General features: G+C 69.3%; 46 protein-coding genes (2 of these 46 cut by a window edge). 30 read left to right on the top strand and 16 right to left on the bottom strand.

Annotated elements, in window-relative coordinates; genetic code table 11:
* The 4 genes from SOM10_RS05785 to SOM10_RS05770 form a co-directional block, all read right to left on the bottom strand.
* Positions 1 to 831, bottom strand: the 5' portion of a protein-coding gene (locus tag SOM10_RS05785) for a carbohydrate ABC transporter permease (protein WP_053097912.1). Its footprint begins 75 nt before the window's first position; only the first 831 of its 906 coding nucleotides appear in the window; the start codon lies at positions 829 to 831; its stop codon lies beyond the left edge, outside the window.
* Positions 831 to 1,781: a carbohydrate ABC transporter permease gene (locus tag SOM10_RS05780; RefSeq protein ID WP_053097910.1), complete on the bottom strand. Its 951-nt coding sequence runs from the start codon at positions 1,779 to 1,781 to the stop codon at positions 831 to 833. The genes SOM10_RS05785 and SOM10_RS05780 overlap by 1 nt, the downstream gene beginning before the upstream one ends.
* Positions 1,778 to 3,115, bottom strand: a complete 1,338-nt coding sequence (locus tag SOM10_RS05775) for an extracellular solute-binding protein (RefSeq protein WP_053099262.1) — start codon at positions 3,113 to 3,115, stop codon at positions 1,778 to 1,780. Before SOM10_RS05775 ends, SOM10_RS05780 begins: the two co-directional genes overlap by 4 nt.
* Before the next feature lie 93 nt (positions 3,116 to 3,208).
* Complete coding sequence (locus SOM10_RS05770) at positions 3,209 to 4,255, bottom strand: LacI family DNA-binding transcriptional regulator (protein WP_320488888.1); 1,047 nt, start codon at positions 4,253 to 4,255, stop codon at positions 3,209 to 3,211.
* 79 nt (positions 4,256 to 4,334) lie between these two features.
* Here SOM10_RS05770 and SOM10_RS05765 point away from each other — a divergent pair, with 79 nt between their 5' ends.
* The 11 genes from SOM10_RS05765 to SOM10_RS05715 all read left to right on the top strand — a co-directional run bounded on the left by SOM10_RS05765 (position 4,335) and on the right by SOM10_RS05715 (position 15,769).
* Positions 4,335 to 5,594, top strand: coding sequence for a D-arabinono-1,4-lactone oxidase (locus SOM10_RS05765; RefSeq protein WP_187250674.1), 1,260 nt, complete (start codon positions 4,335 to 4,337; stop codon positions 5,592 to 5,594).
* An 83-nt stretch (positions 5,595 to 5,677) separates the two neighbouring features.
* Positions 5,678 to 6,697 carry a LacI family DNA-binding transcriptional regulator gene (locus tag SOM10_RS05760; RefSeq protein WP_320488886.1) on the top strand — a complete coding sequence of 340 codons (1,020 nt, stop codon included), beginning with the start codon at positions 5,678 to 5,680 and terminating at the stop codon, positions 6,695 to 6,697.
* On the top strand, positions 6,694 to 8,241 hold the full coding sequence (locus SOM10_RS05755; RefSeq protein ID WP_320488884.1) for a sugar ABC transporter ATP-binding protein: 1,548 nt from the start codon (positions 6,694 to 6,696) through the stop codon (positions 8,239 to 8,241). Before SOM10_RS05760 ends, SOM10_RS05755 begins: the two co-directional genes overlap by 4 nt.
* Positions 8,242 to 8,421: 180 nt before the next feature.
* Positions 8,422 to 9,426, top strand: a complete 1,005-nt coding sequence (locus tag SOM10_RS05750; RefSeq protein ID WP_295102126.1) for a substrate-binding domain-containing protein — start codon at positions 8,422 to 8,424, stop codon at positions 9,424 to 9,426.
* A gap of 86 nt (positions 9,427 to 9,512) precedes the next feature.
* Positions 9,513 to 11,120, top strand: coding sequence for a sugar ABC transporter ATP-binding protein (locus tag SOM10_RS05745; RefSeq protein WP_320488881.1), 1,608 nt, complete (start codon positions 9,513 to 9,515; stop codon positions 11,118 to 11,120).
* Complete coding sequence (locus tag SOM10_RS05740; protein WP_053097897.1) at positions 11,117 to 12,184, top strand: ABC transporter permease; 1,068 nt, start codon at positions 11,117 to 11,119, stop codon at positions 12,182 to 12,184. The genes SOM10_RS05745 and SOM10_RS05740 overlap by 4 nt, the downstream gene beginning before the upstream one ends.
* Positions 12,181 to 13,218, top strand: a complete 1,038-nt coding sequence (locus SOM10_RS05735; protein WP_072591968.1) for an ABC transporter permease — start codon at positions 12,181 to 12,183, stop codon at positions 13,216 to 13,218. The genes SOM10_RS05740 and SOM10_RS05735 overlap by 4 nt, the downstream gene beginning before the upstream one ends.
* 166 nt (positions 13,219 to 13,384) lie before the next feature.
* Positions 13,385 to 13,675, top strand: coding sequence for a type VII secretion target (locus SOM10_RS05730; protein ID WP_053097891.1), 291 nt, complete (start codon positions 13,385 to 13,387; stop codon positions 13,673 to 13,675).
* Entirely contained in the window at positions 13,675 to 14,988 is a 1,314-nt protein-coding gene (locus SOM10_RS05725; protein WP_320488878.1) for a putative T7SS-secreted protein, read from the top strand. Before SOM10_RS05730 ends, SOM10_RS05725 begins: the two co-directional genes overlap by 1 nt.
* Entirely contained in the window at positions 14,985 to 15,485 is a 501-nt protein-coding gene (locus SOM10_RS05720; protein ID WP_320488876.1) for a hypothetical protein, read from the top strand. The genes SOM10_RS05725 and SOM10_RS05720 overlap by 4 nt, the downstream gene beginning before the upstream one ends.
* Positions 15,485 to 15,769 (top strand): WXG100 family type VII secretion target, encoded by a 285-nt coding sequence (locus SOM10_RS05715; protein ID WP_320488875.1) that lies wholly within the window; start codon positions 15,485 to 15,487, stop codon positions 15,767 to 15,769. The genes SOM10_RS05720 and SOM10_RS05715 overlap by 1 nt, the downstream gene beginning before the upstream one ends.
* 1 nt (position 15,770) lies before the next feature.
* Here SOM10_RS05715 and SOM10_RS05710 read toward each other — a convergent pair whose 3' ends face one another.
* The 4 genes from SOM10_RS05710 to SOM10_RS05695 all read right to left on the bottom strand — a co-directional run bounded on the left by SOM10_RS05710 (position 15,771) and on the right by SOM10_RS05695 (position 20,806).
* Positions 15,771 to 17,639, bottom strand: a complete 1,869-nt coding sequence (locus tag SOM10_RS05710; RefSeq protein WP_414683568.1) for a glycoside hydrolase family 127 protein — start codon at positions 17,637 to 17,639, stop codon at positions 15,771 to 15,773.
* On the bottom strand, positions 17,636 to 18,526 hold the full coding sequence (locus SOM10_RS05705) for a carbohydrate ABC transporter permease (protein WP_320488873.1): 891 nt from the start codon (positions 18,524 to 18,526) through the stop codon (positions 17,636 to 17,638). Before SOM10_RS05705 ends, SOM10_RS05710 begins: the two co-directional genes overlap by 4 nt.
* Before the next feature lie 5 nt (positions 18,527 to 18,531).
* A complete protein-coding gene (locus SOM10_RS05700) occupies positions 18,532 to 19,437 on the bottom strand; it encodes a carbohydrate ABC transporter permease (protein ID WP_053097880.1) in 906 nt (301 codons plus the stop codon).
* A gap of 70 nt (positions 19,438 to 19,507) precedes the next feature.
* Entirely contained in the window at positions 19,508 to 20,806 is a 1,299-nt protein-coding gene (locus SOM10_RS05695) for an ABC transporter substrate-binding protein (RefSeq protein ID WP_072591962.1), read from the bottom strand.
* Positions 20,807 to 20,998: 192 nt separating this feature from the next.
* Between SOM10_RS05695 and SOM10_RS05690 the strand changes: the two genes are divergently transcribed.
* Complete coding sequence (locus SOM10_RS05690) at positions 20,999 to 22,021, top strand: LacI family DNA-binding transcriptional regulator (protein WP_053097877.1); 1,023 nt, start codon at positions 20,999 to 21,001, stop codon at positions 22,019 to 22,021.
* 27 nt (positions 22,022 to 22,048) lie between these two features.
* Here SOM10_RS05690 and SOM10_RS05685 read toward each other — a convergent pair whose 3' ends face one another.
* A complete protein-coding gene (locus SOM10_RS05685; protein ID WP_320488870.1) occupies positions 22,049 to 22,894 on the bottom strand; it encodes an NAD(P)-dependent oxidoreductase in 846 nt (281 codons plus the stop codon).
* A gap of 57 nt (positions 22,895 to 22,951) precedes the next feature.
* Here SOM10_RS05685 and SOM10_RS05680 point away from each other — a divergent pair, with 57 nt between their 5' ends.
* From SOM10_RS05680 to SOM10_RS05660, 5 genes are all read left to right on the top strand, one after another.
* Complete coding sequence (locus tag SOM10_RS05680; protein ID WP_320488869.1) at positions 22,952 to 23,965, top strand: LacI family DNA-binding transcriptional regulator; 1,014 nt, start codon at positions 22,952 to 22,954, stop codon at positions 23,963 to 23,965.
* A gap of 246 nt (positions 23,966 to 24,211) precedes the next feature.
* Positions 24,212 to 24,931 (top strand): L-ribulose-5-phosphate 4-epimerase, encoded by a 720-nt coding sequence (locus tag SOM10_RS05675; protein ID WP_187250687.1) that lies wholly within the window; start codon positions 24,212 to 24,214, stop codon positions 24,929 to 24,931.
* Positions 24,928 to 26,529 (top strand): xylulokinase, encoded by a 1,602-nt coding sequence (locus SOM10_RS05670; protein WP_320488867.1) that lies wholly within the window; start codon positions 24,928 to 24,930, stop codon positions 26,527 to 26,529. The genes SOM10_RS05675 and SOM10_RS05670 overlap by 4 nt, the downstream gene beginning before the upstream one ends.
* A 48-nt stretch (positions 26,530 to 26,577) precedes the next feature.
* A complete protein-coding gene (gene araA / locus SOM10_RS05665; RefSeq protein ID WP_072591956.1) occupies positions 26,578 to 28,101 on the top strand; it encodes an L-arabinose isomerase in 1,524 nt (507 codons plus the stop codon).
* Positions 28,101 to 29,030, top strand: coding sequence for an aldose 1-epimerase family protein (locus tag SOM10_RS05660; protein ID WP_320488865.1), 930 nt, complete (start codon positions 28,101 to 28,103; stop codon positions 29,028 to 29,030). Before araA ends, SOM10_RS05660 begins: the two co-directional genes overlap by 1 nt.
* A 301-nt stretch (positions 29,031 to 29,331) precedes the next feature.
* On the opposite strand, the gene SOM10_RS05655 is transcribed toward SOM10_RS05660, so the two are convergent.
* The gene (locus SOM10_RS05655) at positions 29,332 to 29,997 is read right to left on the bottom strand and encodes a type 1 glutamine amidotransferase domain-containing protein (RefSeq protein ID WP_320488863.1); all 666 of its coding nucleotides are present in this window, start codon (positions 29,995 to 29,997) and stop codon (positions 29,332 to 29,334) included.
* A 93-nt stretch (positions 29,998 to 30,090) separates the two neighbouring features.
* Between SOM10_RS05655 and SOM10_RS05650 the strand changes: the two genes are divergently transcribed.
* The gene (locus SOM10_RS05650) at positions 30,091 to 30,990 is read left to right on the top strand and encodes a LysR family transcriptional regulator (RefSeq protein WP_320488861.1); all 900 of its coding nucleotides are present in this window, start codon (positions 30,091 to 30,093) and stop codon (positions 30,988 to 30,990) included.
* A gap of 349 nt (positions 30,991 to 31,339) precedes the next feature.
* Here the strand turns inward: SOM10_RS05650 and SOM10_RS05645 are convergent, their stop codons facing one another.
* Positions 31,340 to 31,927: an antibiotic biosynthesis monooxygenase gene (locus SOM10_RS05645; protein WP_053097861.1), complete on the bottom strand. Its 588-nt coding sequence runs from the start codon at positions 31,925 to 31,927 to the stop codon at positions 31,340 to 31,342.
* A gap of 331 nt (positions 31,928 to 32,258) precedes the next feature.
* Between SOM10_RS05645 and SOM10_RS05640 the strand changes: the two genes are divergently transcribed.
* A complete protein-coding gene (locus tag SOM10_RS05640) occupies positions 32,259 to 33,443 on the top strand; it encodes a thiolase family protein (RefSeq protein WP_320488859.1) in 1,185 nt (394 codons plus the stop codon).
* Positions 33,444 to 33,843: 400 nt separating this feature from the next.
* Positions 33,844 to 39,876: a pullulanase-type alpha-1,6-glucosidase gene (pulA, locus tag SOM10_RS05635; protein WP_320488858.1), complete on the top strand. Its 6,033-nt coding sequence runs from the start codon at positions 33,844 to 33,846 to the stop codon at positions 39,874 to 39,876.
* Positions 39,877 to 39,945: 69 nt separating this feature from the next.
* Here the strand turns inward: pulA and SOM10_RS05630 are convergent, their stop codons facing one another.
* Positions 39,946 to 41,985 (bottom strand): beta-galactosidase, encoded by a 2,040-nt coding sequence (locus SOM10_RS05630; protein ID WP_320488857.1) that lies wholly within the window; start codon positions 41,983 to 41,985, stop codon positions 39,946 to 39,948.
* A gap of 169 nt (positions 41,986 to 42,154) precedes the next feature.
* Here SOM10_RS05630 and SOM10_RS05625 point away from each other — a divergent pair, with 169 nt between their 5' ends.
* From SOM10_RS05625 to SOM10_RS05610, 4 genes are read left to right on the top strand one after another with little or no spacing between them, the layout of a single operon-like run.
* Positions 42,155 to 43,657 (top strand): CoA-acylating methylmalonate-semialdehyde dehydrogenase, encoded by a 1,503-nt coding sequence (locus SOM10_RS05625; protein ID WP_320488855.1) that lies wholly within the window; start codon positions 42,155 to 42,157, stop codon positions 43,655 to 43,657.
* A 26-nt stretch (positions 43,658 to 43,683) separates the two neighbouring features.
* Entirely contained in the window at positions 43,684 to 44,865 is a 1,182-nt protein-coding gene (locus SOM10_RS05620) for an acyl-CoA dehydrogenase family protein (RefSeq protein ID WP_072591951.1), read from the top strand.
* The gene (gene mmsB, locus SOM10_RS05615) at positions 44,862 to 45,764 is read left to right on the top strand and encodes a 3-hydroxyisobutyrate dehydrogenase (protein ID WP_187250696.1); all 903 of its coding nucleotides are present in this window, start codon (positions 44,862 to 44,864) and stop codon (positions 45,762 to 45,764) included. The genes SOM10_RS05620 and mmsB overlap by 4 nt, the downstream gene beginning before the upstream one ends.
* Positions 45,765 to 45,808: 44 nt before the next feature.
* Entirely contained in the window at positions 45,809 to 46,585 is a 777-nt protein-coding gene (locus tag SOM10_RS05610; protein WP_320488852.1) for an enoyl-CoA hydratase-related protein, read from the top strand.
* Positions 46,586 to 46,706: 121 nt separating this feature from the next.
* Here the strand turns inward: SOM10_RS05610 and SOM10_RS05605 are convergent, their stop codons facing one another.
* The 3 genes from SOM10_RS05605 to SOM10_RS05595 are packed head-to-tail and all read right to left on the bottom strand — an operon-like array spanning position 46,707 to position 48,155.
* Positions 46,707 to 47,150 (bottom strand): YdeI/OmpD-associated family protein, encoded by a 444-nt coding sequence (locus SOM10_RS05605; RefSeq protein ID WP_285363439.1) that lies wholly within the window; start codon positions 47,148 to 47,150, stop codon positions 46,707 to 46,709.
* Positions 47,147 to 47,617 carry an SRPBCC family protein gene (locus tag SOM10_RS05600; RefSeq protein WP_320488850.1) on the bottom strand — a complete coding sequence of 157 codons (471 nt, stop codon included), beginning with the start codon at positions 47,615 to 47,617 and terminating at the stop codon, positions 47,147 to 47,149. Before SOM10_RS05600 ends, SOM10_RS05605 begins: the two co-directional genes overlap by 4 nt.
* A 1-nt stretch (position 47,618) precedes the next feature.
* On the bottom strand, positions 47,619 to 48,155 hold the full coding sequence (locus tag SOM10_RS05595) for a MarR family winged helix-turn-helix transcriptional regulator (protein ID WP_320488848.1): 537 nt from the start codon (positions 48,153 to 48,155) through the stop codon (positions 47,619 to 47,621).
* Between the two features lie 133 nt (positions 48,156 to 48,288).
* On the opposite strand from SOM10_RS05595, the gene SOM10_RS05590 reads away from it, so the two are divergent.
* Genes SOM10_RS05590 through SOM10_RS05580 form a run of 3 tightly spaced genes read left to right on the top strand, consistent with a single transcriptional unit; the run spans position 48,289 to position 51,729 of the window.
* Positions 48,289 to 49,065: an electron transfer flavoprotein subunit beta/FixA family protein gene (locus SOM10_RS05590; RefSeq protein WP_053097843.1), complete on the top strand. Its 777-nt coding sequence runs from the start codon at positions 48,289 to 48,291 to the stop codon at positions 49,063 to 49,065.
* Between the two features lies 1 nt (position 49,066).
* Positions 49,067 to 50,038, top strand: a complete 972-nt coding sequence (locus SOM10_RS05585; protein WP_320488846.1) for an electron transfer flavoprotein subunit alpha/FixB family protein — start codon at positions 49,067 to 49,069, stop codon at positions 50,036 to 50,038.
* A 2-nt stretch (positions 50,039 to 50,040) separates the two neighbouring features.
* On the top strand, positions 50,041 to 51,729 hold the full coding sequence (locus SOM10_RS05580) for a cytochrome b/b6 domain-containing protein (protein ID WP_320488845.1): 1,689 nt from the start codon (positions 50,041 to 50,043) through the stop codon (positions 51,727 to 51,729).
* A 109-nt stretch (positions 51,730 to 51,838) separates the two neighbouring features.
* On the opposite strand, the gene SOM10_RS05575 is transcribed toward SOM10_RS05580, so the two are convergent.
* Positions 51,839 to 52,345 (bottom strand): GNAT family N-acetyltransferase, encoded by a 507-nt coding sequence (locus SOM10_RS05575; RefSeq protein WP_053097837.1) that lies wholly within the window; start codon positions 52,343 to 52,345, stop codon positions 51,839 to 51,841.
* 130 nt (positions 52,346 to 52,475) lie between these two features.
* On the opposite strand from SOM10_RS05575, the gene SOM10_RS05570 reads away from it, so the two are divergent.
* The 3 genes from SOM10_RS05570 to SOM10_RS05560 form a co-directional block, all read left to right on the top strand.
* Positions 52,476 to 53,036, top strand: a complete 561-nt coding sequence (locus tag SOM10_RS05570; protein ID WP_320488840.1) for an acyl-CoA thioesterase — start codon at positions 52,476 to 52,478, stop codon at positions 53,034 to 53,036.
* A gap of 4 nt (positions 53,037 to 53,040) precedes the next feature.
* Positions 53,041 to 53,865: a hypothetical protein gene (locus SOM10_RS05565; RefSeq protein ID WP_230101220.1), complete on the top strand. Its 825-nt coding sequence runs from the start codon at positions 53,041 to 53,043 to the stop codon at positions 53,863 to 53,865.
* 130 nt (positions 53,866 to 53,995) lie between these two features.
* Positions 53,996 to 57,671, top strand: partial view of a bifunctional proline dehydrogenase/L-glutamate gamma-semialdehyde dehydrogenase gene (locus tag SOM10_RS05560; RefSeq protein ID WP_320488838.1) — the 5' portion only. The gene runs 26 nt beyond the window's last position; 3,676 of the gene's 3,702 nt are visible here — the first part of the coding sequence; its start codon is at positions 53,996 to 53,998; its stop codon lies beyond the right edge, outside the window.

Raw genomic sequence — 57,671 nt, 5'->3', positions numbered from 1 at the left:
CGGCAGCGCCGCCAGCACGGCCTGAGCCATCACCTGGGCGTACTGCACGCCGTAGGCGCTGATCACCGTCTGGAGGCCGACCGGCAGCGTCATCAGCGTGGTGTCGTTGATGACGAGGAACGGCCAGAGGAAGTTGTTCCAGGCGCCGATGAACACGAAGATCGCGACGGATGCCAGGATCGGGCGCGACAGCGGCAGCACGATCGACCAGAAGATGCGCAGTCGGCTGGCGCCGTCGACCCGGGCGGCGTCTTCGAGCTCGATCGGGATCGCGTCGAAGAAGCGCTTCAGGATGAACACCATGGCCGGCGCCACGACCTGCGGCAGGATCAGACCCCAGTAGGTGTCGATCATGTTGAACGCGAGCATCTCGTAGAACAGCGGGATGATGAGCACCTGCGGCGGCACGACGATCGAGGCGATGATGGCGACGAACAGCCACTTGCGACCGGTGAAGTCGAGCCGCGAGAAGGCGTAGGCGGCCAATGCCGAGATCGTGAGCGTGATCAGGGTCACGGCGATCGACGTCCACAGGCTGTTGAACGCCCAGGTGTAGACGTTGCCCTGCGACAGGATCGCGGTGAACGCCTCGATCGTCGGGCCCGAGGCGCCGATCCAGGACGGGTCGCCGCTGGCGGCATCCGTCTCGGTCTTGAACGCCGTCGCGATCGCCCAGAGGAAGGGCAGCAGCCAGCCGACCGCCAGGACGATGAGGACGACGAGTGCGCTGATGCGCAGCACGCCGAACGGCTTCTCGCCCGGCAGGTGCGGGCGACGGGCCCGGGCGGGCTTGGTCGTGGTGATGGTCTCGGTGAGAGTGGCGGTGGACATCACAGCTGCGACTCCTTCCGGCGGCGCGTGATCAGAGCCTGCGCGACGCCGATGATGACGATGAGGGCGAAGAACACATAGGAGATCGCGGCCGAGTAGCCGAATCGGTAACTGACGAAGCCGGCTTCGTAGATGTACTGGACGATCGAGCGGGTCGTGTCACTCGCGACACCGCCGAGCATCTGGTACGCCTGATCGAAGAGCTTGAGCGACGCCAGGATCTGCAGGATCAGGATCAGGACGGTCGCCGGTCCCAGCTGCGGAAGAGTGATCGACCAGAACTGGCGCCACGGCCCCGCGCCATCGAGCGATGCCGCCTCGTACTGCTGCGGCGGGATGTTCTGCATCGCCGCGAGGTACAGCAGGAAGTTGAATCCGACCGTCCACCAGACGGTGGCGATCACGATCGACAGCATGTTGGTGTCGGGATTCTGGAGCCAGGCGAGCGGCTCGAGACCGAAGAACTCGAGGATGTTGTTCGCGGCACCGATCTGCGGGTTGAAGATCCACACCCAGATCTGCGAGATCACGGTCGAGGCGAGCAGATACGGCATGAAGAACGACAGTCGCCACAGCCACTGACCCGGGATGCCGCGGTCGACGAGCGCCGCCATCAGCAGGGCGATAACGACGAGCGGCACAGTGGACAGCAGGGTGAACCACACCGTGTTGCCCATCGACTGCCACATCTTCGGATCCGTCAGCGCCTCGGCGTAGTTCGCGAAGCCGATGAAGGAGCCGCCGGCGCCCGTGAGCGATTGGTCGGTGAAGCTGAGGATGATGCCGTGCACGATCGGCCAGGCGAGGAACAGCACGAACGCGAGCAGGAACGGAGCGAGGAACGCCCAGCTGATGAGCTGCTCGCGGTTGCGGGAGCCGGCGCGACGGATCGGGATGGCGGCCTTGGAGCCGGTGACGATGGTGCGCGTGGAGTCGGTTGCCGTGGTCATGATGCGAACGTCCCCTCGGGGTCTGCCGGGTTGGGCTGACGGAGCAGGGTGTTCACCCGTGCCTCGAACCGGTCGATCGCCGCCGCGGGGTCATCGCCCGACAGCAGGACGCCCTGCACCGCGGCGCCGAACTCGCCCTGGAAGTTGGAGCCCGATCCGGTGAACCACGCGGTGGGGTCGTACACGACGTGCTGCGCGGCCTCGGCGTAGTGGGCCTGGGGGACGAGATCGGCGTACTCGGGGGACTCGGTGACCGGCAGGAAGGCGGGGATGTGCCCGGCCTCGGCCCAGCCGAACGAGCCCTTGAGCATGTCGGCGACGAACTGGTACGTCAGGTCGCGCTTCTTCTCGTCGGCGTTGGTCTGATGCGGCAGCACGAACGAGTGCGAGTCGGCGTAGACCGCCGGGGTGCCGTAGAGCGTGGGGATCATGGTCGCGTCGAACGGGATCTCCGCGTTCTGCATGGTGCGGAGCTCCCAGACGCCGGTGAACAGCATGCCGCTCTTGCCGGTCGCGAACTCGGCGACGGCGCTGCCGTAGTCGGCCTGGGCGAGGGCGATCTCGCCGTCGAGCAGAGTGCGCATGAGCGAGAGGGACTCGACCGCGGCATCCTTGTCGATCACGGCCTTGCCGCCGGCGGGCAGCTCCATCGCACCGCCGTGCTGCGAGTAGAAGGTGTAGAAGAGGCGCCACATCTGCGCGCCGTCGCCGAGATATCCGTACGACAGCGCGTGGCCGTCGGCTTTGCCGCCGATCGTGCGCAGCTGCTCGACGAACTCCTCGGGAGACGACGTCTCTGCGAGGCGACCGTCGCTGTCGAGCACTCCGGCGGCATCGCAGATGTCGGTGTTGAACATCGCGACGAACGGATGCGCGTCGAGCGCGACGCTGTACATGTTCTCGCCGACGAAGCCCTTCTCCCAGATGGGCTTCGGGAACGTCGATGCGTCGACGCCGAGGTCTGCCAGTCGGTCGAGATCCCACGGGTCGAGCAGACCGCCGGGGGCCCAGCCGACCGTTCGGGTGGCGTGCATGATCGCGACGTCGGGGGCGCGGCCACCGGCGCCCGCCATCGCGAGCTTCGTGTAGTACGGGGTGCCCCAGGCGAGCACGGTGGGGCGGATGCGGTACGCGTTCTGCGCCGCGTTCGCGGTGTCGAGCAGCTGCGACATGGTGACGCCGTCGCCACCCGAGAGCAGATGCCAGAACTGGAGGGTCGTGGTGTTCGAGCCCGGGACTGTGCCGGGGGCGCAGCCGGCGAGCAGTGCCGCGGCGGCCGTGACGGAGGCGGCAGTCAGGAACTGCCGTCTGGACATATCGAGCGGGGGCGTCATCGTCACTCCTTCGTGACAGCGGGCGGGGTCGGGGTACATCATTACATCGATGTAATCGGCGGCGCAAGAGTGAGCCGATGCTTCCGTGCCGCGTCAGGGGCGGTAGCCGCGCGGGGTGCCCCGCGTGCTGTCGCGCTCGAGCAGATGATGCGAGAGGGTGAGCGCGCGCGGGGGAGCGGAGCGGTCGTCCATGCGCGACTCGAGCAGCGTGAGGGCCGCGTCGGCGAACGCGCGACGATCGAAGGCGATCGTCGTGAGCGAGGGCGACGTGTACCGCGAGAACTCGACATCGTCGAAGCCCGTCACGATCACATCGTCCGGCACGCTCACGCCGTGATCGTGCAGCGCGTGCAGCGCTCCGAGCGCGAGCGAGTCGGTGAAGGCGATGATCGCGTCGAATGCCACACCCCGCCGGAACAGTGTGGCGACGCCATCCGCCCCACCCGTCATCGACCACGGCATCGGGTTGATCTCGAGAGCGGTGTCGCGCGGGATGTCGACCTCTCGCAGCGCGTCGTGCACGCCCTCGAGTCGCAGGCGACCTGTGGCGGTCGCGACCGCCGCGTCGTCATCGGCGCCGATCACCGCGATGCGGGTCGCCCCGCGAGACAGCACATGCCGGGTCACGTCAGCGGCGGCGCGGCGACTGTCGATCCGCACGTGGTCGGCCCTGTTCTGCTCGACCTCCCCGAGCACGACGAGCGGGGGCAGCCGGTCGGCGTACTTCAGCACGCTGTCCTCGAGGCGGATCGGGTTCAGGATCAGCCCGTCGACCAGGTGCGCGCGAGCGCGCGAGACGAGCTCCCGCTCGCGTTCGGGATCAGTCGCGGTCTCCTCGATCTGCACCGCCAGGCCCCGATCGTGCGCAGCGTCGACGATGCGATGCATCAGCTCGGCCGAGAACGCGGTGGCGAGGTCGGGCAGGGCCACGGCGATGATGCCCGAGCGGCCCTTGCGGAGCCCGCGGGCGTTGAGGTTGGGCACGAAGTCGAGCTCCACCATCGCCGACTCGACCCTGAGCCTCGTCTCCTCGCGAACGGCGACCGTGCCGGTGACGACGTTCGAGACCGTCTTGGGTGAGACGCCGGCAAGTGCGGCGACGTCCTTCATCGTCGCGCGCGGCGGCGGCATCGCAGTCATCCGGTCAGCCTATCCATGCGCATACCGAGCGCGGTGCCTCTCCGATGGCGGGCGAGGCTGCCGTGGCTACTATGGCCCGATGACCATCGAACGCAACTGGGCCGGCAACCTCACCTATCGTGCATCCGCGATCGAGCACCCGAGCTCGATCGATGAGCTGCAGGGACTGCTCGCCCGGGGCGGGGCCGTGCGCATCCTCGGGTCGCGGCACTGCTTCAACGACATCGCCGACACCGACGGGGTGCTCATCGCGCTCGACCGGCTGCCCGTCGTGTTCGAGGTCGCCGACGCCCGTGACGCCGTGCGCGTGTCGGGCGGGCTGCGCTACGGGGACCTCGCCCCGCTGCTCGATGCCGAGGGGCTCGCGCTCGCGAACCTCGCCTCGCTGCCGCACATCTCGATCGCGGGAGCCGTCGCGACCGGAACGCACGGCTCGGGAGACGCGACGGGATCGCTGGCCTCCGCCGTGCGCGCGCTGACGATCATCACACCGGCGGGGGAGATCCGCTCGCTCGCTCGCGGAGACGACGACTTCGACGGCGCGGTCGTCAGCCTCGGCGCACTCGGAGCGGTCGTCGACGTGACGCTCGATGTCGAGCCCGCCTACGAGGTCGCCCAGCACGTGTTCGAGCATCCGTCGTGGGATGCGATCCTCGCCGACTTCGACGAGGTGACGAGCATCGGAACGAGCGTCAGCATCTTCTCGCGGTGGGAGCACACCGACGTCGCCGACCAGATCTGGGTCAAGCAGCGACAGCCCGAGGCGCGCGAGAACACCCGCGCCGATCTCTTCGACCGACTCGGAGCGGAGCCTGCGACAGCGAAGCGGCATCCGATCATCGGCGTCGACCCGGTGGCCTGCACCGAGCAGCTCGGAGTGCCGGGGCCGTGGTTCGAGCGTCTCGCGCACTTCAAGCTCGAGTTCACGCCGTCGGCGGGCGCCGAGATCCAGAGCGAGTACCTGGTGCCCCGCGCCGATGCGGTCGCCGCGATCCAGGCGGTCCGCACGCTCGCCGGCCAGATCGCGCCGCTGCTGCTCGTGAACGAGATCCGCACGGTCGCCCCCGACTACCTCTGGCTGAGCTCATCGCAGGGTACGGATGCCGTCGGCATCCACTTCACCTGGAAGCCCGACGAGGCGGCCGTTCGCGAGTTCCTGCCGACGCTCGAAGCGGCACTGCCCGAGACCGCCCGCCCGCACTGGGGAAAGGTGTTCACGCTCGATGCCGCCGAGGTGCGCTCTCGCTACTCGCGCTGGGATGACTTCGCCGACCTCGCAGCGCGGTTCGACCCCGAGCGCCGACTGGTGAACCCGTACCTGGAGCGCCTGGGCCTCTAGCGCCTGCCGCTGCCGCGGGATCCATTGCACCACCGGGGTTGTTCTCGGTAACATTCTCCGAGGCTCGGCCGACGGAGGTGTGCATGGCGAACGTCGGTTCAGACAAGCCCAACATCCGTCAGGTGGCGACCATCGCGGGCGTCTCGCACATGACGGTCTCGCGTGTTCTCAACGATCACCCGAACATCAAGCCCGACACGAAACGCCGCGTGCTCGAGGCGATCGAGGAGCTCGACTACCGCCCGAACCTCGTCGCGCGGGCTCTCGCCACGCAGCGCACCCGCCGGATCGGCGTGATCGTCGAGAGCGCGGTGGCGCACGGTCCGACCAGCGTCCTGCGCGCCGTGGAGCTCTCCGCACGTGCCACCGGATACTCCGTCACGCCGATCGCTCTGCACGAGGGCGACCCGCTGTCTCCGCAGGAGGCGGTCGACAATCTCGTGACCCAGGGAGTCGATGCGCTCTGCGTCATCGCGCCCCGCTCGTCGTCCGTGGCGGCGCTGCGCCGCATCGCCATCACCGTGCCGATGCTGGTCGTCAAGGCAGACGCCGACCCGACGTTCCTCACCGTGTCGATCGACCAGCATGCGGGCACGACATCCGTGGTCGACCACCTCGTCGCACTCGGCCACCGCGACATCCTGCACCTCTCGGGTCCGCTCGACTGGCTCGACGCGAGGGCTCGGGAGCGGGCCTTCCATTCGCGGGCCAAGTCGTGGGGCATCCGCGAACGGCCCATCGTCGTCGGCGACTGGTCGGCCGACTTCGCCTACGACTTCGCGAAGGGGCTCACGCGGCTGCCCGACTATACGGCGATCTTCGCCGCGAACGACGACATGGCGATGGGGCTGATCCACGGTCTGCACGACCGGGGCTTCGAGGTGCCGCGGGATCTGAGCGTGGTCGGCTTCGACGACATCCCGCTGGCGCGGCACTTCATCCCGCCGCTCACAACGGTGCGCCAGGACTTCGGGGCGCTGGGCGTCGCGGTGGTCGAGATGCTGCGCGCGGCGATCGAAGGGCGGGACATCCCCACGCTCACCCGGATCCCGACCGAGCTCGTCGCCCGCGGCTCGTCGGCCGCACCTCGGGAGGTGCGATGACCTCCGACCGTGGTCCCGCGCCGGTCGTGCGGCTTGCGGGCATCACGGTCGAGTTCCCCGGCGTGCGCGCGCTCGACGACGTCGACTTCCGGCTGTTCCCCGGCGAGGTGCATGCCGTCATGGGCGAGAACGCCGCTGGCAAGTCCACCCTGGTCGCGGTGATCACCGGCACCCTCGCGCCGGAGGAAGGCACGGTTCTCGTCGACGGCGAGCCCCGTCGGTTCTCGGGGGTCGCCGACAGTCGAGCGGCGGGGATCGCGACCGTGTTCCAGGAGACCCAGCTGAGCCCGAATCTCAGTGTCGCGGAGAACGTGATGCTCGGGCGGGAGCGCCGAGGACGGTTCGGCATCGACTGGCGGAGGACGAGAGCGGATGCCGCGGAGGCGCTCGCCAGACTCGGGCTCGACGGCCTCGATCCGAAGACGCCGCTCTCTCTGCTCACGCCTGCGCAGAAGCAGCTCGTCGCACTCGCGCGCGCGGTCGTCGACGAGCCGAGGGTGCTCGTCCTCGATGAGCCCACCTCCAGCCTCGACGTCGCCGAGGTCGCGACCCTGATGCGCGTCATCCGCGGTCTGCGGCAGCGGGGGGTCGCGATCCTGTTCGTCTCGCACTTCCTCGAGCAGGCGTTCGCGATCAGCGACCGCATGACCGTGCTGCGCAACGGGCGGCGCGTGGGGGAGTATGCGACGCGAGACCTCGACCGGGCCGACCTGATCTCGAAGATGCTCGGCAAGGACATCGACAGCCTCCGAGCGCTCGGCTCTGAGCGCAAGGCCCACCACTACGCGTACGACGGAGAGCCCGCGATGCAGGCGTCCGGTGTGGGGCGACGCGGTGAGCTCGAGCAGATGGATGTCGAGATCCAACGCGGAGAGATCGTGGGCCTCGCGGGGCTGCGGGGTTCCGGGCGCACCGAGCTCGCGTCGCTGCTCAGCGGTTCGACGCGGGCCGACAGTGGCGAGCTCTGGGTCGACGGCGAACGGGTGCAGCTGCGGAGTCCGTCGGCGGCGCTGCGACACCGGATCGCGCTGTCGGCCGAGAACCGGGGGACGCAGGGCATCATCGGAGAGCTCACGGCGCGCGAGAACATCATCCTGTCGCTGCAGGCGTTGCGCGGGTGGACTCGTCCGCTCTCGCACGCGGAGTCGCGGGGGCTTGTCGAGACCTACGTCGAGGCCCTGCATCTGGATCCCGCCGACCTCGACCGCCCGGTCGGCCTGCTCTCGGGGGGAACCCAGCAGAAGGTGCTGCTGGCCCGTGCGCTGGCGGTGCGTCCGCACGTGCTGATCCTCGACGAGCCCACTCGGGGGATCGACATCGCGGCGAAGATCGATGTCCAGAGACGCATCAGCCAGCTCGCCGGTGATGGAGTGGCCGTGGTCTTCATCTCGTCCGAACTCGAAGAGGTGGTGCGGCTGAGCGATCGCATCATCGTGCTGAAGGACCGCGAGAAGATCGGCGAGCTCAGCAACGGTCCCGGTGTCACGGTCGACACCGTGGTCGAGATGATCGCCGCTGAGCTCAGCCACAGCGTCGAGCTGTGATCGGTAACAAGATCTTTCGCTTCCTAGACCGTTGATTTTCGTTTGACCTCTTGTGTTCCAGAAATTGTTCCCGGTAACATCACCGCAGGACATGCGATGCAGGTGTCCTGCAATCACGATCGGACCATGACTGGTCCACCACCGCCGGAGTGACCACCGGCATCTCAACGAGGAGAAGAAATGTCCGCGAAGAAGCGCATTCGCATCGCGTTCGGCCTGGCAGCAGTCGGCGCACTCACCATCGGCCTTGCGGCCTGCTCGACCGGCGACTCGGGCGACTCGGGCGACGGGGGTGGCGACGGCGACGACGTCACCACGGTCGGCTTCGTGGCCGTCGGTCCCGAGGGCGCATGGCGCGAGGCCAACGAGCAGAACATCCAGGACACCTTCACGGAGGAAGCCGGATACGACCTCAAGTACGCACCCGCCACCAACCTCGACCAGAAGTCGCAGATCGACGCGTTCACGTCGTTCGTCGACGAGGGTGTCGATGTGATCCTGCTCTCGGCCACCGAGGCCTCGGGCTGGGAGGACTCGCTCAAGCGCGCACAGGAGGCGGAGATCCCCGTCATCCTGCTCGACCGCGGCATCGAGCCCGACGACGACAGCCTGTACGTCACCCGCATCGCTCCCGACAACGTCGAGGTCGCGAAGGAGGTCGGCACCTGGGCTGCGGCGACGTTCCCCGACGGAGGCAACTACGTCGTGCTCGAGGGCCCGGCCGGCGTCGGCGTCGTGAACGAGCGCAACACCGGCTTCGACGAGGGCCTCGGCGACTCGTCGCTCACCAAGCTCGACGCGCAGACGGCGAACTGGTCGGCGGAAGAGGGCAAGAGCGTCTTCGAGACGATGCTCAAGTCCTCGAACAACGACATCCAGCTCGTGTTCGCACAGAACGACGAGATGGGTCTCGGCGCTGCGCAGGCCGCTGAGGAAGCCGGCCTGGTGGTGGGCGAGGACGTCAAGATCGCCACGATCGACGGCACGAAGAACGCCATGCAGGCGCTCGCCGACGGCCAGCTCAGCTACGTGCACGAGTACAACCCGCTCTTCGGCGAGACGGCCCTCGAGGTCGTCGAGAAGGCTCTCGCGGGTGAAGACGTCGACTCGTACATCGTCGTCCCCAGCGAGGCGTTCGATTCCGCAGAGGCGGCACAGGCCGTGCTCGCCGACCGCAAGTACTGACCCCGCCGCCGGAGCGATCAGCCAGTGAGCCCGGGCGGTGCCGCCACAGCCGCACCGCCCGGGCTCTTCCGGAGGAGGAGACACCGATGAACGAAGCACTGCCCATCGTCGAGATGCGTGGGATCTCGATCGAGTTCCCTGGCGTGAAAGCCCTCGACAAGGTCGATTTCCGGCTGTTCCAGGGCGAGGTCCACGCGCTCATGGGCGAGAACGGCGCGGGCAAGTCGACCCTGATCAAAGCCCTGACCGGCGTCTACCGGATCGACTCCGGGTCGATCGTCGTCGCCGGGCAGGAGCGCAGCTTCGGCGGCGCCGGCGACGCGCAGGATGCCGGGATCTCGACGGTGTACCAGGAGGTCAACCTCGCCCCCAACCTCTCGATCGGCGAGAACGTGATGCTCGGTCATGAGACGCGAGGTGTGTTCGGCATCAACTGGACGGCCACCCACCGTGCTGCGACCGACGCCCTCTCCCGACTCGGCCTGGGGCACCTCGACACCCGCCGGCCGCTCTCGACCCTCTCGATCGCGCTGCAGCAGCTCGTCGCCATCAGCCGCGCGATGGCGATCAAGGCCAAGGTGCTCATCCTCGACGAGCCGACCTCCAGCCTCGACGCCGCCGAGGTCGAGGGCCTCTTCACCGTGATCCGGGCACTGCGAGACCAGGGGGTCGCGATCCTCTTCGTCTCGCACTTCCTCGATCAGGTCTACGCGATCAGCGACCGCCTGACGGTGCTGCGCAACGGACTGTATGAGGGGGAGTACCTCACCCGGGACCTCGACCGCCACGCTCTCATCTCGAAGATGATCGGCAAGGACCTCGATGCGCTCAAGTCGCTCGGAGGCAACCGCCGCCGCGCGCCGCGCGAGGCCGATGAGAAGCCGCTGCTCGCGGCATCCGGAATCGCACGCCGCGGAGCGGTCGAGGCGACCGACCTCGACATCCGCCCCGGCGAGGTCATCGGCTTCGCCGGGCTGCTCGGCTCCGGGCGCACCGAGCTCGCCCGACTGCTCTACGGCGCCGACCGCACCGACGAAGGCGCGATCGAGCTGCATGGACGCCGGGTCGACCTCAAGTCGCCCGCCGATGCGCTGCCTCGTCGGATCGCCTTCTCGACCGAGAACCGCCGCGACGAGGGGATCATCGGAGACCTGACCGTTCGCGAGAACATCATCCTCGCCGTGCAGGCGGAGCGCGGATGGGCGCGTCCCATGAGCCGCAAGGAGCAGGATGCGATCGTCGACCGCTACATCGCGCAGTTCAACGTCCGTCCGGCCGACCCCGACCGGATGATCAAGAACCTCTCCGGCGGCAACCAGCAGAAGGTGCTGCTCGGCCGCTGGCTCGCCACGCAGCCCGAGCTGCTGATCCTCGATGAGCCGACCCGCGGCATCGACGTGGGTGCGAAGGCCGAGATCCAGGAGGCGGTGGCCGAGCTCGCCGAAGACGGCGTCGCCGTGGTGTTCATCTCTTCCGAGCTCGAAGAGGTCGTGCGCCTCTCCGAGCGGATCGTCGTGCTGAAGGACCACCGGAAGATCGGCGAGATCCAGAACGGACCGGACGTCACCGCGCAGGTGATCGTCGATGTGATCGCCGCTCACGGAGTCGAGGCCGCTGCCGAGACGCTCGACGACACCGACGGCGCCGTGCCCGATAGCATCGCCCCCACGACCGACAAGGAGGCAGCGCGATGACCGCGTCAGCCGGCACCACCATCTGGCGGGACCTGATCCACAAGCCGTTCTTCTGGGGCATCGTCGCGATCTTCGCGCTGCTCGCCCTGAACGTGATCAAGGACCCGACGTACCTCGCGCTCTCGATCAACCCCAACAACGGCAACCTCGTCGGCAACCTCATCGACATCCTGCGCCAGGCGGCGCCGATCATGATGATCGCGATCGGGATGTCGCTCGTGATCGCCACCGGTGGCATCGACCTCTCGGTCGGATCTCTGATGGCCGTCGCCGGAGCCGTCTCGATGGAGTTCCTCAGCGCCGCAGGCGACTCCTTCGGCGCAGCGCTCGCCGCGGTAGGACTCGCGCTGGTCATCACCGGCATCCTGGGGGCGGTCAACGGCGTCCTCGTCGCCTATGTCGGCCTGCAGCCCTTCATCGCCACGCTCGTGCTCATGCTCGCCGGCCGAGGCATCGCCAAGGTGATCACCGGCGGGCAGAACACGACGGCATCCAACGATGCGTTCCGGTGGATCGCGAACGGCTTCGTGATCGGCATCCCCGTGGTGTTCATCCTCGCGGTGCTGATCGTGATCGCCGTCGGCTGGGTCGTCAGGCGCAGTGCGCTGGGCCTCATGATCGAGGCGATCGGCATCAACCCCCGGGCCAGCCGCATGGCGGGTATCAAGCCGAAGGGACTGCTGCTCACGGCCTACATCATGAGCGGCATCCTCGCCGGGATCGCGGGCATCATGTCGGTCGGCAGCGTCATGACCGTCGACATCTCCCGCACCGGCTACCAGCTCGAGCTCGACGCGATCCTCGCGGTCGTCATCGGCGGCGCATCGCTGGCTGGCGGCAAGTTCTCACTCAGCGGCGCCTTCGTCGGCGCGCTGCTCATCGCGACGCTCGACAAGACCGTGCTGTATCTCGGCGTGTCGTCGTCGGCGACCCCGGCGTTCAAGGCCATCGTGATCGTCGTCCTGTGCCTGCTGCAGTCGCAGCGCGTGCGCAGCTGGTTCCGGACGCGACGCAGAGCCCGCCCGGTCGAACAGATCATCGCGAAAGAAGAGGTGTCCGCATGAGCGTCATGACCGCCCCTCCGGCTCCTCAGGCGACGGAGAGCGTCGCCGACCGTCTGCGACGCATGATCACGGCGAACCCCTCGGTGCTGCCGACGATCGCCTCGGTGGTCATCTTCGTCGGCATGGTGATCTTCGGCGAGGTGGCCTACGGCCGCATCCTGCAGTTCAACACGCTGTCGAACCTGCTCATCAACAATGCGCACCTCATCGTGCTCGCGGTCGCGCTGACCTTCGTGATCCTCACGGGCGGCATCGACCTCTCGGTGGGATCGATCATCGCGGTCTCGTCGGTCGCCGGTGTGATGCTCTCGAACGCCGGCTGGAACGCCTTCGCCGTGATCGTCGCGATGATCGGCATCGGAGTGCTCTTCGGCATCGTCTCGGGAGTGCTGATCCGGTACTTCGACGTGCAGCCCTTCATCGCGACACTGGCGATGATGTTCCTCGGTCGGGGCCTCGCCTCGCTGCTCAGCACCAAGCCCGAGCGGCTGGGTGAGGAGTCGCCGATCCGCTGGATCGGCACCCAGCTGAAGATCATCGACGGCCCGAAGGTCAACGATCTCGTGATCACCCCCGCAGTGCTCATCGCGGTGATCGTCGTGGCCGCCGCGTTCTTCGTTCTGCACCGCACGCGCACCGGCCGCACCGTGTACGCGATCGGAGGATCGGAGAGCTCGGCGCTGCTCATGGGTCTGCCCGTGCAGCGCACCAAGGTGCTCGTCTACGTGATCAGCGGCGGTCTCGCCGGTCTCGCGGCGGTGCTCTACACCGCACGACTCGGCACCGCTCAGAACATCACCGGCATCGGGTGGGAGCTCGACGCGATCGCCGCGGCAGTGATCGGCGGCACCGTGTTGACAGGGGCTTACGGATACGTGCTCGGCTCGGTCGTCGGTGCGCTGGTGCTCGGTCTGATGAACGTGCTCATCACGCGTGACGGAGGCATCCCGCCCGAGATGACGACGATCATCACGGGCGGCATCCTGCTCGTGTTCGTGCTGCTGCAGCGGGCGGTCACCCGAAAACGGGAGTAGCTTCCGCTCCATCGCCTGAATGGCCCCATCTCGCACCGAGGTGGGGCCATTCGCATGTCTGAGCACCCTAAAGGTCCCATCTCGGAACACCGGTATTCGAGCTGCGGATGTCGGTGACGTCCTCACATGAAGACGTAACGTTGTCGTTCGTGACCGAGGGCGTGCGATGACGGATGTCGAGACCGACGAGCTGCGCGCCTTCGCGACGAAGGCCGCCAGTCTGCGGGGCGACTTCGGCTCGGCGGTGGTCGCGCAGTCGTCCGGACTGGGCGCACGCTCGATCACCGCAGCGGTGGCGCGATTCGGCGACGCATGGACGACGGCACTGGGGCGCCGTCTCGCGGACGTCGACATGGTGGCGGAGAACCTGCGGCAGACGGCCGAGGTGTTCGACCGGGGCGATGAAGCGTCGAGCAGCGAACTCGACCAGATGATCTGGGCCGAGAGCGACTACTGATGTCCGAGCTGGGGATGACGAACGACCCGGTCGCGCTGATACCGGGCTCGTATGCCGCAGCGCATACGGTCGCGTCCGCGTGGCGGTCTCGGTCCGAGGCCGCCACTGCCCTTCGGGACGGGTTGCGGGGCCTCGAGGTCGATTCCGCGTGGACGGGGTACCCGTATGAGAAGTACCTCGAGCGGGCGGAATACGTGCGGTCGTCGTGGCAGAGGTGCGGCGAGTACTTGATGAGTGGCGCCGCCGCTCTGTCGGCCTATGGCGATGCTCTGCGATGGGCGCAGGACGAAGCCGCACGCGCCATCGACCTGTGGGAGCAGGCCGAAGCAGCGACGATCGCTTCACGCCAGGAGCACCAGGTGAAGGTGCGTGAGCTGGAACGCGACCTTCACCTGCGACACGTCGAACTCGACGTCCCGTTCGTCGACGGCGGCGCGGACCTGCGCGCACAGGCGGTCGACGTCTTGACGAACGCACGGGGTGTGCTGGATCGCTACGCCGTCGACGCTGCCAACGCCATCCACGCAGCGGCGGATGCCGCGCCCCTGCAGACGCCGAAGCAGGCCGAAGGCGCGACGAAATGGGCAGTCGTCGGGGCGATCGGCACGGTCATGTTCGAGACGGCGGTGCTCAACCCGACGATCGAGCAACTGAACTTCATCGCCTCGATGGGCAACGCGCTCATCGACCACCCCGACATCCTCCTCGAACTCCTCGGCGGAGTCGCGCTCGTGGTCGGTGGCGGCACGATGATCGGCGGCGGAGGTGCCCTCGCGCTCGCCGGGGTCGGCGCAGCCCCGGGTGGCGGCCTGGCGTGGGTCGGCGCGGGGGTCGTCGGGGCCGGGGTCGCGGCTGCCGGGCACGCCGGGACGCGATGGATGAACGAGGCGACCGGGGATGATGCGGTCCGCATCGTGGAGCGCCCGCCACCCCACCCCGAACACGGGGGCCGTGACATCAAGGGCCACTGGAACGGCGACGGGCAACGCCCTTGGGCCGATACCGAGAAGATCGGGTTGGATCGAGTCGCTGACAGACGCAGCGTCGAGGTCATCCACGACAAAGTTCGTGCGACCATCGACGGGTACCGTCACAAGCCCGACGCGACGTCAGATCAACACCGCTACTACGACGGCCTCTACGAGAATGCCGATGGGACCTACACCGGCATCGAGATCAAGGGCGGCACCGGCAGCCGTGACGCAGCCCAAAAGGGATTCGACAGCACGGTCAGTCCCGAACGCCCCGCGACCGCCACCCTCAACGGCAAGACGATACAGATCACCCGAGTGGTCCTGGAGACTGTGAAATGAGTACACCTACGCATATCGACCAGATCAATGGGGAGAGCCGTGGCCCTTTCGTCGACTACGTCCGCCCGTACCCGGAGCAACTGCGGGCGTCACTGAAGGGCATGAACGGATCCACGTTCTGGTCCTACAGTCTGTGGCGTGCGCCCGAAGGTGCGGACCTCCTCGAGGACATCCCGTTCAGTGAGGAGTACATGCAGTGCGCGGGAACCGCTGACGCGCTGGCGCTGGAGGTGCGCCGTATCGAGGCCGACGGCACTCCCCACCAGTACGCGATCGGCAAGCCCGGCGGCGACCGCGCAGGCGAACCCACCGAGGTGATCCACTACGACGACGGTCGCCACAGCACCACGGTCTACCCGCACGAGGTCTTCACCGCCGACGAGGCGGCCGTCGTCTTCTACACGTACTTCCTCACCGACGACGTGTCTCAGCCCTACGAGCTCCGCGATCTGCACCTGAGCTGGCCGAAACCTGAATCCGAAGAGGGCGCCGGCTGATGCGCATCCGCGTCGAGCACGAACCGCTCGCCCAGTCGATCGCGACGCTGGCCGACACCGCGCAGCAGATCCGAGCGCTCCTTGACGACCTGGACGCCGAAGCAACCGGGCTGAGGCACCTGTGGACCGGGGCCGCCCAAGATGCCTACTCCCGCGCTCACCGCGAATGGAACGAGTGTGCCGACGGCATGCAGACCGCTCTCACCAGCGCCGCCACCGCGGCCGCCCGCGCGCAAGCACGCACTCGCGAGGCCGAGGCTCACGTCGCCGACCTCTGGAGCTGAATCACACCGTCGGAATCCAGACCCGCATGGTCGACGGACCGCGCCGCGCCCAGTCGTGATAAGCGATCAAGGGGGCGTCGACCGTCTCGCCGGTCGAGCGGTGGCGCACCGGCAGCACCACGTGACCGTCGCGCTCGACGGGCTCCCCGGCCGCGACCGCGTCGCCGATGTCGCCGCCGAGGTCGATCGACTCGAGTGCCAGCACCTCGGGGCCGCGTTCGATCGCGACGCTGCCTCGCACGGCATCCACCATCGGATGCGGTGACGTGGTCCTCGCCACGATCGGCAGGTTCAGTTCGACGATGTCGCCGACGCGGAACGCACGAGCGACTTCGACCGCACCCGGAGGTCCAGGCAGCTCCGTGACCTCATTCCCGCTGTGCACACGCACCGTTGCTCCCGACGCCCACGACGGCACTCGCAGCGTCAGTGTGAACTCGGCATCCTCGGTGATCGTGACGCGAACATCGCCCTTCGCCGGGTAGCCCGTCGAGACATCGAACGCGACGATCCGGCCGTCCGGCAGTGTCGTGCGCACGGTCGACGGTGCGTACTGATGCAGCTGCACGCCGTCATCATCGGCCGTGGCGACATACGCGGCGAGGCTCGCGAACGTGCGCGCCACATTCGGCGGGCAGCATGACACCTCGAACCACGGCGCGCGCAGCGATGACGAGGCGCGCGGCGACGTGGCATCCGGATCCGCCGGGATCCCCGGCGTGCGCTGATGCAGGGTGTTGGCGTAGAAGAACGAGCGCCCGTCGTCACCGGGCGAGGTTGCGACGACGTTGAACAAGGTCCGCTCGATCAGGTCGGCGTACTGCGCTTCACCGGTCGCGAGCAGCAGCCGCCACGAGAACATGATCGACCCGATGCCGGCGCAGGTCTCGGAGTAGGCGCGATCCGGCGGCAGCTCCCAGTCGTCGCCGAAGGCCTCGTCCTGATGGTGCGACCCCTGGCCCCCCGTCACATAGGTGCGGCGTTCGACCGTGCGATCCCACTGCGACCGCAGGGCGTCGAGCAGCGAGTCGTCGGAGAGCTCGGCGGCGACGTCGGCCGCGGCGGAGGACAGGTAGTTCGCCCGCACGGAGTGCCCGCGAAGAGCCTCGGCGTCGCGCACCGACACGTCGTCCTGGAAGTAGCTGCGCCCCCACTCGATCTCGCCGAGCGACCCGCGACCGTGCCGCTCGACGAACAGCGCGGCCTGATCGATGTAACGCTGCTCGCCGAGCGCTCGGCCGAGCTCGGCAAGCCCCGCCTCGACCTCGGCATGCCCGCAGATCGCGTCCCGGCCGTCGACGCCGAACTCGCGGCAGATGAGGTCGGCGGCGCGGCGGGCGATGTCGATCAGACCGTCGTCGGCATCCGGTCTCGTGCGCACCCGGGCGACGGCCGCCTGGAACAGGTGTCCGAGGCAGTACAGCTCGTGCCCCCACTGCAGCGCAGACCAGCGTTCGTCCTGGCCCTCGCGGCCGAACATCGTGTTGAGGTACCCGTCGGGCTCCTGCGCGGCGGCGACCCGGTCGACGACCCGGCGGAATCGCTGCTCGAGGTCGCTGTCGGCTGCGGCATCCGTCCGCCCGATCTCCCACGCCAGCGCCTCGAGGTACTTGTAGATCTCGGAGTCGGCGAACTCGCGTCCCCGACGCCCGTCCGGCAACGTGCCGGCGGCGGCGAGGTCGAAGTTGGGCAGCCATCCCTCGGACTCGAGTCGCGACTCGATGTGGCTGAGAGTGGCAGAGCCGTTGACGACCTGGCGGTCGGCCCAGAACCCCCCGGTGATGCGCACCTCGTCGAGGCCGAGCGGGCGCAGACGCCCGTGCGTGGGAACCACCGGGGCGGCCGGTGCAGTGGTGTCGAACATGGTCATCCCTTGAAGGCGCCGGACATGAAGCCGCGCACGTAGTGTCGTTGCAGGATCAGGAAGAGAAGGATGCAGGGGAGCGCCAGCACGACGACTCCCGCCTCGGTCGCGCCGTAGTCGACGACGCCCTGCACCTGTCCGCGGAGGTTCGCCACAGCGAGCGGCAGCGTCATGCGGTTGGTGTCGTTGATGAGGATCAGCGGTGCCATGAAGTCGTTCCAGGCGGTGAGGAACGCGAACAGCCCGACGGTCACGAGCCCGGGCTTGACGGCGGGCAGCAGCACCCGCCACAGGGCGCCCCAGCTCGAGCATCCGTCGACCATCGCCGCCTCGTCCATCTCCCGCGGGATCGACTCGAACGAGATGCGCATCATGAACATCGAGAACGGCAGCTGGAACATCGTGATCACCAGCGCGACGCCGACCAGCGAGTTCTGCAGGCCGACCGCATTGAGGATCACGTAGAGCGGAATGAGCAGGGTCGCATACGGCACCATCAGGATGGCGAGGGTGAGGAGGAACAGTGCGTTCTTGCCGGGGAACGAGAAGCGCGCGAACGCGTATCCGCCCAGCAGCGAGATGAACAGGGTGAGCGCGACGGTGAGCACCGAGACGAAGAGCGAGTTGCCCAGGTACACCCAGATGCCGGCCTGGTATTCGCCGAGGGCGGCGTAGTTGCCGAAGCCCCAGCCGTCTGTCTGGCTGGTGCCGGCCATCGGGCTGACCGACGAGACGCCGGTCCAGATGAGCGGATAGAGGAAGATCACGGCCAGCGCGGTCGTGAACACCCAGTACGGGATGCCGAGGAAGACGCGAGCGGCCTTCGAGCGATAGCGCGGCGGGGTCGGCTGATGGTTCGGAGCGACGATCGTGCGCGTCAGCGTCTGGGACATGATTCTCAGCTCTCATCCGTGCGGCGGAACGCGCGCAGCTGGAAGACGTTGATGACGATGAGTGCGAGCAGCACGATCACCGAGAGGGCGCCGGCGATGCCGAGGCTGTTCTGCCCCTGGAAGGCGACGTTGTAGATGAGCTGCACGACGGTCATGGTGCTGTTGTCGGGGCCGCCCTTGGTGAGGATGTAGAACTGCTCGAACGCGAGCAGCGACCCGGTCACGCACATCACTGTCGTGAGCGCGAAGGTCGGCTTGAGCAGCGGCACGGTGATGTCGCGGAAGGTCTGCCAGCGGTTCGCGCCGTCGATGCGGGCGGCTTCGTAGACGTCATCCGGGATTCCCTGCAGGCCCACCAGCATCAGCAGCATGTAGAAGCCCGCGTATCGCCAGACGATCAGGAAGATGGTCGACCACAGTGCGCCCTCCGGCGTGCCGAGGAACGTGATGCCCCACGACTTCATGAGGTTCGCGAACGGGCCGGCGATAGGGGAGTACAGCACGTAGAACAGCAGTGACGCGGATGCCAGGCCGAGCGCGCTGGGGATCAGGAACGCCGTGCGCAGGAACCCCTTCCAGCGGGTGGACTCCTGCACGAGCAGGGCCAGGCCGAGCCCGAGTCCGATCAGGATCACGGTCGTGATGACGGTGTAGAGCAGAGTGAAGCGGATCGAATCCCAGAAGAGGCGGTGAGTGACGGCATCGGCATAGTTCTCCGGGAAGTTGATGCCCTGGTTGCCGCTCAGCAGGGGCCAGTCCGAGGCTGACATCTGCAGCACCAGCACCAGCGGCACGATGAACAGCAGGGCGACGAAGATCGCCGTGGGGGCCGCGTACAGCCAGCCCTGCACCGGGCCGCCGAAGGCGGTGCGCCGTCTGCGGCGATGCAGCGGGAGTGTGGCCTGGGTCATCACGTTCTCTTTCGATGGGGGGCTGACGAGGGGGGATGCGGGGGCGACGCGGTGCGCCGCCCCCGCGTGGTCACTGCGACAGGATCGCCGTGATCTCCTCGTTGTCGGCGGGCACCGAGTCGTCGCCGTTGAGCACGGCGTTGCGCACCAGGGTGAGCCACGGGCTGCCCGGGGCGTTGAACGCCTGCTGGAAGTTCAGGGCCACCGGGGTGTCGCCCTGGGCGGCGACCTCGTTGATCGTCACCAGTCGGGGATCGGCGGCCGCATACTCGTTGTCGGCCAGGTCTCCGCGGGAGACGGCGTTGCCGTCTTTCGCGAGCACCTCGACCTGGGCGTCCTCGGACATCATCCAGTTGAGGAAGTTCCAGGCCTGCGCGGCCTTCTTCGAGTCCTTCGAGATGCCGATGCCGTCGCCGCCGACGAACGTCGAGGCGCCGCCGTCGACACCGGGGATGCCGGCGACTCCCGCGTCGAACTCGAGCGAGGGGAGCAGCGTCGCGGGGAACGGCATCACGCCGACCTTGCCCTCGCTGAACGCGGCGGTCCAGGTGGGGCCGGCCTCATCGGTCGAGCTCGGGAGAACCGCACCCGCCTCTTCGAGGCCTGCCCACGTGTCGTAGACGGCCTGAGCCGAGTCGCCGTCGAGCAGGGACTCGGTGCCGTCGTCGCTCATGACCTCGTCGCCCGATGCCCAGATGGAGGGGAACCAGGTGAAGACCAGGCATCCACCGCAGTTGAGGCCGGTCGCGGTGCCGTAGGTGTCCGGCTTGTTCAGCGCCTGCACGGCCATGGCCGCTTCGGCGAACTCCTCGAGCGTGGCGGGCGCCTTCTCGGGGTCGAGGCCGGCCTCGGCGAAGAGCTCCTTGTTCCAGAACAGCATCGAGAGGTCGAGGGCGAACGGCAGCACGTACTCGGCGCCGTCGACGGTGCCGGCCGACAGGTGCCCGGGGTTGATCTCGTCCTTGAAGTCGAGGGCGTCGATCTGCTCGGACATGTCCTGGAACAGGCCCTGCTGCGCCCAGTTCGGCACGTAGACGATGTCGGCGGCGAAGAGGTCGGGCAGGCCGCTCGACCCTGCGGCGGCGCCGACTTTCGCGACGTAGTCGTCGTTGGGCACGACTGTCAGCTCGACCTGGTTCTCGTGGCTGTCGTTGTAGGCGTCGACGAGCAGCTTGGCCTGGCGCTCGATCGGCGCGCGGGTCCACAGCGTCAGGGTCGTGCCGTCGTCGGTGCCTTCGGCGGGGATGGGCTCGTCGGAGGCGGCGTCATCGCCGGCGGGGGCGCAGGCGGCGAGTCCGCCGACGAGCAGGCCGGCCGCGATGACGGCGGCTGCTGCCCGACGTGCGGCGTGGGTGCGAATGGTGTTCATGGGCGGGGGCTCCTCTGGGCTCGTCCTCGAGCGGGTGCGGTGTGGCGCTTCGGCAGTGCAGCGCCGGGAGTGGAGATGAGGGTGGAGATCAGGTTCTTCGAAAGTTACGAAAACCCTTTCGAAAAGGTATAGCGTGGTTTCGGAGGGCGCGTCAACCCTCGTTCCGATAACCTTTCAGCACGAAGGAGTGGGATGACGGATACGACTGGAGCACGAGCTGCGACCCTCAGTGACGTCGCCGCGCGCGCCGGAGTCTCGATCTCGACCGCATCCAAGGCGCTGAACGATCGGGGCGACGTATCGGTCGCCACCCGCGCCAAGGTGCGCGCGATCGCCGAGGAGCTGTCCTTCACCCCCAATGCCATGGCGCGAGGACTCCTCGCCGGGCGCACCGGCACGGTCGGCCTTCTCACCAGCGACCTCGAGGGCCGCTTCATGCTGCCGATCCTCATGGGCGCGGAGGATGCGTTCGGCGCAGGTCGCATCAACGTCTTCCTGTGCGATGCGCGAGGTGACGCGATCCGTGAGCAGCACCACCTGAAGGAGCTGCTGAGCCGCAGGGTCGACGGCATCATCGTCGTCGGCCGTCAGACGGATCCGCGCCCCTCGCTCGGGCAGGAGATCCCCGTGCCCGTGGTCTACGCGTACGCCCCCTCGGATGACCCGCGCGACCTCTCATTGACTCCCGACAACTACGCGGGCGGGCGTCTCGCGATCGAGCACCTGTTGGCCTGCGGACGTCGGCGCATCGCGCACATCTCGGGCGACCCGACCTATGCCGCAGCCCAAGACCGCCTCGCCGGCGCCAGAGCGGCACTCGGCGAGGCGGGGCTCGAACTCGTGGGCGAGCCGATGTTCTCGGAGTGGACCGAGCACTGGGGTCGGGATGCCGCGGCGATGCTGCTGCAGCGGCATCCGGACATCGACGCCGTGTTCTGCGGATCCGACCAGATCGCTCGCGGTGTGCTCGACTCGGCCCGCGATCTCGGCCGCACCGTGCCGGACGACCTCGCGGTGATCGGCTACGACAACTGGGAAGTGCTCGCGACCAACGCCCGGCCCGAGCTCACCAGCATCGACGCGAACCTGCAGCAGCTCGGTCGTCAGGCGGCGCTGCGGGTGTTCGATGCGATCGACGGCATCGACATCGGCGAAGGCGCGCACCACCTGCCGGTGCGGCTCGTGATCCGCGGATCGACCATCGCCCGGCGCTGAGGGGCGCTCGCGCGTGCCGGAGTTAGTTCAGGCGTGGTCGCGCCAGGAGTGCTGCGGGTCGAACCCGAGCACGCGGCGGGCCTTGTCGATCGACAGCAGCGTCTCGTTCGGGCCGAACTCGCGGGCGACCGGCACATCGGGGAAGATCTCGGCGAGCAGCTCGGCGTTCGGACGCGTCATCACCGTGTCGGCCGCCGCGATGATGAAGTTGTCGAACCCGGGTGCCGCCACCTCGAGCGCACGCTCCACCGCCTGAGCGCCGTCGCGGGCGTCGATGTATCCCCAGAGGTTCCACTTGCGGCGCAGCGCATCGGCGTCGAAATCGGGGAACTCGGCGTAGTCCTCGGGGTTCATCACGTTCGAGAACCGCAGTGCGGTGATCGACAGGTCGGGATGCCAGCGCACGAGCTCCCTCGCGAGCTGCTCCTCGAGGGTCTTCACGAGTGAGTAGACCGACTCGGGGCGGGCGGGGTAGTCCTCGTCGACCGGCACGTAGGGCGGCGGCACGTCGAATGGCAGGCCCAGCACGGTCTCGCTCGAGGCGTAGACGACACGGCGGATGCCGAGGCGCACCGCCGCCCAGAAGACGTTGAACGTGGCGGGCATGTTGTTGTGGAAGGTGGCGACGTCGCTGCGGATGCCGGGCGCCGGGATCGCGCCGAGATGCACCACGGCGTCGATGCCGTCGTGCCGGTCGCCGACGGCCGTGAAAGCATCCACGACCTGGCCGTAGTCCGTGAGGTCGACCTGCACGAAGTCAGGGCCGCGGGTGCCCGAGACGTCCATGCCGATGACCTCGTGTCCGTGAACGCGGAGCTCCCGCGCGACGACGCTGCCGAGCTTGCCCGATGATCCGGTGAGTGCGATGCGCATGTCACCAGAGTGGCACGAAGACGAGGCGCCGGGGCCGCTCGGCATACACTCGTCGGCGTGAGTGACACCAGCAGCCAGCCGCCCCGCACCATCGGCGTGCGCGACGTCGCCGTGCGCGCAGGGGTGTCTCGGCAGACGGTGTCGCGTGTGCTGAACGACCACCCCGAGGTCGCTACCGAGACTCGAGAACGCGTCATCGCCGCCATGGCGGAACTCGGCTACCGCATGAACAACGCGGCCAGAGCGCTGGGCACCCGACGCTCCCGCACCCTCGGGGTGCTCGCCACCGACGCACTGCACTATGGCCCGTCGCGCAGCATCGCAGCGCTCGAGGCGTCGGCCCGCGAGGTCGGCTACTGGCTGAGTGCGGCCTTCGCAGATGCGGGGGACACGGATGCCGTGGTCGCCGCGGTCGACCACCTCGTTATGCAGGGAGTCGAGGGCATCGTCGTCGTCGCGCCTCACGCCCACACCCTCGACGCGCTCGACTCGGTGCGCATCGGCGTGCCCGTCGTCACCCTGCACGCAGCCGATCGCGGCGCGCGCGGCCTCTCGGTCGATCAGGAGGCCGGGGCTCGACTCGCCGTCGCGGCACTCGCCGACGCCGGGCACACACGCATCGCGCACCTCGCCGGCCCCGCCGACTGGCTCGAGGCCGAGTCCCGCGCTGAGGGGTTCCAGGTCGAGCTCGCCGCACGAGGACTCGCCGCCGGACCGGTCATCGAGGGCGACTGGACCGCCGGCTCGGGCTATGCAGCGGCTCGCGCCGTGCGCGACTCGGGTGTGACGGCGGTATTCGCGGCGAACGACCAGATGGCCCTCGGTCTGCTCGGCGGTCTGCAGGAAGTCGGGCTCTCGGTGCCCGCAGACATCAGTGTCGTCGGGTTCGACGACACTCCGGATGCCGCCTACTACTGGCCGAAGCTGACGACCGTGCGGCAGGACTTCTCGGAATTGGCGCGTCGTGCGGTGGCGGCGGTGCTGGCGGGCAGTGCCGGAGCGGCGGCATCCGACCTCGCGCCGGTGGCACCCGTGCTCGTGACCCGCGATTCGGTGGCGCCGCCGCGCTGAAACGGCGCCAGGGTGTGTGCCGGCGCGGTGCGGGGTCAGTTCTGCATGTGCGGCGCGGTGCGGGGTCAGTTCTGCACGTGAATACGCCGTATCCGATGCGAAAGTGGCCCCGCACGAGACGGGAGATGCGAAAGTGGCCCCGAACACCGCGGCGCCGAGCGGTCGCCGGTGTCTTGACGGTCCGCCGACCTCCGTGACACACTTCTGTGACCGGTCACAGTGACCACCGCCGACCCTGAGGTATCCGTGAGCAACGAAGCCCCCGTCTTCTCCCCTGAGATCGACGCGTCCATCCAGGCCGTCCGCGAGGATGTCGCCCGTCTGCACGGTGAACTGGTCCGTTACGACCTCATCGTCTGGACCGGCGGCAACGTCTCGAGCCGCGTGCCCGGAGCCGACCTGTTCGTGATCAAGCCGTCGGGCGTCAGCTACGACGACCTCACGCCCGAGAACATGATCCTGTGCGACCTCGACGGCGCCGTGATCCCCGGCACTCCGGGCAGCGACCGCTCTCCCTCGAGCGACACTGCCGCCCACGCCTACGTCTACCGCCACATGCCCGACGTCGGCGGAGTCGTGCACACGCACTCGACGTTCGCCGTCGCGTGGGCAGCCCGTGGCGAAGAGATCCCCTGCGTCATCACGGCCATGGCCGATGAGTTCGGCGGTCCTATCCCTGTCGGTCCCTTCGCGATCATCGGCGACGACTCGATCGGCCGCGGCATCGTGCAGACGCTCTCGGGTCACCGCAGCCGCGCGGTGCTCATGCAGAACCACGGTCCCTTCACCATCGGAGTCGACGCGAAGGATGCCGTGAAGGCCGCCGTCATGGTCGAAGACGTGGCCCGCACCGTGCACTACGCCCGCGAGGCCGGACCGCTGATCCCGATTCCGCAGGAGGCCATCGACAGCCTCTTCAACCGCTACCAGAACGTCTACGGACAGAACTCGGACGCCCGACGATGAGCGACACGAACATCACGACCGCCCGCGACGACATCCTCGCCGGCCGCACGAGCCTCGGCATCGAGCTCGGCTCCACGCGCATCAAGGCCTGTCTGATCGGATCCGACGCCACCGAGGTGCTCGCGACCGGGTCGTTCTCGTGGGAGAACCGCCTCCAGGACGGCCTCTGGACCTACGCGATCGACGAGGTGTGGACAGGCCTGCAGGCGGCATACGCCGGTCTCGTCGCCGACGCGGACGAGCGCCACGGCGTGCGCCCCGAGACGTTCGGCGCGATCGGGATCTCGGCCATGATGCACGGATACCTCGCGTTCGATGCGCAGGGCGAGTTGCTCACGCCGTTCCGCACCTGGCGCAACACCAACACGGGCGCCGCGGCGGCCGAGCTGACCGACCTGCTCGGCGTGAACATCCCGCTGCGGTGGTCGATCGCCCACCTGCACCAGGCGGTGCTCGACGGCGAGGCGCACGTGCCGCAGCTCGACTTCGTCACCACCCTCGCGGGCTATGTGCACACGAGGCTGACGGGCGAGCGCGTTCTCGGCGTCGGCGACGCCTCCGGCATGTTCCCGATCGACTCGGCCACCGGAGACTACGACGAGCGGATGCTGCAGGCCTACGACGCCCTCGCCGCCGACCGTCTTCCCGCCGCAGCCAAGGACCTGCTCCCGACCGTCCTTCCCGCCGGCGCCGCCGCCGGGACGCTCACCGCCGAGGGCGCGGCCCTGCTCGATCCGTCGGGCGCGCTGCCCCCCGGCATCCCGCTCTGCCCGCCCGAGGGCGACGCGGGCACCGGCATGGTCGCGACGAACTCGGTGTCGCCGCGCACCGGCAACGTCTCGGCCGGAACCAGCATCTTCGCGATGGTCGTGCTCGAGCGCCCGCTCGCCGAGGTACACCACGAGCTCGACCTCGTGACGACACCCGCGGGCGACGCCGTCGCGATGGTGCACTGCAACAACGGCGCGAGCGAACTGGCCGCCTGGGCAGGGCTCTTCACCCGTTTCGCCGCCGCCGCGGGGCAGCCGCTGAGCGATGACGCCGTCTTCGACGCACTCTTCCGCGAGGCTCTCGAGGGAGAGGCGGATGCCGGCGGCCTGCTGGCCTACAACCACCTCGCGGGCGAGCCGATCGCCGGCCTCACCGAGGGGCGCCCGCTGTTCGTGCGCACCCCCGACAGCGCCTTCACGCTGGCGAACTTCATGCGCTCGCAGCTGTACGGCGTGTTCGGCACGCTCGCGCTGGGGATGCAGGTGCTCGCCGCCGAAGGAGTCGAACTCGACCGCATGTTCGCGCACGGGGGCATGTTCCGCACCGCGGGGGTCGCGCAGCGTTTCCTGGCCGGAGCGCTCGGCGCTCCCGTCGCGGTGGGCGAGCTCGCCTCCGAGGGCGGCGCGTGGGGCATCGCGGTGCTCGCGTCGTATCTCGCGCACTCCGAGACGGCGTCGCTGGGGGAGTACCTCGAGCGCGACGTCTTCGCCTCGGCATCCCTCGCGGTCGCCGACCCCGACCCTGTCGACGTCGCCGGCTTCACCGCCTACCTCGACCGCTACCGCGCGGGCCTCGCGATCGAAGCCGCCGCGACCACCGCTCTCTGACCCCCACGCGCACTCTTCACGCCGACACCGGAACACCCAAGGACTCTCATGCCCCGCACCCCGCTCACCACTTCGCTCGACGGCTACGAGGTCTGGTTCCTCACCGGCAGTCAGCACCTCTACGGCCCCGAGACGCTCGCGCAGGTCGCCGAGCAGTCGCAGGAGATCGCCCGCATCCTCGACGAGGCCGGCGAGGTGCCCGTGACCATCGTCTGGAAGCCGGTGCTGACGGATGCCGCAGCCATCAAGCGCACGGCCCTCGAGGCGAACGCCGACGACCGGGTCATCGGCCTGATCGCATGGATGCACACCTTCAGCCCCGCGAAGATGTGGATCGCCGGTCTCGACGCGCTGCAGAAGCCGCTCGCGCACCTGCACACGCAGGCGAACGTCGAGCTGCCGTGGGCCGACATCGACTTCGACTTCATGAACCTGAACCAGGCGGCGCACGGCGACCGCGAGTTCGGCTACATCCAGACGCGTCTCGGCGTGCCGCGCAAGACCGTCGTCGGTCATGCGAGCGACCCGCGGGTGCGCCAGGAGATCGCGACGTGGCAGCGTGCGGCCGCCGGCCTCGCGGCATCCCGTTCGCTCAAGCTCGCCCGCTTCGGCGACAACATGCGCTTCGTCGCGGTCACCGAGGGCGACAAGACCGAGGCCGAGCTGCGCTTCGGCGTGCAGGTCAACACGTGGGGCGTGAACGACCTGGCGGATGCCGTCGCCGCGGCATCCGACTCCGAGATCGACGCCCTCGTGGCCGAGTACGAAGAGCTGTACGAGGTCGTGCCGGAGCTTCGTCGCGGTGGCGACCGCCACCAGTCGCTGCGCGACGGTGCCGCGATCGAGATCGGTCTGCGGACGTTCCTCGAAGAGGGCGGCTTCGGCGCCTTCACGACCTCGTTCGAAGACCTCGGCGCCCTGAAGCAGCTGCCGGGCCTCGCGGTGCAGCGTCTGATGGCCGAGGGCTACGGCTTCGGCGCCGAGGGCGACTGGAAGACCGCGATCCTCGTGCGCGTCGCCAACGTCATGGGCGCGGGCCTGCCCGGCGGGGCGAGCCTCATGGAGGACTACACCTACGACATGACGCCCGGCGACGAGCTGATCCTCGGGGCGCACATGCTCGAGGTCTCGCCCTCGCTCACGACGGCGAAGCCGACCCTCGAGATCCACCCGCTCGGCATCGGCGGCAAGGAAGACCCGGTGCGCCTGGTCTTCACCGCCGACCCCGGCCCCGCGATCGTCGTCGCCCTCAGCGACATGCGCGACCGCTTCCGCCTCACCGCGAACGTCGTCGAGAACGTGCCCCCGCGCCAGTCGCTGCCGAAGCTGCCGGTCGGCCGCGCCGTGTGGAAGCCGCAGCCCGACTTCACCACCTCGGCCGCCGCCTGGCTGACCGCGGGTGCTGCGCACCACACGGTGATGTCGACCGCCGTCGGGCTCGAGGCCTTCCGCGATTTCGCCGAGATGGCCGAGGTCGAGCTGCTCGTGATCGACGATGCGACCACCCTGCCCGAGTTCCAGAAGCAGGTCCGCTGGAACCAGGCCTACTACCGACTCGCGCAGGGGCTGTGATGACGGGAGCGGGCCGGCCGCGCTCGGGGCGTCAGCTGCGCATCACCGGGCACGGATACGAAGCCGTGATCGCGAGCGTCGGCGCCTCGCTGCGCCTGCTCGCATTCGAAGGACGCGACCTGGTCGTGCCCTTCGACGCCGACGAGGTGCGGCCCGGATACCGCGGCACCACCCTCGCACCGTGGCCCAATCGCATCGTCGACGGTCGCTACACGTTCAGCGGCGCCGAGCATCAGCTGGCCCTCACCGAGCCCGCCCGCGGACAGGCGCTGCACGGGCTGCTCGCCTGGGCCGAGTTCGAAGACCGACTGGTGCTCGACGACCGCGTCGTGCTCGCGGCCGTGATCGAGCCGCAGACCGGCTATCCGTTCCGCGTCGAGGTGGAGACCGAGTACCGCATCGACGGCGACGGCCTTCAGCAGACCGTCACCGCGCGCAACCTCGGGACGGATGCCGCGCCCTGGGGCACAGGGCCGCACCCGTATCTCGTCGCCGGACCCGATGGCCGGGTCGATGACTGGACGCTGACCCTGCCGGCATCCGAGGTGCTGACCGTCACCGACGACCGGCTGAGCCCGGTGGCGCTCGAGGGAGTGTCCGCGCATCCGCAGTGGGACTTCCGCGTTGCGCGCCCGATCGCCGACGTCTTCATCGACCACGCGTTCTCCGGCCTCGCCCGCGAGGGCGGAGTCGCCGAGGTGCGCGTGGTGACGGATGCCGGAAGCGGCGTCGTCATGACCTTCGACGAGCGCTGCCCGTGGGTGCAGGTGCACACGGCCGACAACCCCGGCATCGACGCCATCCATCGCATCGGCCTCGCGGTCGAGCCGATGACCTGTCCGCCGGACGCGTTCAACTCGGGGACCGACCTGGTCGTGCTCGAACCCGGCGCGACGCACGCAGCATCCTGGCGGATCGCCGCCGTCTGACGCGTGGCGGCCGGCCCGAGTCGCTCGCGGCCGGTCGTGGCGCCGATGCGGGGCCAGTTCGGCATCCGGGACTCGGTGCGGGGCCAGTTCGGCATCCGGGACCCGGTGCGGGGCCAGTTCGGCATCCGGGACCCGGTGCGGGGCCAGTTCTGCATCCGGGACCCGGTGCGGGGCCAGTTCGGCATCCGAATGGGGCGTTTCCGGTGCGCAACTGGCCCCGCACGCATGGTGCGGGTGTGGGTGCGGGTGCGGGTGCGGGTGAGGGTGCCGGATGTCGCGCCTGCGGACCGCGCCTCTCCGATCAGGCGAGTGCCGCGACCAGCGCCCGGGCTGCGGATGCCGACGACTGCGGGTTCTGGCCGGTGATGAGCAGTCCGTCGACGATCGTGTGATCGCTCCACGGGTCGGTCACGTCGATGTCGGCGCCGAGCTCGCGCAGAGAGGTCTCGAGCAGGAATGGCGCGCGGTCCGCGAGCCCTCCGATGCGCTCCTCCTCGTCGGAGAATCCGGTGATGCGCCGTCCGGCGACGAGCGGCTCGCCCGCAGCATCGCGTGCGGGCAGCAGGGCCGCGAGTCCGTGGCACACTGCGGCCAGCGGACGTCCCGCCGCGACGGTCGCCGAGATGAGCGCCGCCGAATCGGCATCCACAGCGAGGTCCTGCATCGGTCCGTGCCCGCCGGGGTAGTAGACGGCCGCGTAGTCGGCGCTGTCGACATCGGCGAGCACCAGGGGAGTGCTGAGCCCCGGGATCTCCGCGAGCGCCGCGGCATCCCCGTCGCCGAGGCTCGACGCATCGGCGACCGGCTCGACACCGCCGGGTGTCGCGAACACCACGTCGTGCCCCGCGGCAGTGAGCAGGCGATAGGGGGCGAGCAGCTCTTCGGCCCAGTAGCCGGTGGGGTGCTCGGTGCCGTCGGACAGGGTCCAGGTGCGGGCGCCGGAGACGACGAAGAGGACGGATGACATGGATGCTCCCAGGGTTCGGACGACGGATGCCGTGCGGATGCGATATCCAGGACAACGGCCCGCCGTGACGAACGATTCCGATAGATTGCCGATATGAGCAATCGGAATGCCGATGGATTGCCCGATCTGGGGCTGTGGCGCACTTTCCTCATCGCGCACCGATCGGGGTCGGTGTCGGCGGCAGCGCGCAGGCTCGGACTCGCGCAGTCGTCGGTCACGACGCAGTTGCAGGCGCTGGAGGCGAGCGTCGGCGAGCCGCTGTTCGTCCGTCATGCCCGCGGCATCCGTCCGACGCCCCGAGCCGACGAGCTCGCCGCGCGGCTCTCGGGCCCGCTCGACGCGTTGGCGGATGCTCTCGGCACCCACCCGGCCCTCGAACCGCCGGTCATCCGCCTCGGCGGGGCGGGGGAGTTCCTGGCCGCCGTCGCCGCCCCGGCTCTCGCGAGTGCTGTGGCCGGCGGACTGTGGCTTGCGGTGACCACGGGCCTGGCCGACGACCTGCTCGATCAGCTGAGGGTCGGCAGCCTCGACCTGGTGATCTCCGCCGTGCGACCTCGCGGACGGGCGCTTCCGAGCATGCCGCTGTTCGACGAGGAATTCGTGCTCGTGGCCTCGCCGTCGCTGAGCATCGACCCGTCTCCGGCCCTCTCACCGGACGCGATCGCGCACGTACCTCTGCTCGCATACGACCGAGACGTCCCGATCGTCCGCCGGTACTGGCGCCACGTGTTCGGCATCCGTCTCGACCGGGAACCGGCTCTCGTCTTCCCCGACCTGCGCGCGCTCGCCGCCGCTGCGGTTGCGGGGGCGGGCGTCACCGCCCTGCCGACCTACCTGATCGCCGACGAACTCGCCGATGGCAGACTCGTCGACCTGCGACCCACCCAGGACCCGCCGATCAACACGCTGTATCTCGTGCGGCGACCGGGTCCGCTGTCCGACGGGGTCGCGGCCGTGGAGAAGGCGCTGCGCGCCGCCGTCGCCGACCTCTGACGCTCGTCGCGGCGGCGGTGCGGGGTCAGGTGCGCATCTGGAGTCCGGTGCAGGGTCAGTTTCGCATCCACCATCCGGTGCGGGGTCAGTTTCGCATCCACCATCCGGTGCGGAGTCAGTTTCGCATCGGAAACGCCCGATTCGGATGCGGTAGTGGCCCCCGCACAGATGCACTGCCTGGCCTCACAGATGTGCAGCCGCTCGCGCGGCGAACGCACACGACGGACGGATGCCGCACCTCACGGACGCACGCGTCTCGCGGACGCACGCGACTCACGGACGCACGACCTCACGGACGGATCGCACACGGCAGGTGCGGCAGACCCGATGCGGCAGTGGCGACCGAACCTCAGCGGTTGAGCCAGTGGCGCAGCGTGCGCGTGACCCAGGGCAGCACCCAGTAGGTCATGATCGGCGTGAGCACGACGGTCGTCGCGAGCACGCGCAGCCAGATCGGCAGCTCGTTCCAGCCGGGCACGGGGCTCAGCGCATAGGTGAAGGCGAGGTTCAGCGGGAAGAACCCGAGCCAGATCGACACGGCCTGCTTCCACCGCGGCGGGGTGCTGACCATCGCGACGGTGGTCGTCGAGCCGTCAGCGCGGGGGAGGGTGATGGTGTCGGTGGTCGGCTCGTCGAACCAGCCCTCGATGCCCGTGCGGCGGCGCACGCGCTCGCTGCGCACGAACTGCTCGCCGGTCGACTTCCACCACTCGCGCTCGCCCGACTGCTCCCACGCCACAAGCGACTTCTCGTCGGAGAAGCGGTACAACATGTGCCAGACATGCGAGTCCTCGCCGTCGCGCACCCAGCCGGATCCGAGGAACCCCGGGTATCGGTGCGCCAGATTCACGCCGGTCTGCACCCAGGCGGTGGCGGCGGCCACGTGCTCGGGGTCGACCTCGCGGCGGATGGAGACGGTGATGGGTTCGCTGGACATGGTGGGGTCCTCGGAGAGAGCGGATCGCCCGGGTCACGGGCGCCTCGACGGTGGGGGATGCGCCGGGGTGCGGGCGCGTGTTCGATTGTATTTCGGATGCCGGGTGTCGCCGGTCGTTTTTCGCCGCGCGCGAAGACGGCATCTCGGGGTGCATGCCCGACGCCGATGCCGGATGCCGATGCCGGGTGCCGGGTGCTTCGGAAGGCCGAATGCGCCTGCGACGGCCGGATGCCGGGAATCCGGCCGTCGCGGGCGCGCATGGCCGAGGCTGGTGCAGGGCAGCGACGCGGCATCCGTCCCCGCACTCCGCGACAGGGCGAGAATAGGAGGCATGAGCACGCGCAGCGAAGCCGTCCTGATCGATGTCGTCCGCACTCCCGTCGGACGCGGCAAGCCGGGCGGCGCGCTCTCGGGTGTGCATCCTGTCGACCTCGCGGCGGGTGCTCTCGCCGCGATACTCGAGCGCAGCGGGCTCGAGTCGAGGCAGATCGACGACGTGCTGCTCGGTTGCGTGAGTCAGGTGGGGGACCAGTCGTCGAACATCGCGCGGCAGGCTGTGCTCGCCGCGGGTTTCGACGAGTCGATCCCCGCGACGACGATCGACCGCCAGTGCGGGTCCAGCCAGCAGGCCGTGCATTTCGCCGCGCAGGGGATCATGGCCGGCGCGTATGACGCGGTCATCGTCGGCGGCGTCGAGTCGATGAGTCGGGTGCCGCTCGGATCGTCTGCGTCCGGCGGGTCGCCGATGTCGCCTCGCCTGCGTGAGCGCTACCCCGAGGGACTCGTGAACCAGGGCGTCTCGGCCGAGCTGATCGCCCAGCGCTGGGGCATCGATCGCGCAGCGCTGGATGAGTACGCCGCCGAGTCGCACCGCCGCGCGGCCGCCGCGTGGCACGAGGGATTCTTCGACCGCACCGTCATTCCGGTCGCCGAGGCTCCGGATGCCGCGGGCGACGAGACCGTGCGCGCCGGGACGACGGCCGAGGGGCTCGGGGGACTCAGCCCCGCGTTCCGCACCGACGCTCTTGCCGCCCGATTCCCGGACGTCGACTGGCGGATTACTCCCGGCAACTCCTCGCCGCTGACCGACGGAGCATCCGCTGCGCTCGTGATGAGCGCCGAGCGTGCCGAACAGCTGGGACTCACGCCGCGGGCGAGGTTCCACGCGTTCACGGTGGTCGGCGACGATCCGCTCATGATGCTGACCGGCCCGATCCCCGCGACGCGGCGCATTCTCGAACGCACCGGACTGACGATCGATGACCTCGACGCCTACGAGGTCAATGAGGCCTTCGCGTCGGTGCCACTGGCCTGGGCCGCGGAACTCGGGGCGGATGCCGCCAAGCTCAACCCGCGCGGAGGTGCGATCGCCCTCGGGCACGCACTGGGCTCGTCGGGCACCCGCCTGCTCGGCACCCTGATCGACCACCTCGGCGCGGTCGGCGGCCGCTTCGGGCTGCAGACCATGTGCGAGGGCGGTGGCATGGCGAACGCCACGATCATCGAACGGCTGTAGGCCGGCACCCGGCACCCGCTGTGCCCCTGCCGGGTCGATGTTCGCCGGACAGGACAGAGAAGACCCCCGCCGACCCGATTCGGCGGGGGTCTCTTCGGGAGCAGACGCTCACCGTATGCGCGGATGACGTGACTACCCGATCCGGTCTGAGTCTGTGTCCGCGCATCTGCAGTTGTAGTCGGCGAAGGTGTCCGAGCGGTGAACGCGGCGAGAAATCCTCCTCACCCGGGATTCGCGATCCTGGAAGCGTTTGCGACTTACGGCCATCAGCAGCATTCCCACCCCTGACTTTTCGCCAGAACGCTACTGCAAGCGCTTGCAGTTGTACACCCCGCCCTGCTAGCTTCACTCGCAAGCCTCCGGACACGTCGTCGTGTCCGCCGCCATCAGGGAGCATCATTTGTTCAAGTCGGCTCGGTCGAAGACGACCGCTTCACGTCCGCTCGCTCTACTCGCCGCCACCGCGCTCGTCGTCTCGGGCTTCGGCGCGGCCGGCACTCTCGGCGGCTCATCCGCCGCGGCGGCCGATCGCACCGTGGCTCTCGTGGGCTCGCTGCAGTCCGAGCTCGGCTGCGCGGCGGACTGGGCGCCCGACTGCACCGGGACCGAGCTCCAGCCCACGGGCGCCGAGGGCATCTACTCGGCCGAGTTCGAGGTCCCTGCGGGCACGTGGCAGTACAAGGTCGCGGTGAACGACAGCTGGGACGAGGCGTACGGGCTCGACGGCGGGGCCGACGACATCCCTCTGACGGTGGCCGGCCCGACGACCCTCCGCTTCACGTTCGACGACACGCTGAAGCGCGTCGGGCTCGAGGCCGCCGACCTGCGCGGCGGCTACACCTCCGACGATGAGGCGCTCATCGCGAGCCCGGCCCGACAGGCGGGTGCCGGCGAGCAGTTCTACTTCGTGATGACCGACCGCTTCGCGAACGGCGACACGGCCAACGACACCGGCGGTCTCGAGGGCGACCGGCTCACCACCGGTTTCGACCCCACGGACAAGGGCTTCTATCAGGGCGGCGACATCGCCGGAATCCGCGAGAACCTCGACTACATCGAGGGGCTCGGCACATCGGCGATCTGGCTGACGCCGAGCTTCGCCAACAAGCCGGTGCAGGGTGAGGGCGCCAACGCCTCTGCTGGCTATCACGGCTACTGGATCACCGACTTCACCCGCATCGACCCGCACCTCGGCACCAATGAGGAGCTGCAGGCCCTGATCGCCGACGCGCACGCCCGCGACATCAAGGTGTACTTCGACATCATCACGAACCACACCGCCGACGTCATCGACTACGCCGAGGGGCAGTACTCCTACATCGACCAGGCGACGAGTCCCTACACGGATGCCGCGGGCACGGCGTTCGACCCGGCCGACCACGCGGGCACCGACGGGTTCCCCGAACTCGACCCGGCGACGAGCTTCCCCTACACGCCGGTGATCGACGACAGCGAGGCCGACGTCAAGGTGCCGGCCTGGCTGAACGACCCGTCGCTCTATCACAACCGCGGAGACTCGACCTGGTCGGGGGAGTCGGTCACATACGGCGACTTCAGCGGACTCGACGACCTGATGACCGAGCACCCGACGGTGGTCAACGGCTTCGTCGAGGTCTACGACAAGTGGATCGACCTCGGCATCGACGGCTTCCGCATCGACACCGTCAAGCATGTGAACTTCGAGTTCTGGGAGAAATGGACGGCCGACGTCCTCGACTACGCGCACGAGAAGGGCAACGACGACTTCTTCATGTTCGGCGAGGTCTACGACGCCGACCCCGTGAAGCTCGCACCGTACGTGCGAGACACCGACATGAACTCGATCCTCGACTTCACGTTCCAGTCCTCCGCCGTCAGCTACGCGTCGGGCAATTCGGCCAAGGGCCTGCAGTCCCTGTTCGCGGGCGACGATCGCTACACGACACCCGACTCGTCGGCGACGGCACTGCCCACGTTCCTCGGCAACCACGACATGGGCAGGGTCGGATCCTTCCTCCAGACGACGGATGCTCCGCTCGAGCGCGACGAGCTGGCGCACGAGCTCATGTTCCTCACCCGGGGTCAGCCGGTCGTCTACTACGGCGACGAGCAGGGCTTCACCGGCCCCGGCGGCGACAAGGACGCCCGGCAGTCGCTCTTCGCCACCCAGGTCGCCGACTACGCGAATCAGAACCTCATCACCGGTGAGCAGGCCGGCTCGGTCGACCGCTATGCGACGGATGCCGCGCTCTACGAGCACATCGCCGCGCTGTCAGAGCTCCGGGAGTCGAACCCGGCGCTCAGCGAAGGCGCGCAGATCGAGCGGTACGCGGCATCCGGTGCTGGTGTGTACGCGTTCTCCCGCGTGGATGCCGACGACAAGGTCGAATACCTGGTGGCCGTGAACAACGCCGCCACCGCGCAGACGGTCGGCCTCACCACGCTGACCGCCGACGCCTCGTACGAGGTGCTCTACGGTGACGCCGCGTCCCTCGCCACGGATGCCGGTGCGGCCGCCTCGATCACGGTGCCCGCTCTGTCGGCGGTGGTCTGGAAGGCCGACTCGACCGTCACGGCGCCGTCCGAGGCGGCATCCGTCGAGGTCGTCGTGCCCGCCGCCGGGGCCGGTGTCACCGGACAGTCCGCCGTGCAGGCCGACATCGCCGATCAGTGGGCGCAGACGAGCTTCGCCTGGCGCGTCGTCGGCTCCGAGGAGTGGCAGGCGCTCGGCACCGCGGAGGACACCGACCCCCGCGTCTTCCACGACATCCGCGATCTCGCGAACGGCACGCTCGTCGAATACCGGGCCGTGACGACGGATGCCGCGGGCAACCACGCCGCAGCCTCGACGTACGCGTCGGTCGGCAACGCCGTGACGCTAACGGCCGGCGAGGAGCCCGAGTCTCCGATCGACATGGTGACCGTGCCCGGCAGCCTCAACTCCGAGATGGGCTGTGCGGGCGACTGGGACCCTGCCTGCGAGAAGGCGAAGCTGACCCTGCGCGCCGACGGCGTATGGGAGGGGGCTTTTGATCTGCCGGCCGGCGACTACGAGTACAAGGCCGCGATCAACGGCAGCTGGGCCGTCAACTACGGTGCGAACGGTGTGCCGGACGGCTCGAACGTCACGCTCACCCACGCGGGCGGGCCGATCACCTTCTACTTCGACCCGCGCACGAACATCGTGCAGTCCTCGGCCGACGGACCCATCGTGACGCTGCCGGGCTCTCTGCAGGACGAGCTCGGCTGCGCGGCGGACTGGTCTCCCGACTGCCTCGGCACCCTCATGGCCGACGGCGACCGCGATGGCGTCTACGAGTTCTCCACCGCCGACCTGCCCACCGGAGCCTACGAGCTCAAGGTGGCGCACGGCCTGAGTTGGGCTGAGAACTACGGCGCCGACGGAGTGCCGGGCGGCGCGAACATCTCGTTCAGCGCGGCCGAGGGCAGCGTGACGTCGTTCCGCTACACGCTGGCGACGCACGTCCTCGAGGTCGTGAGCGCGGACCCGCAGCTCCCCGGAATCGGAGAGCAGCGCGCGCAGTGGGTCGACGCCGAGACGATCGCCTGGCCGGCGACTCTCGGGTCTGTCGACAAGGCCGCCTATCAGCTGTACTCCTCGGCGGACGCCTCGCTCGCGGTGGCAGACGGCGACATCGCGGGTGGCGAGTCGATCGCGCTCGAGGTGATCGAGGGCGGCCTGACGGACGAGCAGCTCGCCCGGTTCCCCGCGCTCGACGGATACCTCGCCCTGCGGGTGACGGATGCCGATGCGGCGGCACTGCTGCGCACGCAGCTCGCGGTCGTCCAACGTGACGAGACGGGGGCGCCCTCCGCATTCACCGGCGTGCAGATCGCCGGGGTTCTCGACGATCTCTATGCCGCAGCCCTCGACGACGTCGACCTGGGCGTGACGTTCTCGGGCAAGAAGCCGACGTTCCGGCTGTGGGCGCCGACGGCGCAGAGCGCGACCCTTCTCACCTGGGACGAGGGCGCCGAGGGCGACCCCGCTCGGCACGAGGCCGCGTGGGATGCGGCGTCCGGCGTCTGGTCGGTCGCGGGCGCCAAGGATCTCAAGGGCGACGAGTTCCTGTGGGAGGTCGTGGTCTATGCGCCGACGACCGGTGCGATCGAGACGAACCGGGTCACCGATCCCTACTCGACGGCGCTCACTCTGAACTCGCGGCGTTCGGTCGCCATCGACCTCGACGACAAGGCCTGGCAGCCGAAGCAGTGGCAGAAGGCCGAAGCGCCGGTCGTCGAGCGCGCGGTCGACCGGGCGATCTACGAGCTGCACATCCGCGACTTCTCGATCAGCGACGAGACGGTTCCGGCCGACGAGCGCGGCACGTACCTGGCGTTCACCCGCGACAGCGCGGGCACCGATCAGCTGAAGCAGCTCGCGGATGCCGGGATCAACACCGTGCACCTGCTGCCCTCCTTCGACATCGCCTCGATCGAGGAGGACCGCGCAGCGCAGGCGGTGCCCGACTGCGACCTCTCCTCGTTCGGCCCGGCCGACTCGGCACAGCAGGCGTGCATCCAGGCGGTCGCGGATGCCGACGGCTTCAACTGGGGCTACGATCCATACCACTACTCGACGCCCGAGGGCTCGTACGCAGTCGACGCCGACGGCGGCGCCAGGGTCAGCGAGTTCCGGTCGATGGTCGGCGCTCTCCATGACATGGACCTGCAGGTCGTGCTCGATGAGGTGTTCAACCACACGGCGGCATCCGGTCAGGCCGAGAAGTCGGTGCTCGACCAGGTCGTGCCCGGCTACTACCACCGGCTGAACGCGGCCGGCGGCGTCGAGACCTCGACGTGCTGCCAGAACGTCGCGACCGAGCACCTCGCCGCGCAGAAGCTCATGGTCGACTCGATCGTGACCTGGGCGCGCGACTACAAGGTCGACGGCTTCCGCTTCGACCTCATGGGCCACCACTCGACGACGAACATGCAGGCGATCCGCGACGCGCTCGACGCCCTGACCCTCGCGAAGGACGGCGTCGACGGTTCGGCGATCCATCTGTACGGCGAGGGCTGGAACTTCGGCGAGGTGGCGGACGATGCGCTGTTCGAGCAGGCCACCCAGGGGCAGCTGGGAGGCACCGGCATCGGCACGTTCAACGACCGCCTGCGCGACGCCGTGCACGGCGGCAGCCCGGTCGACTCGTCGTCGACGTTCCGTCAGGGCTTCGGCACCGGTCTCGGCACCGACCCGAACGGCGATCCGATCAACGGCACGGTCGAGCAGGCGCTCGCCGACCTCGGCCACGAGACCGATCTCGTCAAGCTCGGGCTGGCAGGCAATCTGCGCGACTTCGAGTTCACCACGAGCGACGGCTCGGTCACGGCAGGAGAGGCGATCGACTATCGCGGCTCCGCGGCGGGCTATGCCGATCAGCCGGACGAGACGATCAACTACGTCGATGCGCACGACAACGAGACGCTCTACGACCTCTCGGTGCTCAAGCTCCCGGTCGACACGACGATGGCCGACCGCGTGCGGATGAACACGCTGGAGCTCGCGACTGTGACGCTCTCGCAGTCGCCGTCGTTCTGGCATGCAGGCACCGAGCTGTTGCGGTCGAAGTCTCTCGATCGCAACAGCTACAACTCCGGTGACTGGTTCAACCGCATCGACTGGACCGGTCAGGAGTCGACGTTCGGCTCGGGGCTGCCGACCGCGGCGGACAACGAGGAGAAGTGGCCGATCATGGCGCCGCTGCTCGCCGATCCTGCGCTCAAGCCGGCCGCGGCCGACATGGCGGCCGCAGAGGCATCCGCTCTCGATCTGCTGCGCATCCGCGACGAGGTCGATCTGCTGCGGCTCGGCTCGGCCGAGCTGATCCAGCAGAAGGTCACGTTCCCGAACGGCGGGGCGGGGGCGGCTCCGGGCGTGATCCTGATGCAGATCGACGACCTGACGGGTCCCGACGCCGACGCCGATCTCGACGGGGCGCTCGTCGCGTTCAACTCCTCTCCTGCGCCGGTCACGCAGACCGTCGCGGGGCTGGCCGGGCGTTCGTTCGCGCTGACCCCGGCTCAGGCGAACGGAGCGGATGCCGTGGTCAAGACCACGACCTGGGACGCCGCGACCGGCACCGTGACGATCCCCGCCCGGTCGGTCGCCGTGCTGGTCGACGACCCGGTGCAGCCGATCGATACGCGGGTGCGCGCCTCCTCCGACCTGCTGGTGAAGTCGGGCAAGAGCGCCACCGTGAAGGTCACCGTGGCGGCCGACGACGGCAGCGCGCCGGTGGGCACGGTGACGGTGCACGAACGCGGCAAGGTCGTCGCCACGGTCGAGCTGGCTCCCTCCGACAAGGGCAGGGTCACCGTCTCGGTGCCGAAGCTGAGCCGTGGGGTGCACCTGCTCACGGTCCGCTTCGACGGCACGGAGCCGTGGCAGGACTCCCGCAGCACGCGCAGCCTCCCGGTGATCGTCTACTGAGGTCGAGGCGAGGGGTGCGGCCGCGCGCCGCACCCCTCGACTCGCGCGACCGCGGCCGTCCTCGCGTGATCAGTCCCGCGCGTCGACCCCGCTCGTGTCGATGAACGCCCAGCCGTATGCGCCGAGCTCGCGGCGCGCCGCGGTCGACCCCGTGATCACATCGCGGCCGGGCACATCGACCGCCAACGGCTCCGCACTGTGGTTGATGGCGGTGAGGATGCCGCCTCGGCGTGCGATCTCGACGTGCTCGGGAAGGCCCTCGATCTCGGCGGTCACTCCCGCCTCGACGGCGAGCCAGCGCAGCACGGCTGCCATGCCGGCGTCGTCCGGGATCGTCGCGAGGTAGTAGCCGTTGCCGTCCCCGAAGGCCTTGCGGGTGAACGCCGCGCGCCCGGCGGTGCGACCCTCGGTGAAGCGACCCAGCACCTCGGCATCCTGCACGAGGAGCTCTTCCGCGAAGTACTGGCCGACGATCGTCCCCGCGGGGCCGTCCACTGGCGCCTCCGACTGGCCCGGCCCGTCGGGCACGGCGTGGCTCGCGACCTCTCCGGCCGAGTCGGCCGATCGCACCGACTCGGGCGGCACCAGCGCCCCGAAGTCCTCGAGCGCGACGCCGAGCGCGTCCCGCAGCGAGACGATGAAGCCGCCCTCGCGGAACGCGTCGTCCTGGTCGACGACATCGCTGAACGCCGAGACGAACAGGTTGCCGCCCTGCGCGACATACGCCGTGAGATTCGCGGCGCCCTCATCGCTCAGCAGATACTGCTGAGGCGCGACCACGAGTGAATAGCCGCGGAGATCGCTCGTCGTGTTCACGATGTCGACCGCGAGGTTCTGCCGATGCAGCGCCGCATGCCAGCGGTGCGAGAGCGTCAGGTAGTCGAGCACGATCGGGTGGTCGCGCCCGTCGATCGCCCACCAGTTCTCCCAGTCGAAGACGAGAGCGATCTTCGCCCCCGACGAGACGTCCGGCATCTCGGGGAGCTGCGCGAGCTGTCCGCCCAGCTCGACGACCTCCCGCCAGGTGCGGGTGTCGAGCCCGGCCTGCGGCACCATCGCCGAGTGGAACTTCTCGCTGCCGCGGCGCGACTGCCGCCACTGGAAGAACATGATCCCGTCGGCGCCTCGGCCCACCGCCTGCGCGCTGATCGCCGCCATCTGACCGGGTGCTTTCGGGGCGTTGGTGGGACGCCAGTTCAGGGCATTGGTGGACTGCTCCGTGAGGATCCAGGGCACCCCGGGCTTGAGACCGCGCATCAGCTCGCGTGCGAACGCGGCCCCGCGGAACGACTCGGGGTCGTTGGGATCGGGGTAGTTGTCGTCGCTGATCACGTCGACCTCGGCCGCCCACTTCCAGTAGTCGGCCGGCGGGAACGCGCCCATGAAGTTGGTCGTGATCGGCTGGGTCGCTCCCGCGGCGCGGATGATGTCGCGCTCCATCACATACAGCTCGAGCAGGGTGTCGGAGGTGAACCGTTTGAAGTCCAGCACGCTGGTCGGGTTGATGCTGTACGGCGCCTTGCGCGGCGGCACGATCTGATCGAAGTCGGTGTAGCGCTGCGACCAGAAGTCCGTGCCCCAGGCGTGGTTGAGGGCGTCGATCGTCGCGTACCTGCGCTGCAACCATGCGCGGAACGCGTCGCGCGCGGCGTCGGAGTAGTCGTAGTGCAGATGGCATCCGTACTCGTTGTTGACGTGCCACAGCACGACGGCAGGATGCTGCGCGTAGCGCTCCGCGAGAGCGGTGACGAGTTCGGCCGCGAGGCGTCGGTAGACGGGAGAGGAGGGCGCGAAGGCCTGGCGGCTGCCGGGCCAGAACGTCGAGCCGTCGGCATCCTGCGGCAGCATCTCGGGGTAGGCGGTCGAGGCCCACGGCGGCGGGGATGCGGTGGCGGTGGCGAGGTCGACCTGGATGCCGCCCTCGTGCAGCAGCCCGATGATCTCGTCGAGCCACTCCCAGTCGAACTCGCCCTCGGCCGGCTGGATGCGCGACCACGAGAAGATCCCCAGGCTCACGAGCGTCACGCCGGCCTCGCGCATCAGCCGGACGTCGTCCGGCCACACCTCTCGCGGCCATTGCTCGGGGTTGTAGTCGGCGCCGTAGTGCATGAGTCTCCTGGGTCGGGTGTTCGGCCTGCTCTCTCGACCCTAGCGGGGAAGCGCTTTCCAGCACAGTCGTCCGGCGGGCGCCCGAAACTGCAAGGACACCCTAGTAAATATGCGGATGCCGAAGTACCATCGTCATAGTGCCAACGACGGCGCGAAGGGACATCGCACAATGACTCGTACCATTCCCCACTTCGTAGGCGGAAAGCACCTCACCCCCGAGGGAGGGCGCTTCGCCGACGTGTTCGATCCGAGCACGGGATCCGTTCAGGCGCGCGTGCCGCTGGCCTCCGCGCAGGAGGTCGCCGATGTGATCGCGAACGCCGAGGCCGCGCAGGTCGAGTGGGCGGCGACCAACCCCCAGAAGCGCGCACGTGTGCTGCTGCGCTTCCTCGATCTCGCGCAGCGCGAGATGACCGAGCTCGCCGAGCTGCTTGCGAGCGAGCACGGCAAGACGGTCGACGATGCGAAGGGCGACATCCAGCGGGGTCTCGAGGTCATCGAGTTCTCCGCGGGCGCGCCGCACCTGCTCAAAGGCGAGTACTCGACGGGTGCCGGCGCCGGCATCGACGTGTACTCGATGCGGCAGCCGCTCGGAGTGGTGGCGGCGATCACACCGTTCAACTTCCCGGCGATGATCCCCTTGTGGAAGGCGGGCCCCGCCCTCGCCGCCGGCAACGCCGTGGTGCTCAAGCCCAGCGAGCGCGACCCCTCGGTGCCGGTGCGCATCGCCGAGCTGTTCCTCGAGGCGGGGCTTCCCGCCGGGGTCCTCAACGTCGTGCACGGTGACAAAGAGGCCGTCGACGCGCTGCTCACCGATGACCGCATCCGCGCCGTCGGCTTCGTGGGCTCGACACCGATCGCCGAGTACATCTATTCGACGGCGGCCGCGCACGGCAAGCGCGCGCAGTGCTTCGGCGGCGCCAAGAACCACATGATCGTCATGCCCGACGCCGACCTCGACCAGGCCGTCGACGCGCTGATCGGCTCGGGATACGGATCGGCGGGCGAGCGCTGCATGGCGATCTCGGTCGCGGTGCCGGTCGGCCAGGAGACGGCGGATGCTCTCGCCGCCAAGCTCGCCCAGCGTGTGGCGCAGCTGCGGATCGGCCCGTCCCTCGCCTCCGACGTCGACTACGGGCCACTCGTCACCCGGGCTGCCGTCGAGCGGGTCGAGGGGTACATCCAGCAGGGGGTCGACGAGGGCGCGACCCTCCTGGCCGACGGTCGCGGCTTCACGGTGCCCGGTCATGAGCAGGGCTTCTACCTCGGACCGACGCTGTTCGACGACGTGACCACCGACATGGCGATCTACCGCGAGGAGATCTTCGGACCGGTGCTCGTGATCGCCCGCGCCGCCGATTACGAGGAGGCGCTGCGCATGGCATCCGAGCACGAATACGGCAACGGCGTCGCGATCTTCACGCGCGACGGAGACGCGGCACGCGACTTCGCCGCACGGGTCGAGGTCGGGATGGTCGGCGTCAACGTGCCGATCCCGGTGCCGATCGCGTATTACACGTTCGGCGGCTGGAAGCGCAGCGGGTTCGGCGACCTCAACCAGCACGGCGCCGATGCCTTCCGCTTCTACACGAAGACCAAGACGGTCACGAGCCGCTGGCCGTCGGCCGGCATCCGCGACGGCGCCAGCTTCGTGATCCCCACCATGCACTGACCTCGCGACGCCCACAAGGAATCGACATGACAATGACCACCGTCACCACCACCGCCGAAGAGCGCGAGGCCATTCTCGACGCCGTCCGCGAGTTCGCCGAGACCGAGCTCGCACCCTTCTCCGCCGAACGCGACGAGAAGCACATCTTCCCCCGCGAGTCGCTCGGCAAGGCCGGAGAGCTGGGCCTCGGCGGCATCTACGTGAGCGAGGAGTTCGGCGGCACGGGCCTCAGCCGCTCGGACACCGTGGCGATCTTCGAAGAGCTCGCGAAGGGCGATCCCGCCGTCGCCGCCTACATCTCGATCCACAACATGGTGGTGTGGATGATCGACACCTACGGCGACGATGCACAGCGCGGCCGCTGGCTGCCCGACCTCACCGCCATGCAGGAGTTCGGCGGCTACTGCCTGACCGAGCCGGGCGTCGGATCCGATGCCGCGAACGTCGCCACGAGCGCGGTGCGCGACGGGGACGACTACCTCCTCACCGGCGTGAAGCAGTTCATCTCGGGTGCCGGCGAGGCCGCCGTCTACGTGGTGATGGCCCGTACCGGCGAGCCGGGAGCCCGGGGCATCAGCGCCTTCCTCGTTCCCGGCGATGCCGAGGGACTCAGCTTCGGGGCGCCCGAGAAGAAGATGGGCTGGCACGCCCAGCCCACCCGTCAGGTGATCCTCGACGGCGTGCGCATCCCCGCATCCGGAATGCTCGGCGACGAGGGCCGTGGCTTCGCGATCGCGATGTCGGCGCTCAACGGCGGTCGCCTCAACATCGCGGCCTGCTCCATCGGAGGTGCCCAGTGGGCCCTGGATCGGGCGGTGCAGTACGTGCACGAGCGCGTGGCGTTCGGCGAGCCGCTGGCCGAGAAGCAGTCGATCCTGTTCGCGATCGCCGACATGCGCACCGACCTGCAGGCCGCTCGCCTCATGGTGACCGACGGCGCGCTGGCGGTCGACGAGCACGCCCCGGATGCCACGATGCGATGCGCGATGGCCAAGCGCTTCGCGACGGATGCCGGATTCGACGTCGCCAACCGCGCGCTGCAGCTGCACGGCGGCTACGGCTACCTGCAGGACTACGGCATCGAGAAGGTCGTGCGCGACCTGCGGGTGCACCAGATCCTCGAGGGCACGAACGAGATCATGCGCCTGATCGTCGGGCGCGAGATGCTGCGACCGGCGGGATCGGCCTCGATGCGGAGCGCATCATGAGCGAGTCGTCGAGCGTCCGGATCGCCTTCCTCGGACTCGGCCACATGGGGCTGCCGATGGCGAAGAACCTCGTCGCCGCAGGGCACGAGGTGCACGGGTTCGACCTGGTGCCCGCGGCGATCGAGGCGGCGCAGGCCGCAGGCATCCCCGTCGCGGCCAGCGGAGCGGATGCCGTCGCCGACGCCGACGTCGTCATCACGATGTTCCCGGCGGGAAGGCACGTGATCGACGCGTACCGCACCGAGCTGCTCGCCGCAGCCGGCCCCGGCACCCTGTTCATCGAGTCGTCGACGATCGCGGTCGACGAGGCCCGTGCCGCCCACGCGCTCGCGCTCGCCGCGGGGCATCGCAATGTCGACGCCCCGGTGTCCGGCGGCGTCGTCGGTGCCGAGAACGGCACGCTCGCGTTCATGGTGGGCGGCTCGGACGAGGACTTCGCCGCCGCACTGCCGGTGCTCGAGATCATGGGCACGCGCATCGTGCACTGCGGGGGGTCGGGGCTCGGCCAGGCCGCGAAGGTGTGCAACAACATGGTGCTCGCCGTCTCGCAGATCGCGGTGGCCGAGGCTTTCGTGCTCGGCGAGCGGCTCGGGCTCGAGCACCAGGCGCTGTTCGACGTGGTGTCGCAGGCGTCCGGTCAGTGCTGGTCCATCACGACCAACTGCCCCGTGCCCGGCCCCGTTCCGACGAGCCCGGCGAACCGCGACTACCAGCCGGGCTTCGCCGGTGCTCTGATGGCGAAGGATCTCGGGCTCGCGCTGCAGGCGATCGAGCAGACGTCGACCGACGCGCGGATGGGGCGGCTCGCCCAGCAGCTCTACGCCGCCTTCGCTGCGGGCGACGGCGCGACCCGCGACTTCTCCGGCATCATCACCGACATCCGCGACGGCAGCGTGTGAGCCACGCGAGATACTGAGATGACCACGACGGAGAGGCCTTCACGATGACGGAATACGAGACGATCCTGGTCGAGCAGCGCGGACGTGTGGGGTGGATCACCCTGAACCGCCCCGAGGCGCTCAACGCGTTGAACAGCCGCCTCGCCGACGAGGTCACCGCGGCCGCTGTGGCCTTCGACCTCGACGACGGGGTCGGCGCCATCGTCGTGACCGGGTCTGAGAAGGCGTTCGCCGCCGGCGCGGACATCAAGGAGATGGAGGGCATGTCGGCCTCCGAGATGCTCGAGACCGATCATTTCGGCGTCTGGCATGAGTTCGCGGCGGTGCGCACGCCCGTGATCTCCGCCGTCTCAGGGTTCGCACTCGGGGGAGGATGCGAGCTCGCGATGATGTGCGACATCATCCTCGCCGCCGACACCGCGAAGTTCGGGCAGCCCGAGATCAACCTCGGCGTCATTCCCGGCATGGGCGGCACGCAGCGGCTCATCCGCGCCGTGGGCTACTACAAGGCGGCCGAACTCGTGCTGTCCGGTCGGTTCATGGGCGCCGAGGAGGCGGAGCGCTCCGGCCTCGTGTCGCGCGTCGTGCCGGCATCCGACCTCCTCGCCGAGGCTACGAGGCTCGCCGAGACCATCGCGTCGAAGTCGCTGCCATCGGTGTTCGCCGCGAAGGCCGCGCTCGACGCGGCGATGGAGACGACGCTCGCCGATGGCCTCGCCCACGAGAAGCGGGCGTTCGCCGAGCTGTTCGACACCGCCGACCAGAAGGAAGGCATGTCCGCCTTCCGGGAGAAGCGTGCGCCCGACTTCCAGAACCGCTGAGCGCCGCTCCACAACTCCGGAGGACTGCGCCCGTTCCGTGCCGAGCACCCGCCGGCAAGCCCGAGCCCCCTCGGATCTCCGGAGTCATGGAGCAGAGCCTGCACGCAGGCGGCGGGAGACCTCAGCCGCGCAGCGCGTCGACGATCTTCGCCACGCGCCGCTCGCGGGTCGCATCCTGCTTGGCCTCCGCCACCGAGCGGGCGTGCTCCTTGCGCACGGAATAGGGGAGCGCGTCGAAGGCGGCGCGCAGCGCGGTGTCGGCGTCGAGCGCCTCCGCGAGGGAGGCGGGCACCTCGACAGTGCGCTCGGCCGCATCCAGCCGGATCACCGCATCGACCTCCTCGTCGATCTCGACGCCGAGGTCGGTGCGCACAGCCTTGCTGAAGCCGATCATGTTCGCACCTCCCATCCGGGCCAGGCGCAGACGGGCGGTGCGTCCTCCGATCGTGACCGCGACGGGGAACGCCTTCCCCGCTCCGAACGAGGCGACCTGCTCGTCGGTGAGGATGATCGCGGCCGCGGGGCCACGGCCTTCGAGGATCGTGTGCAGGCGCAGTTCGCTCATGCGGGCAGTGTACGCCCGCGTCCCTCGGCCTCGGATGCCAGGTGGGCGTTGCGCTCCTCGATCAGGCGTCGCATGTACTCGCGAAGGATCAGACGGTCGACGAGGCGTCCGATCGGACCGAACGGCGAGTGGAAGACGATCGTGTCGCGGGCCAGCGTTCCCTGCGGATGCTCCTCGAACACGTGCTCGTGCTCGAACGCTCCGAACGGCCCGGAGAGCTGCCGATCGCGGAACCCGCGCGGCGGGTCGACGTCGTACACGATCGTCCGCAGCCGGAACGGGATGCCGAAGTGCCGTGCCCGCCATGTGACGGTCGACCCCTCCGTGAACACGCCGCCGGCGGGAGCCTCGATCATGGTCTCCCGGTATCGCGCCATCGACCGCAGGTGCATCCCGGGGTCGAGGGCGACCGCGAACACCGTCTCACGCGGTGCGGCGATGACCGTCTCGAGCACGAACTCGGCCATGTCAGAGCGGCTCGGGCTGCGGCCTGGGGTCGGTGAAGTCGCCGGCGGCCTTGCGCATGCGGGCGACGATCGCGACGAGCTCGGCGGCATCCTCGCGGCTCATCCCCGGGTCGGCGAAGACGTCGGCGTTCAGGGCGTCCGTGGCGCGAGCCACGAGTTCTCGGCCCGACTCGGTCAGGGCGAGCAGTGCCGCACGGCCGTCGTGCGGGTGCGGTTCGCGCACGATGAGTCCGTCGCGCACGAGGCGCTCCGCGGTGCTCGTTACGGTCGTCGCGTGCACCTGCAGTCGGGCGACGACGCTCGACAGCGGCAGTCGGCCCGACCGGCTGAACGCCAGCAGACGCAGCATCTCGTATCGGGCGAAGCTGAGCGCGAAGGGCTTGAGCGTCGCGTCGACCCGCGCGAGCAGCAGCTGCTGCGCGCGCATGACGGAGGTGACGACGGTCATGCCGCCGGCGGCATCGGTCCATCCGTGCGCGAGCCACTGCCGCTTCGCCTCGGCGAGCGGATCGACGGGCAGCGGACGCGGTCGGTTCACGGTTCTACGGTAGGCCATCGCGTCGCCGCAGCCGGGACCCGGCACCCGGGAGACGACTGGTGGTCCTCAGTCGCTCATCGGGTGGGACTCAGTATCAAGGGACTAGAATCGACGCAGTCGTGAGGAGCAATCGATGAAGATCTTCGTCCTGGTCAAAGAGGTGCCGGACACCTATGGCGACCGCAAGCTGAACCTCGAGACCGGCCTCGCCGACAGAGGTGCCGGCGACGTGGTGCTCGATGAGATCACGGAGCGCGCGCTCGAGGTCGCGCTGAGCCATGCCGACAAGAACGAGGGCACCGAGGTGGTCGCGGTCGCGATGGCTCCTGGCGGCTCGACCGCATCGGTGCGCCGAGCGCTCGCGATCGGCGCAGGCTCCGCAGTGCACATCGCCGACGAGCAGCTCGCGGGGGCCGACCTCGGCCTCACTGCCGAGACGCTGGCCGCGGCGATCCGTCGCGGCGAACCCGACCTGGTGATCACCGGCAACCTGTCGACCGACGGCTCGGGCGGCGTCATGGCGGCGATGCTCGCCGAGCACCTGGGGTGGGCGCAGGCGACAGCGCTGACCTCGGTCGAGATCTCCTCGGACGGCATCACCGGAACCCGAGGGGCGGATGCCGGAGCGCAGCCGATCTCGGCATCCCTCCCGGCGGTGATCTCGATCACCGAGGCACTGCCCGACGCGCGCTTCCCCAACTTCAAGGGCATCATGGCGGCGAAGAAGAAGCCGCTCGAGGTGCTCACCCTCGACGACCTCGGTGTCTCCGCGGACCCGGCGGCCGCACCCCGCACCATCATGACGTCGGTCGCCGAGAAGCCGCCGCGCGCGGCCGGCGTGAAGATCGTCGATGAGGGCGATGCCGCCGAGAAGCTGGTCGAGTACCTCGTGCAGAACAGGCTGGTGTGACATGACCTACCCCGAGAACGCCATCCTCGTCATCGTCGACCTCGACCCCGCGGGCAACCCCGCCAGCAGCACGGCGGCACTGATCGGCGCGGCCTCGACCGTCGGCGCTCCGGTCGCGCTCGTCGTCGGAGGGTCCGCAGACGCGGCGGCTCAGGTCGCCGCGGCCGGAGCGTCGGTCGTGCTCACGGCCGACGGCGACCCGACGGTGCTCACCGTGCCGATCGTCGATGCACTGCACGCGGCCTTCGAGCAGGTGCGGCCGGATGCTGTGCTGATCTCGAACTCGATCAGCGGACGCGATGTCGCCGGGAGGTTCGCCGTGCGCGCGAAGCTGGCGCTGTCGGTCGACGCCGTCGGCGTCTCGAGGGATGACGAGGGCATCGTCGCCCACCACTCCGTCTACGGAGGCGCCTACCTCACCGACTCGGCTCCCACGTTCGGCGCACCGGTCATCACGGTGCGTCAGGGCGCGGTCGACGCGCGAGCCGAGGCGGTGGAGTCGCCGACGATCGACGCGCTCTCCGTGTCGGCATCCGGCACCGTCGGGGCGACCGTCGGCGCGGTCGAGGCCGTCGAGTCCACGTCGACGCGGCCTGAGCTGCGCGGCGCCACGCGGGTCGTCTCGGGTGGTCGCGGCCTCGCCTCGAAGGAGAAGTTCGTGCTCGTCGAAGAGCTCGCCGACGCTCTCGGCGCAGCGGTCGGCGCCTCGCGCGCGGCGGTCGACGCCGGCTACATCCCCCAGTCGCATCAGGTCGGTCAGACGGGCGTCTCGGTCTCGCCGCAGCTGTATGTCGCCCTCGGCATCTCGGGTGCGATCCAGCATCGCGCGGGCATGCAGACGGCGAAGAATATCGTCGCGATCAACAAGGACGGCGAGGCGCCGATCTTCGACGTCGCCGACTTCGGCATCGTCGGCGATCTGTTCACGATCGTCCCGCAGGTGATCGCGGCCCTCGAGGCGCGGAAGAAGTAGCCATGGCGACGCGGATGCTCAGGCGCGGGCTCCCGCGCGTTCCCGGCGGCGAGCCGTGGCCTCCCGGCGACATCGCCGTGGAGGCGCCTGCGGATGCCGAGCACGCATCGCCGCTCTCGGCGCCGTCGACCTCGCTCGATGGGCCGGAGGAGGCCGCCCCGGCGGCTGCTGCTCCGGTGGCTGCCGTTCCCGAGACTGCCGTGCCGGGCCCCGAGTCCTCGGTCGTCGAGCACGCGGTGCCGTCTGCGGCGAGTGGCGCGTCCCTTCGCCGAGGCCTTCCGCGCACGCCGGGTGGCGAACCGTGGCCTCCCGCAAGCGTGGCGGCTGTCGCAGGCGCTGCCACGGCGCGGGCATCGTCTTCGACGCCGGAGCCGGCGGATGCCGCCACCGACGCCGCGGCAGACGTGCCGACCCGGGCCGCCTCGCCGTCCACGCTCGACGAGCCGGCGCCTGAGTCGGCCCCGGTCGTCGCGCAGACGGGATCCGTGCGTCGCGGTCTGCCGCGAGTCGCCGGCGGAGATCCGTGGCCCCCGGCGGATACCGTTCCGCTGATCGCAGTCACCTCGGACGCGGCCCCATCCATCACCGTCGATGCCCCGGATGCAGCCCCCGAGGTCGCGGCATCTGCACCGGCATCCGCACCGGCCGCCGCTCCGGCATCCGCACCCACCACGGCCGTCGCCACCGCCGCCGCGTTCGCGCTCGGGGATCCTTCGATCCCGCTGCCCGCTCCCCGCACCGTCTGGAACGGCAGTGCGCCTCGGCACGTCACGGCGACCGCTCCGGCATCCGACCGACCTCGGCCGACCTGGACCCAGGCGATCGCCGTCCTTCTCGGCGCCGCGGCGCTCGGCATCCTGGCGGCCGCTGCCGTGGCGTTCGTGCGGGCGCTGCTGAGCTTCCCGTTCATGCAGGACTTCCTCGCCGCGTTCCCCGGCGAATACGAGCCGGCCGTCGCCGTCGAACCGGGATTCGTCCCGTGGACCAACTGGGCGCACTTCTTCAACGTGTTCCTGATGGTGCTGATCATCCGGTCGGGCCTCCGCATCCGCAACGAGAAGCGCCCGACCGCGTTCTGGACCCCGCGCAACGATCCCAAGGGCAAGGTCAGCCTGACGATCTGGTTCCACCAGGCGCTCGACATCCTCTGGCTCGTGAACGGCGTGATCTTCGTGGTGCTGCTGTTCGTCACCGGACACTGGGCGCGCATCGTGCCGACGAGCTGGGAGGTCATCCCGAACGCGCTGTCGGCCGCGCTGCAGTACGTGTCGTTCGACTGGCCGACCGAGCACGGCTGGGTGAACTACAACAGCCTGCAGCAGCTGGCCTACTTCGTCACGGTGTTCATCGCGGCTCCCTTGGCGGCGGCGACCGGGTTCCGCATGTCGGGGATGTGGCCGAAGAAGGCCGAACGTCTCTCGAAGGCCTACCCGATCGAGTGGGCCCGCGCGCTGCACTTCCCGATCATGATCTACTTCGTGGTGTTCATCATCGGACACGTCGCGCTGGTGTTCCTCACCGGGTTCCTGCGCAACCTCAACCACATGTACGCCTCCTCGGACGCCGTCGGCTGGACCGGATTCTGGGTCTTCGTGGCATCCCTCGTGGTGATCGCCCTCGGCTGGGTCGCCGCCCGGCCGCTCGTCATCGCCCCGATCGCGAAGCTGTTCGGCACCGTCTCCGGACGTTGACCCGTCCACGATTCAGCCCAGACCGCTTCCGACGCAGCGAAACGGCCCCCTGCCTGAGGCAGGGGGCCGTTCATGCGAAAACGTGAGCGCGAGGCCACGAGGCGCGGGCTCAGCGCACGAAGCGCACCTCGGTCAGCGTCTCGCCGAGGAACGGCTCGGTGTGGCTCGCGCCGTCGAGCGTGAATCCGTTGCGCGTGTAGAAGCGGTGGGCGCGGGGGTTGTCCTCCGCGACCCACAGGTAGAGAGGTTCGTCCTTCTCGACGGCGGCGTCGAACAGCTTCTGGCCGATGCCCGTGGAGTGGTACGCGTCGAGCAGGTAGATGAAGTACAGCTCGCGGAACGCCGGGGCGTCCTTGTCGCGGGCGGGGCCGGAGCCGACGAACCCGACGATCTCTCCGTCGACGAGCGCGGCGCGCATGGTGAACTCGGGGCCCTGCGAGGCCCAGTGCGTCCACAGCTCGGCCATGCGGCGGGGCGAGACCTTCTCGAGGGCTGCCTTGCTGATCAGGTGGTCATAGGTCTCGTGCCAGCACTGCGCGTGCACGCGACCCAGGGCTTCCGCATCCACATCACGGACCGGACGGACGATGACTTCAGGCTGGGCTTCGGCGCTCATATCGCGACTCTACGCGCGGGGTCCGCGAAGAGGAAATCGAACGGAAGCGTTCCCGCAGCACCGATATGTCGCTGGAGACATCGCACAACGATGTTCGCGAATCGTTCGTCGCTGGCTACGATCAGTGCTCGTGAACGTGATCTGGCGCACTCTCCTCGTGATCCTCTCCGCCCGTCGCCGCGTGCGGCGAGGCAAGACCCTCGACGCGGGGTCCGTCAGCAGCATCACACTGACGACGCTCCCCACCGACATCGACATCCTGCGCCACATGAACAACGGTCGTTACCTGTCGCTGTTCGACCTCGGTCGCTGGGACCTGCTGATCAGCACGGGGCTGTTCGACGCGATGAACGAGCGCGGCTGGTACGCCGTCGTATCGAGCGAGACCGTCACCTTCCGCAAGTCCCTGCAGCTCTGGCAGCGGTTCGAGGTGCAGTCCCGGTTCATCGGACACGACGACAAGGCCGTGTTCCTCGAGCACCGAGCCGTCGTCGACGGCGAGATCTACGCGCGGGTGATCGTGCGCTCGCGGATGCTGCGCCGCACCGGAGGCACGGTCAGCAACGAAGAGCTGTTCGCCGCAGTGGGCAAGCCCGAGGGCGTGCCCGAGATCGATCCGTGGGTGCACGACTGGGCCGCGGCATCCGCTCTGCCTTCCGTGCGCACCTCCGCGCCGAGCGTGTGGAACTGACCCCGTGACCGATCCATGGGGTCTCGAGACGCGCGCACCGGGCTCGGTGCTCCTGGTGGGATGCGGCAAGCTCGGCGTGCGACTCGGCGAGCGGCTCGTCGAGCAGGGCGCACAGGTCACGGCCATGCGCCGGAGTGCAGGGGAGCTGCCCTTCCCGACGATCGAGGCGGACCTGCGGCATCCGCTCGACCGCGACCTTCCGGCCTTCGACTCGGTCGTGGTCACGCTGCCGCCCAGCACCGAGGGCGACTCGATCTATCCACCGGCGCTGCGCGGGCTCGCGAAGGCCCTGCCGTCGATGCCGGAGCGGGTCGTGTTCGTGTCATCGACGCGCGTGTTCGAGGGACGTCCTGGCGAGACGCCGCTGACCGAGCGCGACGCGACGCGGGTCTCGAGCGAGCGAGGCGGCGATCTGGTCGAGGGCGAGCAGCTGGCCATGGAGCTGTTCGGTGCTCGCATCGTGCGGCCCGCCGGCATCTACGGCCCGGGACGCGACTTCCTCATCCGACGGGTGCGAGAGGCGGCACCGGTCGACCACACGCGTCGCACGAACCGGATCCACGAGACGGACCTCGTGCGGCTGCTCGAGGCGATGCTGCGTGCCGACTCCGCGCCACCGCTGATCCACGCCGTCGATCGGGAGCCGGTGCTGCTCGGAGACGTGGTCGCGCATATCGCCACCCGGCTCGGCGTCGAGCCGCCGCCGCACCTCGACCCCGAGGTCGGCGGCGGGACGGTGCTCGACGGGCATCTGCTGCAGGAGTTCCTCGGCGATCTCGATTACCCGACCTTCCGCGAGGGATACGACGAGATGATCGCCGCGCTCTGAGCGGTTTCACCTCTTCCGGTCGCAGTTCGTGCCGCCCGGCCGCGCGTTCGACGGCACGAACTGCGGCCGGAACCGCACGACGCGATCGTCGCTCAGGGCCAGGTGCTCACCGCAGTCCTAGGCTGAGGTCATGGCCGACCCGATGCCCTCCACGGATCCCGAATCCGTCTCGCTCGCGGACCGTGCGGTCGAGCTCGCCCGCCGCTGGGTGATCGAGGCCGCGGCCGCCGATGTCGACCCGGCGGCCGAGCGCCTGGCCGGTGTGCTGCAGGATGCCAACGGGCTGCCTTTCACGCTCGGATTCGTCGACGGGGTCATGCGCCCCGAGAGCCTCAGCGCCGCGGCATCCCAGCTGCACCGCATCGCCCCGATCGTGCCCGACTTCCTGCCGTGGTACCTGCGGTCGGCCGTGCGCATCGGCGGCGGAGTCGCGCAGATGCTGCCGAGCCCCGTGGTGCCCATCGCCCGCCGGGTGCTGCGCGAGATGGTCGGTCACCTGGTGGTCGACGCCCGACCGGCGAAGCTCGGCCCTGCGATCGCGAAGATCCGCGAATCGGGCGCACGACTCAACCTCAACCTGCTGGGAGAGGCCGTGCTCGGCGAGGCCGAGGCGCAGCGGCGGCTCGACGGCATCCATGAGCTGATCCGTCGTCCCGATGTCGACTACGTCTCGGTGAAGGTGTCGGCGATCATCAGCCACATCTCGATGTGGGCGTTCGACGAGGTCGTGGAGTCGGTCGTCGAGCGACTCCTTCCGCTGTATCTGACCGCCGCGTCGGATCGCACCTTCATCAACCTCGACATGGAGGAGTATCGCGACCTCGATCTGACGATCGCGGTGTTCACGCGCATCCTCGAGGATCCGCGGCTCGAAGGTCTCGAGGCCGGCATCGTGCTGCAGGCCTATCTGCCCGACGCCCTGCCGGCGCTGCAGCAGCTCACCACCTGGGCTCGCGAGCGCGTCGACCACGGCGGCGCCCCCATCAAGGTGCGGCTCGTCAAGGGAGCCAACCTCGCGATGGAGCGGGTCGAGGCGCGGATGCACGGATGGACGCAGGCGACGTACGACACGAAGCTCGACACCGACGCCAACTATCTGCGCTGCCTCGACTGGGCGCTGCGCCCCGAGAACGTCGCCGCCGTGCGTCTGGGGATCGCGGGTCACAACCTGTTCGGCATCGCCTATGCGTGGCTGCTCGCGGGGGAACGGGGCGTCCGCGCTCTCGACCCGGGATCGGCGACCGCCGCCAACTCGCAGCCGCCGATCGAATTCGAGATGCTCCTCGGCATGGCGCAGGGGCAGGTGCAGGCCGTCTCCCGCGAGGTCGGCGAGGTGCTTCTCTATGTCCCGGTCGTGAAGCCGAGCGAGTTCGACGTCGCCATCAGCTACCTGGTGCGGAGGCTCGAAGAGAACGCGTCGAGCGACAACTTCCTGTCCGCAGCATTCCGCCTCGGTGACGATGAGGCGCTGTTCGTGCGTGAGCGCGACAGGTTCCTCGATGCGGTCGACCGCTCGGCGTCCCCGACGCTGCAGGTGGGGGCGCTGCGCAGCCAGGACCGACTCGCACCCGTGCACGAGTCCATGCGGCCCGTGCCCGTGGCGCCTGCGCCCGAGGAGGGGCTGACCCAGGCGGTGCTCGGAATCTCGCGCGGATCGGATGACCCGACCGGGCCGTTCCTGGAGACCGCGGTCTACGCCCCACGCGAGATCGATGAGGCGACCGGCGGCGCGCCGGGCTTCGCGAACACGCCCGACAGCGACCCGTCGCTTCCGGCCAACCGGGACTGGGCCCGCGAGATCACCGCCCGGATCGACGACTCCACCCTCGGCGTCTCGACGATCGAGGCCGCCCGGATCGACGATGCGGACACGCTCGAGGCCACGATCGCGGGCGTGCACGACGCCGCGGCGCTCTGGGGTGCTCGCCCCGCCGCCGAGCGGGCCGAAGTGCTGCTGCGCGCGGCCGCCGCTCTGGAAGGGCGCCGCGGAGACCTGATCGAGGTCGCCGCCTCCGAGACCGGCAAGGTCTTCGCCGAGGCCGACGTCGAGGTCAGCGAGGCCGTGGACTTCGCGCGCTACTACGCCGCCAAGGCGCGGGAGTTGGATGCCGTCGCCGGCGCCACGTTCGACCCGGCGCGCGTGACGGTCGTCACCCCACCGTGGAACTTCCCTCTCGCGATCCCCGCGGGCGGCGTGCTCGCCGCGCTCGCCGCGGGCTCCGGAGTCGTCTTCAAGCCGGCTCCGCAGGCTCGCCGCTGCGCGGCGGTCATCGCCGAGACGCTCTGGGAGGTCGGCGTTCCCCGCGACGTGCTCGCCCTCGTCGACATCGAAGAGGGCGATCTCGGCCGCGAGCTGATCTCGCACGAGTCCGTCGATCGGGTCATCCTCACCGGTTCGTGGGAGACGGCGGCGCTGTTCCGCTCGTGGCGCCCCGAACTGCCGCTGCTCGCCGAGACCAGCGGCAAGAACGCGATGATCATCACCCCCTCGGCTGATCTCGATCTCGCGGTCGCCGATCTGGTGCGCAGCGCCTTCGGGCACGCGGGGCAGAAGTGTTCGGCGGCCTCCCTCGCGATCCTCGTCGGACCCGTCGGACGCTCCCAGCGCTTCGCCCGTCAATTGGCCGATGCCACTCGGTCGCTGCATGTCGGCTGGCCCACCGATCCGCTCGCCGAGGTCGGACCCGTGATCGAGCGACCCGAGGGCAAGCTCGCGTGGGCGCTCACCGAGCTCGAAGGCGACGAGCAGTGGCTCATCGAGCCCGCCGTCTCGACCGACGACCCCACGGGGCGCCTCTGGCGACCCGGCATCCGTGTGGGAGTGCAGCCGGGTTCGCGGTTCCACACCGAGGAGTTCTTCGGCCCGGTGCTCGGCGTCATGCACGCGCCGACGCTGGAGCGGGCGATCGATCTGCAGAATGCGGTCGAGTACGGTCTGACCGCCGGACTGCACACGCAGGACCCGGCTGAGCTCGCGCTCTGGCTCGACCGCGTGCAGGCCGGCAACCTCTACGTGAACCGGGGCATCACCGGTGCGATCGTGCAGCGCCAGCCGTTCGGTGGGTGGAAGCGCTCCTCGGTGGGCCCCGGCGCCAAGGCCGGCGGCCCGAACTACCTCATCGGACTCGGATCCTGGCGGTCGAGCGGGTCCGGCACCGTCTCGAGCACTCTCCATCTGCGCGGGCTGGACTCGCGCATCACCGACCTCATCGAGTCGGCGCAGCCGTCGCTCGACTTCGAGGCCTTCGAGTGGCTGCGTCGTTCTGCGCTCTCGGATGCGCTCGCCTGGGACCGCGAGTTCGGGCAGGTGCGCGACGTGTCGCACCTCGGGATCGAGCGCAATCTGTTCCGCTACCGCCCGGTTCCGGTCGCGATCAGAGCCACCGCGGATGCCAGCTGGCAGGAGCTGCTGCGCGTCGTCGTCGCCGCGGTGCGCGCCGGCGCCCGGTTCGTGCTGTCGACGCCCGTCGGTCTTCCGGCGCCGGTTCGCCGCGCTCTCGGCGAGCTCGGCGCCGTCGTCCACATGGAGAGCGACGACGAGTGGATCGAGCGGATGCGGCGGCGCGGCGAGCAGCCGTCCGCGACGCTCGAATCCCTTGACGACGAATTGCGACCGAGCCGGGTGCGACTGGTCGGGCCCCGCGACTCCGTGGCAGCGCTGCACCGGGCACTGGCGACAGCCGTCGGCGGCGATCCCGACCTCGCGGTGTACGACGGCGAGGTCACCTCCGCCGGGCGCATCGAGCTGCTGCCCTTCGTGCACGAGCAGGCCATCGCGATCACCGCGCACCGCTACGGCAACCCCG

Origin of the sequence: Microbacterium sp. CFBP9023, from assembly GCF_034045055.1 — a bacterium.
Taxonomy (GTDB): domain Bacteria; phylum Actinomycetota; class Actinomycetes; order Actinomycetales; family Microbacteriaceae; genus Microbacterium.
The sequence above is the reverse complement of the archived record's forward strand: the minus strand, read 5'-3'. Positions and strand labels throughout refer to the sequence as shown.

What these genes read in the sequence shown, in the direction of transcription:
- SOM10_RS05765 (WP_187250674.1), top strand. Translation starts at nt 4,335, where the DNA reads ATGACCATCGAACGCAACTGGGCCGGCAACCTCACCTATCGTGCATCC.
- SOM10_RS05655 (WP_320488863.1), bottom strand. Translation starts at nt 29,997, where the DNA reads ATGTCATCCGTCCTCTTCGTCGTCTCCGGCGCCCGCACCTGGACCCTG.
- SOM10_RS05620 (WP_072591951.1), top strand. Translation starts at nt 43,684, where the DNA reads ATGACAATGACCACCGTCACCACCACCGCCGAAGAGCGCGAGGCCATT.
- SOM10_RS05740 (WP_053097897.1), top strand. Translation starts at nt 11,117, where the DNA reads ATGACCGCGTCAGCCGGCACCACCATCTGGCGGGACCTGATCCACAAG.
- SOM10_RS05760 (WP_320488886.1), top strand. Translation starts at nt 5,678, where the DNA reads ATGGCGAACGTCGGTTCAGACAAGCCCAACATCCGTCAGGTGGCGACC.
- SOM10_RS05690 (WP_053097877.1), top strand. Translation starts at nt 20,999, where the DNA reads ATGACGGATACGACTGGAGCACGAGCTGCGACCCTCAGTGACGTCGCC.
- SOM10_RS05720 (WP_320488876.1), top strand. Translation starts at nt 14,985, where the DNA reads ATGAGTACACCTACGCATATCGACCAGATCAATGGGGAGAGCCGTGGC.
- SOM10_RS05650 (WP_320488861.1), top strand. Translation starts at nt 30,091, where the DNA reads ATGAGCAATCGGAATGCCGATGGATTGCCCGATCTGGGGCTGTGGCGC.
- SOM10_RS05670 (WP_320488867.1), top strand. Translation starts at nt 24,928, where the DNA reads ATGAGCGACACGAACATCACGACCGCCCGCGACGACATCCTCGCCGGC.
- SOM10_RS05590 (WP_053097843.1), top strand. Translation starts at nt 48,289, where the DNA reads ATGAAGATCTTCGTCCTGGTCAAAGAGGTGCCGGACACCTATGGCGAC.
- mmsB (WP_187250696.1), top strand. Translation starts at nt 44,862, where the DNA reads ATGAGCGAGTCGTCGAGCGTCCGGATCGCCTTCCTCGGACTCGGCCAC.
- SOM10_RS05660 (WP_320488865.1), top strand. Translation starts at nt 28,101, where the DNA reads ATGACGGGAGCGGGCCGGCCGCGCTCGGGGCGTCAGCTGCGCATCACC.
- SOM10_RS05705 (WP_320488873.1), bottom strand. Translation starts at nt 18,526, where the DNA reads ATGTCCCAGACGCTGACGCGCACGATCGTCGCTCCGAACCATCAGCCG.
- SOM10_RS05645 (WP_053097861.1), bottom strand. Translation starts at nt 31,927, where the DNA reads ATGTCCAGCGAACCCATCACCGTCTCCATCCGCCGCGAGGTCGACCCC.
- araA (WP_072591956.1), top strand. Translation starts at nt 26,578, where the DNA reads ATGCCCCGCACCCCGCTCACCACTTCGCTCGACGGCTACGAGGTCTGG.
- SOM10_RS05745 (WP_320488881.1), top strand. Translation starts at nt 9,513, where the DNA reads ATGAACGAAGCACTGCCCATCGTCGAGATGCGTGGGATCTCGATCGAG.
- SOM10_RS05695 (WP_072591962.1), bottom strand. Translation starts at nt 20,806, where the DNA reads ATGAACACCATTCGCACCCACGCCGCACGTCGGGCAGCAGCCGCCGTC.
- SOM10_RS05780 (WP_053097910.1), bottom strand. Translation starts at nt 1,781, where the DNA reads ATGACCACGGCAACCGACTCCACGCGCACCATCGTCACCGGCTCCAAG.
- SOM10_RS05605 (WP_285363439.1), bottom strand. Translation starts at nt 47,150, where the DNA reads ATGAGCGAACTGCGCCTGCACACGATCCTCGAAGGCCGTGGCCCCGCG.
- SOM10_RS05585 (WP_320488846.1), top strand. Translation starts at nt 49,067, where the DNA reads ATGACCTACCCCGAGAACGCCATCCTCGTCATCGTCGACCTCGACCCC.
- SOM10_RS05755 (WP_320488884.1), top strand. Translation starts at nt 6,694, where the DNA reads ATGACCTCCGACCGTGGTCCCGCGCCGGTCGTGCGGCTTGCGGGCATC.
- SOM10_RS05750 (WP_295102126.1), top strand. Translation starts at nt 8,422, where the DNA reads ATGTCCGCGAAGAAGCGCATTCGCATCGCGTTCGGCCTGGCAGCAGTC.
- SOM10_RS05630 (WP_320488857.1), bottom strand. Translation starts at nt 41,985, where the DNA reads ATGCACTACGGCGCCGACTACAACCCCGAGCAATGGCCGCGAGAGGTG.
- SOM10_RS05715 (WP_320488875.1), top strand. Translation starts at nt 15,485, where the DNA reads ATGCGCATCCGCGTCGAGCACGAACCGCTCGCCCAGTCGATCGCGACG.
- SOM10_RS05600 (WP_320488850.1), bottom strand. Translation starts at nt 47,617, where the DNA reads ATGGCCGAGTTCGTGCTCGAGACGGTCATCGCCGCACCGCGTGAGACG.
- SOM10_RS05640 (WP_320488859.1), top strand. Translation starts at nt 32,259, where the DNA reads ATGAGCACGCGCAGCGAAGCCGTCCTGATCGATGTCGTCCGCACTCCC.
- SOM10_RS05625 (WP_320488855.1), top strand. Translation starts at nt 42,155, where the DNA reads ATGACTCGTACCATTCCCCACTTCGTAGGCGGAAAGCACCTCACCCCC.
- SOM10_RS05580 (WP_320488845.1), top strand. Translation starts at nt 50,041, where the DNA reads ATGGCGACGCGGATGCTCAGGCGCGGGCTCCCGCGCGTTCCCGGCGGC.
- SOM10_RS05770 (WP_320488888.1), bottom strand. Translation starts at nt 4,255, where the DNA reads ATGACTGCGATGCCGCCGCCGCGCGCGACGATGAAGGACGTCGCCGCA.
- SOM10_RS05710 (WP_414683568.1), bottom strand. Translation starts at nt 17,639, where the DNA reads ATGACCATGTTCGACACCACTGCACCGGCCGCCCCGGTGGTTCCCACG.
- SOM10_RS05775 (WP_053099262.1), bottom strand. Translation starts at nt 3,115, where the DNA reads ATGACGCCCCCGCTCGATATGTCCAGACGGCAGTTCCTGACTGCCGCC.
- SOM10_RS05700 (WP_053097880.1), bottom strand. Translation starts at nt 19,437, where the DNA reads ATGACCCAGGCCACACTCCCGCTGCATCGCCGCAGACGGCGCACCGCC.
- SOM10_RS05730 (WP_053097891.1), top strand. Translation starts at nt 13,385, where the DNA reads ATGACGGATGTCGAGACCGACGAGCTGCGCGCCTTCGCGACGAAGGCC.
- SOM10_RS05725 (WP_320488878.1), top strand. Translation starts at nt 13,675, where the DNA reads ATGTCCGAGCTGGGGATGACGAACGACCCGGTCGCGCTGATACCGGGC.
- SOM10_RS05610 (WP_320488852.1), top strand. Translation starts at nt 45,809, where the DNA reads ATGACGGAATACGAGACGATCCTGGTCGAGCAGCGCGGACGTGTGGGG.
- SOM10_RS05685 (WP_320488870.1), bottom strand. Translation starts at nt 22,894, where the DNA reads ATGCGCATCGCACTCACCGGATCATCGGGCAAGCTCGGCAGCGTCGTC.
- SOM10_RS05575 (WP_053097837.1), bottom strand. Translation starts at nt 52,345, where the DNA reads ATGAGCGCCGAAGCCCAGCCTGAAGTCATCGTCCGTCCGGTCCGTGAT.
- SOM10_RS05735 (WP_072591968.1), top strand. Translation starts at nt 12,181, where the DNA reads ATGAGCGTCATGACCGCCCCTCCGGCTCCTCAGGCGACGGAGAGCGTC.